The sequence below is a fragment of the Shinella sp. G-2 genome (assembly GCF_050172695.1).
Classification (GTDB): Bacteria; Pseudomonadota; Alphaproteobacteria; order Rhizobiales; family Rhizobiaceae; genus Shinella.
Window position 1 is genome coordinate 1 of sequence record NZ_JBBEYH010000026.1, and the last position, 56,937, is coordinate 56,937.

Here is a 56,937-nt window from a genome sequence, read left to right on the forward strand (position 1 = left end):
GACGACGGAGCCCGGCTTCATCGCCGCGACCATGTCGGCCAGCCACAGCTTGGGCGCGTCGCGGCCCGGGATCAGCGCCGTAGTGATGACGATGTCCATCTGCGGGGCGAGTTCGCGGAACTTGGCAAGCTGCTTCTCGCGGAATTCCGGCGAGGACGGGGCGGCATAGCCGCCGGTCGCCGCGCCGTCCTGCACGCCGCCCTGACCGTCGGCGAAATCGAGATAGACGAACTCGGCGCCCATCGATTCGATCTGCTCGGCGACCTCGGGGCGCACGTCGAAGGCGTAGGTCTGCGCACCGAGCGAGGTGGCGACACCGATGGCCGCGAGGCCGGCGACACCCGCGCCGATCACCAGGACCTTGGCCGGCGGAACCTTGCCGGCGGCCGTGACCTGGCCCGTGAAGAAGCGGCCGAAATTGTTGCCGGCCTCGATCACCGCACGATAGCCGGCGATATTGGCCATGGAGGAGAGCGCGTCCATCTTCTGCGCGCGCGAGATGCGCGGCACCATGTCCATGGCGATGACATTGGCGCCCGTGGCCCTTGCCTGCTCCAGAAGCTCGGCATTCTGGCCGGGATAGAAGAACGAGATCAGCGTTTTGCCGGAAGACAGCCGCTCGACCTCTCCCGTCGTCGGCGGACGGACCTTGACGATCACGTCGGACGCCGCGACCAGCGCGGCGGCATCGTCGACCACCGTGACACCGGCGGCGCGATAGCCGTCGTCCGATATGCCGGCCGAAAGACCCGCGCCCGTTTCGATGAAACAGGCATATCCCAGTTTGGCGAGTTGAACCGCACTGTCCGGCGTCATGGCGACGCGGGATTCCCCCGGGTAGCTCTCTTTGAGCGCACCAATCTTCGCGTTCATTCTCTCTCTGCCCCCCACTCCACGTTCATTCACAAACACTTTGCCATGCCGGCAAAAAACCAACGCGGCATAACGACCGGAGTGACGCCGCTTTGTCCAGTACCGCTCGGCGCGAATCCGTCCATTTCTGTCGCTTTTGAGCTCAGGCTAAACGATTTTATTCCTGCGCCGTGTATGGAACGGTTCTCGGCCGGAAAGGTCGCGTCCATTGCATACCATCTGAACGGGCAATCCACTCCCCGATCGTTCAGGCTAGTGCTGCAGCGACCGTATTTCGAGCCCCCGGCACAGAATGCCCCTCCCACGCCACAACAGCGTCCGACACCCGGAAAACCGGGTCGGCAGCGATCTGCGGCCTCCGAAACTCTCCTCCACAGGACCCGCGGCGCCCATCCAGCACACTCGCGGTCAATGTCATTATTGTATACAATATCGCGTACAAACAAGTCAAATTATCGCATCCAAAATTTAAAACTTTTTGTGTTCTGTCTTTCTTGACATTGCATACAAAGATCATAGCATGCGTATTAGAAGGACGTGAGGTTCTTCCGAACGAGAGAATTTCCAACATCACCCGAAGCCAGTGAGAACGCCGATGGAAGCCGATAATCGTCACCTGTCCCCGCGCACGACCCTCGTGCTATCTCGGTCCGAAATCGAAGGATTGGTGACCATGGCCGAGGTCATCGAGGCGGTTGAAGCCGCGCATGCCGACATGTCCAATGGCACCGCCGCACAGCCGGCCGCCGTCGCGATGAAGCTGCCCTCGGGCACCGGCGCCTTCCTCGCCATGCCGGCGCTGGCCGATCGTCAGGGTCTGGCCGTCGTCAAGCTGCTGGCCGACATGCCCGACAACACCGCGCGCGGCCTGCCGATGCAGCGCTCCGTCGCGCTCATGGTTTCGCAGGAGACCGGCGCTCCGGTCGCCATCTTCCACGGCCAGATTCCCACCCGCATCCGCACGGCCGCCGCCAGCGCCGTGGCGACGCGCCATCTTTCGCGCGCCGACAGCCGCGTGCTCGGCGTGATCGGCGCCGGGGACCTTGCCGTCGAGCATGTCCGCGCCATACGGGAGGTCCGCCAGATCGAACGCGTCGTCGTCTGGTCGCGCTCCGGCACCACCGTCGCCCGCTTCATCGAACGGGTGGGCAAGGACTTCCCCGATCTCATCCTCGTCGGCGCCGCCTCGCCGGAAGAAGTCTTCGCCGAAGCCGATATCGTCTGCACGCTGACCCCGTCCTGCGAGCCGCACGTCAAGGGCGCCTGGTTCAAGCCGGGCCAGCACATCAATGCCGTCGGCGCGCCGCCGCGTCCGGACCATCGCGAGATCGACTCCGCCGGCATGGCCCGGGCCACGGTGTTTCTCGACAGCGTGCCGATGGCGATGCACGATTCCGGCGACCTGCTGATGGCCATCGCCGAGGGCGCGATCACCGCGGAACAGGCATCCACCGAGATCGGCGATGTCATCACCGGCGCGGCCGCCGGCCGCACGTCGGCGGACGAGATCACCCTGTTCAACTCCGTCGGCCTCGCCATGCAGGACCTGGCGATCGGCGGCCTGATCATTGCCCGCGCCCGCGAAAGGGGCATTGGCAAGGAAATCGACCTCACGGCCTGAGGTCACGATTGGCATAGGCCCTGCTCTGGAGGAGAGCCGGGCCTCATTTCACCGCGCAAACCAAGTTTCCGTGGCCATGCCCGCATGGCCACCGGATTTCTGCGCACATTTGGGGGGAAAGACACATGGACAAGAACTTCCTTTGGCGAAAGGGGGACTGGGGTGGTTACTTCGGCCTTCTGGCCAACAACCTGACCAATCTCCTGACGATGATCGCCCTTCTGATCTTCGTCGTCGGCTTTCCGAAAGAAATGGTCTACGGGCGGATCGCACCGGCCTTCGGCCTTGCAATTCTCGCTGCGAGCCTCTGGTACACCTACTTCGCCTATCGGCTGGTGAAGTCTTCCGGTCGCACGGACGTGACGGCGCTGCCCTCGGGGCCAAGCTCGCCGTCGATCTTCACGGTGACCTTCCTCGTGATCCTGCCGGTCTACCTGCAGACCAAGGACGCGGAATTCGCCCTGCAGATCGCCCTCGTCTGGTGCGTCGTCGAAGCGGCGATCCTCGCCGGCGGCTCTTTCCTCGGGGAAAAGATCCGGCAGCTGATCCCGCGCACCGTGCTGCTGTCGTGCCTTGCCGGTCTCGGCCTGCTGCTCCTGGCGATGAACCCGATGCTGCAGTCCTTCGAGTCGCCAACCATCGCCTTCGTGGTGCTCGTTCTGATCTTCCTCAACTGGTTCGGCAAGAAGCCGATCCTGCCGAAGGTTCCGACCGGCTTCCTGCTGCTCGCCACCGGCACCGCGCTCGCCTGGATCTTCGGCCTGCAGAGCCCGACCGCCGTTGCGGAATCGCTCAGCACCTTCGGCTTCAACCCGCCGACGCTGCATGTGGGCAGCTTCCTGCAGGGTCTGCCGCATGCCCTGCCCTACCTTGCCTCAGCCGTTCCGCTCGGCCTTGCCAACTACGTATTCGACCTCGAGAACATCGAGAGCGCGCACGCTGCCGGCGACCCCTATCCGACCCGTCAGGTCATGCTGGCAAACGGCCTGTCCTCGACGATCGGCGCCATGTTCGGCAACCCCTTCCCGGTCACGGTCTATATCGGCCATGCCGGCTGGAAATCCATCGGCGCCAGCACCGGCTACACGCTGTTCACCGGCATCAGCATGTTCCTGATCACCCTGTTCGGCCTCGGCGCCTTCCTTCTGGCCGTCATCCCGATGGTCGCGGTTCTGCCGATCCTCGTCTATATCGGCGTCGTGACCTGCAACCAGGTGGTCCGCGAGTCGCCCAAGAATGAAGTGCCGGTCATCTTCATCACCATGTTCCCCTGGATCGCGAACTGGGCGCTGACCCTGCTCAACAACACGCTGTCGGCCGCCGGAACCAATGCCAAGACGATCGGCGTGGAAGCACTCGCCCACAAGGGCGTCTACTATCAGGGCCTCTCGAACCTCGGCAACGGCGCGCCGCTGTCGAGCATGACCTGGGGCTGCATCGCGATCTTCGCGATCACCGACCGCCCCGTTGCCGGCATCATCGCGGCCCTCGTCGGCGCCCTGCTGACCTTCCTGGGTGTCATTCACTCTCCCACGGTCGGCATCGCGCAGGTCCAGGCCATGCCGCTGGTCTACGGCTACTGCATGATCGCAGCCATCTTCTGCGTGAAGCACTTCCTCAACCAGCGTGAGGGAACCGCCTGACAATGCTCCCCAGGCGCGAGGCTTGCCGGCGATTGAGCTAAACCGGCATACCCCACGCCTCCCTGCGGCGCGAACCGGCCTATTCTCCAGGCATGTTCGCGCCGCTTCTTGTTTCGGCCGGCGCAAACGCGCCGGCCTCTTCCTGTCCGTCTCGACAAGGCAGGAAGCCCCGGAAGCACATCCAGCCACGGCGGCAGCGCCTTGCAATCCTTCCCGAAGCGGCGGCCGATCCACTCTCCTCCCCGCGTTACATCGCGAATTTCCGGCGTGCACTCGGCCGGTGTGTTTGCAGCCCCTTAAAGTAATCGAAGCGCATGGCGGACAGCCGGGTTCGCCGGCAGGGCTAGAAACAATTCGGCCCCTCGAACCGAACGGTTCGAGGGGCCGGACCGCGATCGTTGCAGCCCCGGGCAGAACCCGGGACCGTATGCTTAGCCAGCCTTGGCGATGGCGCCGTAGGCGAGCTTGCCCTTGTGGACGACGGCGTTGCGGTTCGGCAGGCGCGCGACCGCCTCGGCCGAGCAGCTGGCCGGCACGAGGTTGAAGCTCGCATCGTCTCCGGCCTTCGGCCAGACCTGCTCGCCCTTGTCGTTGAGCGGCGTGACGAAGCCGGTCGCATAGCCGAGCGTGCGGTTGATCTCGTATTCGATGCTGGAATAGTCGATACGCGCGATTTCGTTGGCCTTTTGCAGCATGTCGCAATTGCCGAAGGAATCCCACCAGTCGATGACGCTGTCCGTGCCGCAGACGACCTCGACGCCGGCCTCGTGCAGATCGCGGATCGGCATGGCGTAGCGGCCGAGCGGCACGGCGGTGGCGAAGGTGACGCCGAGCGCCTTAATGCGGGCAGCGAAGTCCATGAGTTCTTCCCGCGACAGCGACGCCAGCGAATAGGCATGGCTGAACGTGACATTGCCCTGCAGCTGCTTGCTCTTCTCCATATGGTCCATGATGCGGTTGAACGTCGGGATCGCCGTTTCCTTCGGATCATGCACGTGGATGTCGATGCCGACATTGAAGTCGAGCGCCAGCTGGACGGTCGTATCGACCGACTTTTCCATGTCCTTGTCGAAGGAGGCCGGGTCGACGCCGCCGATGTAGTCGACGCCGCCGGATTGCAGCGCCTCCCGCATCAAACCAACGCTGTCGGAGGCCAGCAGGCCATGCTGCGGGAAGATGGCGATCTTGGAATCGAGCGTATCCTTGAAGCGTCCCAGGGTGGCCTTGAGATGTTCCAGATTGGCGAGCTTGCTGACGGGATCGACATTGCAATGGGTACGGCAGACGGTGGTGCCACGCGAATGCATCAGGCGGATGATCGCCGCGGTGCGCTCTTCGGCCGTCGGCAGCAGCTTGAGAAGGATCTCGCGTTCCTGCGCGACCCGGTCCGCACGGAAGTTCTGCGTCGGGATCGTCGCTTCCCAGGGGCCACCATAGAATGTCTTGTCGATATGGGTGTGCATGTCGCGGAAGGTCGGCAGCATGAGCTGACCCTGCGCGTCGTAGGTCGTCGTGCCCGGCGGAATGGCCGCCTTCGCATCGAGGATCTCGGCGATCTTGCCGCCGGTGATGCGCAGCGTCTTCAGCTCGGTCTCGGTATGGGTGATGACCGGCGCGTCGAGCCACGGCTTCTTCTCTTCGACGAAGCCCGTCTCGAGGCGCACGTTCAGCAGATAATAGGCGTCCGGCAGCGCTTCGACGTCGCTGACGGGCGTGGTGACGATGCTGACATCGATCGGTTTCGTTTCCGCCGCCGCGGTGCTGCCCGCAAGGCCGACGCCGAGCGCCAGCCCGCCGGCACCGACACCGCCCATGAAGCCGCGTCGCGACAGGCCTGAATGTATTTGACTCATTTTTCCCTCCCTGAAATTGCGGACATTGTCCGCCATGAGTGCACATTATTGTACACCATGATTGTATACCATAATGTGAAGGTCAAGCACTCAAATGGGATAGCGGTGCGATTCCGGCGGCGACGATCGATCCGGCGCGGCTTTGGTACCGAGCGGGCGAGAGCGGATCTGGAAGGAAGACAGAGGTTGAGACCATGCCGGACATGCGAACGCCACTCCGGCGGGGAGGACGCCGGAGTGGCCGTGCTCAAAACGACGCTTTCACCTTACATGCAATCACGTGTCCGAGCGTGACGCCGGATCATTCGGAGGAGGCCTGGATGAGCGCATTGAGGCGCGGGGCGATCGGCCGAACGATATCGGCATAGGCCGCCCCTTCGGCGCGCAGGGCCAGCATCTGCGTGAATTCGGCTTCCAGTTCCTGTTGCAACTCGGCCTTCTGCGCGTCGTTGAGCTGGGTGAAACTGTCCATGCCGAGATCCAGCTTGGCGCGCAGCGCATCGATATTGCCCTGCGGCTCCAGCGCGATGAGGCCGCGGAACGTTTCACCGACCGCGGTTTCCCAGCTTTCCGCGGTAAAGCCCGCCGCACGGATCAGGCCGCCGCTCTCGGCGTCCTGCTCGAACCAGTCGCGGGCGATCTCTTCATCATAGGCGAAAGGTCCAAGGCTCGGCTGAAGCGCCGCGATGAGATCCACCACCTTGGCGACCTCGCCGCTCGTCAGCGCCAGCGCGGGAACCGGCGCCAGCATCGCCCCCATGCAAAGAGCCGCGGCCTGAAGAAGCCGCACGTATCGCCGCTTGCCGCCGGCTTCCTTCGCCACGGCGCCATCCGGCCCAAATCCACCATCGCCCTCTGCCGAGAGAAAACACGTTTCCAAAATACCCCACCGTCTCACGTTACCCCCAAATGGTTCCAGGGTGCGGCTCCGCACCATTGCGCGCGGACCATAGGCGGGACGCGTGCGCTCCTCTTGGGCAAAGGCGAACGACCTTTGCGCCAGGCGACGTGACATGGCGTCATTTTACGGGGAATGGCCTATCCAGCGAGGATCGTGGCCCTGACATCCGAAGGCGTGGCGTTGAAACGCCTGCGAAATGCGCGATTGAAGGAGGAGACGTCGGAGAAGCCCGCATCGTAGGCAATCGCCGTGATCGTGCTGCCCGCACGCTCCCGCGCCCGCAACAGACAGAAGGCCAGGTCCAGCCTCTGCTCGCGCACGAAATCCGAAAAGGTCGTGCCATCACTTTCAAACAGGCGCTGGATATAGCGGGGCGTCACGCCCTGACGGCGCGCCACCGCCTCGATCCGCAAATCGGGATCAGCGATCCGCGCGACGATATCTTTCTGAATGAGCTTCAGGCGCGCCGCGGCGATGCTGTGCGCGTTGCGCTCGGCGCCGCCGCGGACGAAGCCGTCGAGAACCAGCGCCGCGAGATCGTAGACATGACGGGAAGCAAGCTCGCCCGCCTTCAGCGATACGGGCGGGTTGCGGCGCAGCGCCTCGACATAATCCACCAGCAGCGACATGGATGGGGCCTTGGAGGGAATGATGTAGCTCGCCTCCATCGGAATGCGCGGCGCAAGGCCGGCAAGCAGCCGCCGGTCGAGCGCGATGACGTCGACGCGCGTCGCCTTGCCGAGCCAGAATTCGGAGCACCCCGCCTCGTTCAGCAGGATGGCGTCACCGGCGGCAATCTTCACCGGCGCCTTGCCCTCGACCGCGATCTCGTGGTCCTCGCTGTTGATCGCCATCAGATAGTGCTCGCGCCCGTCCTGCAGGAGATCGCGCGTGCGCGCACCGCGCATCGGGGCGTAAAAGCTGCGGCCGATGGTCAATCCACCCGGCAGCATCAGCCCCTCCAGGTCGATGCGAATGTTGTCGCGGTCGGCCGGGCTGAAATGGAGCCCGCCGATGTGGCGGGCGACGAAGTCGTGCACGAAGGCCATGCGCTCGCGGGGCGGCACATGCTCGGAGGACAGGCGCCTCATCGGAAATGGAATTGCATTCTCCAACCGCCACCCCTCGCCCTTGAAACGCTGCCGACAGGTCCTGGAAAAAGCGTAAAGCCTGCGGGCGCGCATGATGGCGTTACCACAGTCCTTCGCACCCAATGCAAGCCGAGCAGAAACCGTCCCTTTTGGGGAGAACTAGATACCGAAACATACCGTCCGTTGCAATGCGCCCTGGTCGAGGACGACGAACCCGCTGGAGCATGTCAGGTTCAGATTGAACCTGACATGCTCTGAATTCTTTTGTTTTCGTTTGTCTTTTCGGGAAAATCGGTTCCCACTTTTCCCTGACAAACTCTAGCGCGGGCCGGATGCAGGATAGATCCGACCGATGGAGCGGAGATAGGCGGCGATCTGCTCCCGCAGGTGATCGCGCTGGCCATATTTTTGCGAGATGCGCTCGATCTCCGGTTCGATCGCCGCATAGACGTCGTCCGGCAGATGGGCATCGGCGACGACATAACTGTCATCGCCGACGGCAAGGATCTCGCAGCCCGTTGCCGCCATGTCGCGAACGAAGTCCGCAATCTGTTCCTCGGTCATCTTCCTGCGCATGCCTTGCCTTTCTCGCTACCGGTCTACTGGCCGGCCAGGATCATGGCACGGATTTTGGCGGCCTTTTCAAAGTGGTCCAGCCGGTGCGTCTTGATCCACCATGTCGCAGCCTCCATCAGAAGCTCCGGGTCGTCGTTCCTGTTGGCAAAGAAGGCATAGAACGACAGTCCGACGCCCTCGCCCTTCCTGGCAATCTTGTCTTCGCAAATCGCAATGGCTTTCGCCCGCAGGCTCGCGCGCATCCGGCTCCCCCTATCCAGTCTCTGGCCGGCCACGTCCTAGCGGATGGGATAGTCGCTGGCCACTCTCCCTTCATTTCCTGACCAGAGCAAATTTGTTGCAGCGCGCAAAAGTCTGCCTATTTTTTGCGCAATTCGCTGCTTCCTTGCGCGCAAACATCAACGCTCCTCGCCACTCCACTATCAAGAACAGCGATTTTTCAGAATTTCGCCCGTCGATTTCAATTTGGCACGATTGATGCTTCCTAGAAATCATCGGCGGCCGGGCCGATCCCGCAGACCCGGCTGCGTCGCAAATCCAGCGTGGCGTGAGAGAACGAAATGACGAAGTACAAGCTCGAATACATCTGGCTCGATGGCTACAAGCCCACCCCGAACCTGCGTGGCAAGACCCTGATCAAGGAATTCGACGCGTTCCCGACGCTGGAACAGCTTCCCCTCTGGGGCTTCGACGGTTCCTCGACCCTGCAGGCCGAAGGCAGCAGCTCGGACTGCGTGCTGAAGCCGGTCACCGTCTATCCGGATCCGGAGCGCAAGAACGGCGCGCTGGTACTTTGCGAAGTCATGATGCCCGACGCCAAGACGCCGCACCCCTCCAATACGCGCGCATCGATCCTCGATGACGAGGGCGCCTGGTTCGGCTTCGAGCAGGAATATTTCTTCTACCAGAACGGCCGCCCGCTCGGCTTCCCGGAAGCCGGCTTCCCCGCCCCGCAGGGTCCGTACTATTGCGGCGTCGGCTACGGCAATGTCGGCAATGTCGCCCGCAAGATCGTCGAAGAGCATCTCGACATCTGCCTTGCCGCCGGCATCAACCATGAAGGCATCAACGCCGAAGTCGCCAAGGGCCAGTGGGAATTCCAGGTCTTCGGCAAGGGCTCGCGCAAGGCCGCCGACGAAATCTGGCTCGCCCGCTACCTGCTGCAGCGCCTGACGGAAAAGTACGGCATCGACGTCGAATACCATTGCAAGCCGCTCGGCGACAGCGACTGGAACGGTTCCGGCATGCATGCCAACTTCTCCACCGCCTATATGCGTGAAGTCGGCGGCAAGGCCTATTTCGAAGACCTGATGGCCGCCTTCGCCGAAGCGCGCGCCGACCACATCGCGGTCTACGGCCCCGACAACCACATGCGCCTCACCGGCAAGCACGAGACGGCCTCGATCCACCAGTTCAGCTACGGCGTGGCTGACCGCGGTGCCTCGATCCGCGTGCCCCACAGCTTCGTCAACAACGCCTATCGCGGCTACCTCGAAGACCGCCGCCCGAACTCGCAGGGCGACCCCTACCAGATCGCGTCCCAGATCCTGAAGACGATCGCCACCGTGCCCACCGACGTGGAAAACCGCGCCGCGGCCTAAGCACGCCGGAATTTGCAGGCAACGACAAGCGCCCCGCACATGCGGGGCGTTTTTCGTTGGGGCTCGAAACAGGCAGAAGCCAAAAGCTTCGTCCTGCCTCAGCCGGAAATGACAGCGCCACGGCGCACCACGCGGCGGCCGGCCGGGCGGCGGCAGATGGCGTCCCCGACATTGACGGCCTCGAGCATCACGAAATCGGCGCGGGCACCGGCGTGGAGCCCATAGTTCTCCAGCCCGATGGCGCGGGCGGCGACAGCGGTGGCGCAGGACAGGGCGCGGCGAAAATCCTCGTCGCGGTTCCAGTCGAAGCGATAGGCGGTGAGGAAGGCGCGCTCCAGCATGTCGCCATTGCCGAGCGGAGACCAGGAATCGCGTATGCCGTCCGAGCCGCAACAGATGGTGACGCCGAGTTCCGTCAGGCGTTCGACAGGCGGCACGGCGATGTCCGCGGGAGCCGAGGTCATCAGCGACATCTTTAAATCCGCCAGGCGGCGGCCGATGGCGTCGAGCCGGCGCTCGGAAATCATGCCGAGACAATAGGCATGGGATATCATCACCTTGCCGGCAAGACCGGAAGCTTCGGTGTAGTCGGCGATACGCTCGACCTGCCAGGCGCCGAGATCGCCGGTATCGTGCAGGTGGATATCGACGCCGGCGCCCTTTTCCACGGCGAGGTCGAAGATGAAGCGCAACTGGCCGTCCGGGTCGCCGTCGATGCCGGCCGGGTCGAGCCCGCCGACCGTCTCGACGCCCATGTCGATGGCTGCACGGATCAATTCCGTGGTGCCGGGCCGCGAAAGGAGGCCCTGCTGCGGGAAGGCGACGAATTGCAGGTCCACCCGGTCGCGCCACTCCTCGCGCACCGTAAACATCGCTTCCACATGGGAAAGGCCCATGTCCGGCGCGACGTCGATGTGGGAACGCACAGCGGTGGTGCCGTGGCGCAGCATTTCGGTGAGGATGCGCCCCGCCCGCACTGCCGGCGGCGTCGGCACGGCGGCAAGCACCTTGCGCTCGTTGTCGATATAGTCGAGCAGCCGCGAAACGCGCGGGCCGGGCTGCCATGGCTCGCCCCACAGGATCTTGTCGAGATGGATATGCGGTTCGACGAAGGCCGGCACGACGAGCCGCCCCTCCCCGTCCACCGCATCGGGCGCATCGATGCCGGGACCGATCGCTTCGATGACGCCGCCCGCACAGCGGATGCCGATGGCCCGCCCATCGGGGTCGACGAGGTTGGAATAGGTGGTCACGCTCATATCTGCCTCCCTTTCAGCCGAAGGCGCGGCCCCGCAAGGCCGCGCCGGTTGTCGTCCATGGCGATCAGCCCTTGAGGCGCGTCCAGATGCGGTCGCGCAGGTCACGCGCCTTGCCGGTGCAGTCCTGCGTGGGCACGAGGCGCGAGGCGAAGGCTTCCGGCATGTTGATCGCGTCCATCTTGCGCCACTGTTCGCTCAGGAACTGGTCGGACTGCGTGGCATTGGCATAGGCGATGGCATTGGAAACGGCGGCGGCGTTTTCCGGCGCCATCATCCAGTTGATGAAGATCTTCGCGTTTTCCGGATGCGGCGCGTTGGCGGGCACCGCGAAATTGTCGCGGAACATCGGCGTGCCTTCCTTCGGATAGATGAACTTGATCGTGTCGCGCTGGGCGGTGGCGCGCGCCGTCGCCCCGTTCCAGACATGGTGCATCGCGACCTCCCCGGCCGCCATGCGGTCGACCACGCTGTCGGAGGAATAGAGCTTCAGCTTCGGCTTCAAGCCCTCCAGCAATTTGAGGATGCGCGCGGCGTCCTCGTTGCTCTCCGTGCACTGCGGAATGCCGAGATAGAGCGAGGCGGCGAGGATTTCGTCGCTGCCCGTATCGAGCGCGGCGATCTTGCCTTCGAGTTCCGGCCGCGGCTCGAAATACTCCTTCCAGCTGTCCTCCAGCTTGCCGCCCTCGACCTGGGCGCTGTCATAGGCGATGCCCGTGACGCCCCAGAGATAGGGGGCGGAATATTCGTGCTTGGGGTCGAAGTCCGGGTTCTTGAAGGCGTCCTTCAGCGTCGCGTAGTTCGACATGGAATGGGTGTCGATCTTCATCAGCAGCCCGTCCTTGACGAGGCCGGGGATGACGTAGTCGCTCGGCACGATGACGTCGTAGGACGCACCGCCCGACTGCAGCTTGGCCAGCAGCGTCTCGTTGCTGTCATAGCCGTCGAGGATGACCTTGATGCCGGTCTCCTTCTCGAATTTTGCGAGAAGCTCGACCGGGTAATAGTCGGTCCAGTTGTAGAAATAGAGCGTCTTTTCCGCATCTTGCGCCGCGGCGGGCTGCACGAGAAGGGCGGCGGCGGCAAAGGCCGCCCCGAGGCAGGATTTCAGGTTCATGGCAGTCTCCTCCAGGGTTATCGGCGCAGGCGGCCGAGGAAAAACGAAAGCGACACGAGCAGCACCGAAACGAAGAGCATCACCGCCGAGATGGCGTTGATCTCCGGCGTGATGCCGGCCCGGATGGCTGAGAAGATGTAGACGGGCAGCGTCGTCAGGCCGGGGCCGGCCAGGAAGAACGAGGTCAGGAAGTCGTCGAGGCTGGTGACGAAGGCGAGCGTGAAGCCGGCCATGACGCCGGGCCAGAGCAGCGGCATCGTCACCCGGCGGAAGGTGCGGAAGCGGTTGGCGTAGAGATCGTGCGCCGCCTCCTCATAGGTGCCGCTGATGCCGTCGAGCCGGGCGCGGATCGGCAGATAGGCGAAGGGGATGCAGAAGGCGGTGTGGGCCGCCACCATCGCGCCGAGGCCGAGCGTCACGCCGAGCGAAACGAAGAGCAGCAGGGTTGCGACCGCCACGGCGATTTCCGGCAGGATCAGCGGCATGTTGAGGATCGCCTCGGACGCCCCGCGGCCGAGGAAGGCGCGCCGGGTGGCAAGCGCGGCAAGCAGCGCAAGGATCGTCGCCGCCGTCGCCGCCGAGATGGCGATGACCAGCGAGTTCCACGCCGCCGCCTGGATCGACGGATTGACGAGAATGCGGCCGTACCAGTCGAAGGAAGCGTGGGTCCACACCGTCGCCGTGCGGTTGGCGTTGAAGGAATAGGCGATCAGCACCACGACGGGCACGTAGAGATAGGCCAGCACGAAGAGCGCGGTTTCGCGCGTGAAGGGAAAACGCCGCGGGTTCATGCGGTCCTCCTGTTGCGCCAGAGCGCCATGGCAGTCATCACGACGAGCATCAGTCCGAGAAGGACGACGGCGAGCGTCGCGCCGAAGGGCCAGTTGCGCGAAGCGCCGAACTGCATCTGGATGATGTTGCCGAGCATCAGCGTCTTGCCGCCGCCCAGCAGGGCGGGCGTGACGAAGGCGCCGAGGCAGGGAATGAAGACGAGCAGCGCACCGGCGACGATGCCGGGCGTGGCGATGGGCAGCACGACACGGCGCAGCGCCCGCCGGCGCGTCGCGCCGAGATCGTGCGCGGCCTCGAGCAGCCGCCAGTCGAATTTCTCGAAGACGGTATAGAGCGGCAGGATGGTGAAGGGCAGGAAGGAATAGGTGAGGCCGATCGCCACCGCCGCGTCGTTGTAGAGCAGCTGCACCGGCCAGGGCGATATCATGTTGACGAATTTCGATACCCAGCCATCCTCGCGCAGGATGATCAGCCAGGCATAGTTGCGCACCAGAAGGTTCGTCCAGAACGGGATGGTGATGAGCAGCAGCATGACGTCGCGGCCGGTACGGCCAAGGCTCGCCATCCACAGCGCCACCGGCAGGCCGAGCGCGAGGCTCAGCACGGTGGTCACGGCGGCCAACGCCACCGAGCGCAGGAAGATCATCAGGTAGCTGGTGTTGAGGATCATCGTCCCGTCGAAATCCTCCTCCCAGGCGAGGCGCACATAGTTGGCGACCGAGGGCGCAGAGGACCAGTCGACGCCCGATGTGCCGCCCTTGTCGAGCAGCGAGACCCAGGCCATCAGGCAGAGGGGCACGCCGATGAGGAAGAGGATGACCGCAAGGGCCGGCGACAGGAGGAAGAAGCGGCGGAGCGCGGCGCTCATTGGGCGAGCACCCGCAAAGCTTCGGCAGGCAGCGCGAGGCCGACGCGGCTTCCCGTTTCGGGCGTGGCCTCCGTCGGATCGGACTGGCGCAGCAGGAAGGTGCCGCCGCCGGGAAGATCGAGCTTGTGCAGCATTGCGGTGCCGAGATAGGCCGAATGCACCAGCGTCGCCTCCAGTGCGCCCTCGCCCACAGGCACCAGCTTCGCCCGCTCGGGGCGGATCGCGACCGTCACCTTGCCGGACGCCGCATGCGGGGCGGCAAGCACCGTACCACCCTCCAGGCGAACGCCGCCGCCCGGCAGCGCCTCCCCGTCCAGGAGATTGATATCGCCGATGAAATCGGCAACGAAGCGGTGTGTCGGCGCCTCGTAGATTTCGCGGGGCGGCCCCATCTGCAGGATGCGGCCCGACTGCATGACGGCGACGCGGTCGGAGAGCGTCAGCGCCTCTTCCTGGTCATGCGTGACGAAGAGGAAGGTGATGCCCGCCTCTTCCTGCAGCAGCTTCAGTTCGATCTGCATTTCCTTGCGGAGCTTGAGATCAAGCGCCGAGAGCGGTTCGTCGAGCAGCAGGACGCGCGGCCGCGGTGCGAGGGCTCGCGCTAGCGCCACGCGCTGCTGCTGGCCGCCGGAAAGTTCGGCCGGCTTGCGCTTGGCGAAGCTGCCCATGCGCATCATCTCCAGCGCCTCGCCGACGCGCTTGCGGATGGCATCGCGCGCCATGCCCTGCTCTTCCAGTGCAAACGCGACGTTCTGTTCCACGGTTAGATGCGGGAAGAGCGCGTAGCTCTGGAACACCGTGTTGACGGGGCGATGGAAGGGCGGGCGGGCGGTGACGTCCTCGCCCTCGATGGAGATCGTGCCGGTGTCGGCCGTCTCGAAGCCGGCGATCAACCGGAGCAGCGTGGTCTTGCCGCAGCCCGATGGGCCGAGCAGCGTGAAGAACTCGCGTCGCCCGATATCGAGCGAGACGTCGTCCAGCACGCGAAAGGCATAAATGCCCTTCCCGAAACTCTTGGCGACATTTCTGATGGAAACCGCGGGGGGACTGGACGCTTGGGTCATGTTTTCCTCTTGGGCGTTTCATCAAGCGTCCAGCATGGTATCACATTTGTCAATATTGTATGCAAATATTCGCATACGATTTAATGCGAAATCTTGTTCGCGCCGTGAAACCCTACCCCACTGAAAGGAAGCTGGATGCGCCCACACGGCGCTGCCAAGCAGTCCACGCCAATCACTCATCAATTTGATTTACAATAATTTATTTCAAAACAACGCGTGCGATCGAAGCACTCAAAGGTCATCCTCTCCGACCGCACCAGAAATTTTTATATGCGAATGCAGCATGAAATCGTATGCGACACTTACCAAAAAGCGGCCTACAGCGCGACACATCAGGAAATTCCCCCATAGTATCCGGAGGCTATGCCGACATATTGTATACATTGCAGCGCAGCATTCCGTTCGGCTTAGCGGCCGCCTAATCAACGATGAACCAAACGCTCATGTCGGCGCTTTTCGCCTTCCACTACACATCGGCAAAGGCTGGCCCATCGGGTCGGCATTCCGGGAATGGAAGGAAAGCGGCATGGCAGTGGAAAAAGTGGATACGCTGGTCATCGGCGCAGGCCAGGCGGGTGTCGCGATGAGCGAACATCTCGGCCGGCGCGGCCTTTCTCACCTCGTACTGGAAAAGGCCCGCATCGCCGAAAGCTGGCGCACGGCGCGCTGGGATAGCCTCGTCGCCAATGGCCCGGCCTGGCACGACCGCTTCCCCGGCATGACCTTCCCCGGCCTCGAAGACGAGGCCTTCGCCCCCAAGGAGCAGGTCGCGGACTATTTCGTCAGCTACGCGGAGAAGATCAAGGCGCCGATCCGCTGCGGCGTCGAGGTGCGGTCCGTCAGCAAGGCGGGCGAGACCTTCCGCGTCGAGACCTCCGACGGCGTAATCGAGGCGACAAACATCGTTTCCGCCACCGGCGCCTTCCAACGCCCCGTCATGCCCGCTCTCGTGCCGGCGCAGCAGGGCCTCACCCAGATCCATTCCAACACCTACCGCAATCCCGGCCAGTTGCCCGAGGGCGCGGTGCTGGTGATCGGCGCCGGCTCCTCCGGCACACAGATCGCCGACGAGCTTCTGCGCGCCGGCCGGCGCGTCTACCTCTCCATCGGCCCGCACGACCGCCCGCCGCGCCGTTACCGCGGTAAGGATTTCTGCTGGTGGCTCGGCGTGCTCGGCATCTGGGACCTCAAGGTGCCGGCGCCGAACACCGAGCATGTCACCATCGCGGTCAGCGGCGCCTATGGCGGGCAGACGGTCGATTTCCGCCGCCTCGGCAATCGCGGCATGACGCTGCTCGGCCGGGCCGAAGCCTACAAGGACGGCGTACTGCAGGTCGCGCCTGACCTCGTGGAGAATATCGCCCGCGGCGACGCCAACCATCTCTCCCTGCTCGACCGCGCCGACGCCTATGCGACGGAACACGGCCTCGATCTGCCGGAGGATCCCGAGGCGCGCCACAAGGAGCCGGATCCGGCCTGCGTCACCGATCCGATCCTCGCCCTGAACCTGAAGGACGCCGGCATCACCACCATCATCTGGGCGACGGGCTATGCGGTTGACTACAGCTGGCTGCAGCTCGACGCGCTCGACGAGAAGGGCCGCCCGGTGCATGAGCGCGGCGTCTCGAAGGTCCCCGGCCTGTTCTTCGTCGGCCTGCCCTGGCTGTCGCGCCGCGCTTCCTCCTTCATCTGGGGCTGCTGGCACGATGCGGATTACCTCGCCGGCTATATCGCCGAGCACCGCAGCGGGCAGACAGCCGCCGCCGCGGCCTCCTGAAAGGCCGGGGCGCCGGCCGCCCGCACGGAGGAAGCGAGCATGCCATGAACCGCTACCCGACCCCGAAGGATGACCGCGCCATCCACAGCCCGAAGGAGAGCGCTCTTCCCGCGCGCGAAAATCTGTTCCTTAATTGGCGCCTCAACAGGGGAACAGACATGGTGTTGCGCTTCACGCTCCGGCAACTGGAATATCTCGTCGCGGTCGGCGAGTACGGCTCCGTCACGGAAGCGGCCGAGCGGGTGAATGTGTCCGCCCCTTCCGTCTCGGCCGCGATCTCGCAGCTCGAGAAGGAGTTCGGCATCAACCTCTTCGTGCGCCGCCACGCGCACGGCCTCTCGCTGACACAGGCCGGCCATAGCTTCGTCGCGCAGGCGCGGCAGATCCTCGCGGAGGCCGCCAAGCTCAACGCCCTGTCCAACGAGCTGACCGGCCAGGTGCGCGGGCCGCTGCATGTCGCCTGTCTGGTCACCTTCGCGCAGGCCGTCATCCCCTCGCTGCGCCGCGCCTTCTCCGATGCCTATCCCGATGTCGATTTCTTCCAGTACGAGCGCGACCAGGCGCGCATCCTCGAAGGGCTGCGCATGGCGCGCTTCGACATCGCGCTCAGCTACGACCTCGACATTCCCGCCGACATGACCTTCCACGAGCTTGCCGTGCTGCCGCCCTATGCGGTGCTGCACGAGGACCATCCGCTGGCCAGCCGCCGCGAGGTGACGGTGGAGGACCTCGCGCCCCATCCGATGATCCTGCTCGACCTGCCGCATTCCTCGGCCTATTTCCTCTCGCTCTTCCGCGACGCCGGCCTGACGCCCCGCGTCGCCGAGCGCACCCGTGACATGTCGGTCATGCGCGCCATGGTCGCCAACGGCTTCGGCTATTCCATCGCCAACATCCGGCCCGTTTCCAGCTATGCGCTGGATGGCGGCAAACTCGTCTTCGTGCCGCTGACCGGGAACCTGCGCCCCATGCGCATGGGCATCCTCTCCATGGCCGGCGCGAACCCGGCGCTCACCGTGCGCCGCTTCATCGATTTCTGCAGCGAGACGATCCGCGGCATGGGCATGGACCTGCCGGTCTCCGCCGACGCCGCCCAGCAAGAGAAAGGCCCTACATGACGACGAGCATCGACTGGCGCGCCCGCGCGGCAAGCCTCAAATTCCGCAACGGCCTCTTTATCGACGGCCGCTTCTGCGATGCGGCGAAGGGCGGCCGTTTCGAGACCGTCAATCCGGCCAATGCCCAGGTTCTGACCGCCGTCGCCCGCGGCATGGCGGAAGACATCGACGCCGCCGTCGCCTCGGCCCGCCGCGCCTTCGAGGATGGGCGCTGGTCGGGCAAGTCGCCGGCCGAACGCAAGGCGGTGCTGCTTCGCCTTGCCGCCCTGATCCGCGAGAACGTGCCGGAACTTGCCCTGCTCGACACGCTCGACATGGGCAAGCCGATCAGCGACAGCTCGACCATCGACGCGCCCGGCTCGGCACATTTCTTCGAATGGCATGCCGAGGCCATCGACAAGCTCTATGACGAGATCGCCCCCACCGGGCGCGGTGACCTCGCCATGATCCGCCGCGTGCCGCTCGGCGTCATCGGCGCCGTCGTACCGTGGAACTTCCCGCTCGACATGGCGACCTGGAAGCTCGCTCCGGCGCTGGCGACCGGCAACTCCGTCGTGCTGAAGCCGGCCGAACAGTCGCCGCTCTCCGCCCTGATGCTGGCCGAGCTTGCCTCGGAGGCGGGCCTGCCGGACGGCGTGCTCAACGTCGTGCCCGGCTTCGGCGAGGATGCCGGCCGTGCGCTCGGTCTGCACCCGGATGTCGACGCCCTCGTCTTCACCGGCTCCACCAAGGTCGGCAAGCTCTTCATGACCTATGCGGGCGAGAGCAACATGAAGCAGGTCTGGCTGGAGACGGGCGGCAAGTCGCCGAACCTCGTCTTCGCTGACGCCGACCTCGACAAGGCGGCAGAGATGGCGGCCTTCGGCATCCTGTTCAATTCCGGCGAGGTCTGCTCGGCCAATTCCCGCCTCCTCGTACACCGCTCCGTGCAGGAGGAATTCACCGAGAAGCTGATCGCCGCGACATCGGCCTGGCCGCTCGGTGACCCGCTCGATATCGCCACCCGTATGGGCCCGCTGGTGGAAAAGAGCCATGCCGACCGCGTCGCCTCCTATATCGACATCGGCCGCAAGGAAGCCCGTCTCGCCCATGGCGGCACGCGCGAGACGCGCGACGGCTCGGACTGCTATATTCAACCGACCATCTTCAACGAGGTCGCGCCGGACGCCCGCATCGCGCGGGAGGAAATCTTCGGCCCTGTGCTCGCCATCACGCCCTTCGACAGGGACGAAGAGGCGTTGCGCATCGCAAACGACAGCGAATACGGCCTCGCCGCTTCCGTCTGGACGCGGGATCTTTCCCGTGCGCTCTCGGTCTCGGACCGGCTGAACGCCGGCACGGTCTCCGTCAACACGGTCGATGCCCTCTCCGCCATGACACCCTTCGGCGGCGTCAAGCAGTCCGGTTTCGGCCGCGACCTCTCGATCCACAGCTTCGACAAGTATTGCTCACTCAAAACCGTGTGGGTGAAATACTAGGCATCTGCCCGGGCCGGCGGCACCCGACGGCCCGGATATCGACCATCGGCGGCGCCGGCGTCCTTCGCGATCCTTCCTCGCGAGCGGATGCCGGTGCGATCTTTCCTATAATTTATTGAAATCAAAAGATATTTTCAAATCCGGAACATTTTCGCGCAAAGATTGAAATCACCGCGCCGCCACACGGCGGATCTCGATTAGTCTAAACCTAATCCATGCTTCCGGAACGCGTCATTTACGGCGCAGCCTTCGCCCAATCCTATTGCCTTCAGTAAACCCCGAGGACTGCCATGCGCGACGCCAAATACGATATCCTGTTCGAACCCCTCGCGATCGGCCCGCATGTCGCGAAGAACCGGTTCTACCAGGTGCCGCATTGCAACGGCGGCGGCTACCGCGATCCGTCTGCGGCCGCGGCCATGCGCGGCATCAAGTCGGAAGGCGGCTGGGGCGTCATCTTCACCGAGCAGACCGAGATGCACCACACCTCGGAAATCACCCCCTTCATCGAACTGCGCCTTTGGGAGGACAAGGACATTCCCGGCCTTCGCCGCATGTCCGACGCCATGAAGGTGCATGGTGCCCTCGCCGGCATCCAGCTTGCCTATTCCGGCATCAACGGCCCGAACTTCTACACCAAGGAAGTGCCGCTTGCCCCCTCCGCCCTGCCGATCCGCACCTTCACCAACGACCCGGTGCAGGCCCGCGCCCTCGACCGGTCCGACATCAAAAATCTGCGCCGCTGGTTCGTCAACGCCGCCAAGCGCTCCAAGGTCGCCGGCTTCGACCTCATCTGTCTTTACGGCGCACACGGCTTCGGCATCTTCCAGCACTTCCTGTCGCGTGCCACCAACCAGCGCACGGACGAATATGGCGGCAGCCTCGAAAACCGGTCGCGCTTCGCCCGCGAGGTCGTTGCCGATATCCGCGACGCCGTCGGCGACACGACCGCGATCACCATGCGCGTCAGCCTCGACGAGACCATCGGCGAACTCGGCTTCTCCAATGCCGAAGTGCGCGAATTCGTCGAGATGAATGCGGACCTGCCCGACCTCTGGGACCTTGCGCACGGCGCCTGGGAGGACTGTTCCGGCCCCTCGCGCTTCAAGGAAGAGGGCGCGCAGGAGCTTCTGGTCAAGGGCATCCGCGAACTCTCCTCCCGCCCCGTCGTCGGCGTCGGCCGCTTCACCTCGCCGGACGTCATGGCGCGCATGATCCGCCAGGGCGTGCTCGACTTCATCGGCTGCGCCCGCCCGTCGATCGCCGACCCCTTCCTGCCGAAGAAGATCGAGGAAGGCCGCATCGAGGACATCCGCGAATGCATCGGCTGCAACATGTGCATTACCGGCGACATGACCATGTCGATCAGCCGCTGCACGCAGAACCCGACCTTCATGGAAGAATGGCGCAAGGGCTGGCACCCGGAGCGCATGAACGAGAAGGGCGAAAGCCAGACGGTGCTGGTCGTCGGTGCCGGACCCGCGGGTCTCGAAGCCACACGCGCCCTGTCGCTGCGCGGTTATGACGTGACACTGGCCGAGGCCACGACGGCGCTCGGCGGCCGTGTGGCCCGCGAGCGCCTGCTGCCCGGCCTTTCCGCCTGGGGCCGGGTCGTGGATTATCGCCAGTACCAGATTTCCCAGCGCACCAATGTCGAGACCTATTTCGACAGCCGCCTGACGGCGGAGGACGTGCTGGGCTTCGGCTTTGAGCATGTCGCCATCGCCACCGGCTCGCACTGGCGGCGCGACGGCGTCGCCCGCCAGCACGTCGTGCCCATGCCGATCGATCCGGCCATGACCGTCTGGACGCCCGACGACGTCATGGCGAAGGTTCACCCCGAAAACCTCGCTGGCAAGACCGTCGTCGTCTACGATGACGACCACTATTACATGGGCGGCGTGATGGCCGAGGTCATGGCGAAGGCCGGCGCCAAGGTCATTCTCGCCACGCCCTCCGCCTATGTCTCGGACTGGACGCGCAACACGCTCGAACAGGGCGCGATCCATGTGCGCCTCGACGATCTCGGCGTCGACATCCGCCTCAACCGCGGCGTCACCGCCATCCGCACCGGCGAGGTCGAGACCAACTGCACCTATACCGGCCGGAAGGTCGCCATCGGCTGCGATGCCGTCGTCATGGTCGCCTCCCGTCTTGCCGAGGACGCGCTCTACAACGATCTTATCGCCCGGCAGGCGGACTGGGCCGATGCCGGCATCAAGACGGTCAAGATCATCGGCGATGCCAGCGCCCCGGCCCCCATCGCCTGGGCGACCTATGCCGGCCATCGCTATGCGCGGGAACTGGACACGCCCGATATCGGCGACGCCCTGCCCTTCCGCCGCGAAGTCACCCAGCTCGAACCGGCATGAGGACCAAGGCATGACTGAGCCCAAGGCCATCGAAGTGAAGTCGGTTTCCAAAAGCTTCGGGGCCTATCAGGCGCTGAAATCGGTCAGCTTCCATATCGGCAGCAACGAGTTCTTCACGATGCTCGGCCCCTCGGGCTGCGGCAAGACCACGCTGTTGCGCATGCTCGCCGGCTTCGAAAGCCCCGATACCGGCTCGATCCTCCTCAACGGCAGGGAAGTCGTCGCCATCCCGCCGCACAAACGGCGGGTCAACACCGTCTTCCAGAGCTACGCACTCTTCCCGCACATGACGCTGGAGCAGAACGTCGCCTACGGCCTCGAAAACCTCGGCTGGGAGCAGGCGCGCATCAAGGCCCGCGTCGGCGAAATGCTGGAGCGCGTGCATATGGGGGCGATGGCGAAACGCAAACCCGCCCAGCTTTCCGGCGGCCAGCGCCAGCGCATCGCCCTTGCCCGGGCGCTCGCGCCCGAACCGGAGGTTCTGCTGCTCGACGAACCGCTCTCCGCCCTCGATCTGAAGCTGCGCCAGGCGATGCGCGACGAGCTGCGCACGCTGCAGCGAGATACCGGCATCACCTTCGTCTTCGTCACGCACGACCAGGAAGAGGCGCTCGACATGTCGGACCGCATCGCCGTGCTCGGCGGCGGCGAGGTGCAGCAGATCGGCACGCCGTCCGAGATCTACGAGGAACCGGTCAACCGCTTCGTCGCCGATTTCGTCGGCGAGACGAACTTCCTCGACGTGGAGGTGCTGGAAGCCGGCGTGGGCGAGGCGACCATCCGCATGCCTTTCGGCCTTGCGATCACCGTGCCGGCGACCGGCCCGACCGCCAGGGGCCGCGCGACGCTTTCGGTCCGGCCGGAGAAGATCAATCTCGGCAACCAGGCCGAGGGCGTGACCTTCGAGGGCCGCATCACCCACAAGAACTACATGGGCGGCTACACCCACTACACGCTCGACGTCGCGGGCACGGAACTGCGCGCCTCACGGCGCAATGCGTCCCGCGAAGGCGACACGATCCCGCTCGGCGCGACGGTCCCCGTCGGCTTCGTCGCCGGCTCCGCGCGGGTGCTGTCGGCATGACGGAGAGCGCCCTCCATATCCCCGCCGAAACGGCGCGCGGCCCCCGCGCCCGTTTCTGGCACGACCTGTCCTTCTGGGGCCTCCTGCCCTCGCGGCTCCTGATGGGCTTCGCGCTGATCCTGCCGATCTCCATCATCGCCGCGGTGTCGGTGGCAACGCGCGGCGCCTATGGCGGCTTCACCTGGGACGTCAACTTCGCCGGCTACAGCCAGATCCTCTTCAACGAGGGCTGGACGGGCGAGCTCGAATTCACCCCGCAATATCTCCTCATCATTGGCCGCACCTTCCTGCTCGCCGGCGCGACGACGCTGATCTGCCTCCTCTTCGCCGTGCCTGTCGCCTATTTCATCTCGCGCCAGCCGCCGGGCCGCAAGGCGGCGCTCGTCTATCTCGTCACGCTGCCCTTCTGGGTCTCGATGATCCTGCGCGTCTATGCCTGGATGATCATTCTCGGCAAGGACGGCACGCTGCCGAACCTTCTCGAAACGCTGGGCTTTCCTGCCGGCATGAGCTTCATGTTCAACGACGGCGCGACGCTGACGGCCATGGTCTATACCGCCATGCCGCTGATGGTGCTGCCGGTCTTCGCCTCCATCGAGAAGCTGGACGGAACCCTGATCGAAGCCTCGCACGATCTCTACGGCGACCGCTGGGTGACGCTCCGCCGGGTGATCCTGCCGCTGACGGCGCCGGGCCTGACCGCCGGCGCCATCCTCGTCTTCGTGCCTGCGCTCGGCGCGGTGCTGGAGCCGACGCTGATGGGCGGCGGCAAGCAGATGATGATGGGCTCGCTCATCCAGCTGCAGTTCGGCGGCGGTCGCAACTGGCCCTTCGGCGCGGCCATCGCCATGACGCTGATGGCGCTCGTCATGCTCTTCCTGATCGCCACCGCGCTGCGCGCCGCCCGCCGGGAGGCGACGCCATGAGCATCCACCACGACGTCAAGCGTTATCCGGGGCTCGGGCCCCTCACCGTTTTCTTCTTTCTCTATCTCTATGCGCCGCTCGCGGTCATCGTCGTCTATTCCTTCAACGCCAATCGCGTGGCCGGCGTCTGGACGGGCTTCTCGCTGAAATGGTACGGCTCAGCGCTCAACAATGCCGCGCTGATGAACGCGCTTAAGATCTCGCTGACCGTCGCCGCGGTCGCCACCGTCGTCTCCACGTTGATCGCGCTGTCCGCCGCGCTTGCCATCATCCGCGGCAAGAACCTGCGCTTCCGCAGGCTTTCGGAAACGATCGTCAACCTGCCGCTGCTGCTGCCGGAAATCGTGCTCGCCGTTGCGACGCTCATCCTCTTCTCGCTGCTCGACATCCAGAACGGCATGGTGCGGCTCATCATCGCCCATTCCGCCTTCTGCACGCCCTTCGCCTTCCTGCCGATCCGCGCCCGCCTGCAGGGCATGTCGCTCGATCTGGAAGAAACGAGCGCCGATCTCTATGCGGACCGCTGGACGACCTTCCGCCGCGTGACGCTGCCGCTGATCTTCCCGGGCGTCTTCTCCGGCGCGATGCTCGCCTTCCTCATTTCGATGGACGACTTCATCACCTCGAACCTGCTGTCGACCGGCGGCTCGACGACGTTACCGGTCTATATCTTCTCGCTGATCCGCGCCGGCACCTCGCCGGAGCTGAACGCCATCGCGACGCTGCTGATCCTCGCCTCACTCGTCCTTGCCACCGTCGCGCTTCTCGTCGCCGCGCGCGGTGCCCGTGAAAATGCCGAACCATAATCAAAGAGAGGAACATGACATGAAGACGTATCTTGCAGCCACCGCCATCGCTCTTTGCTTCGCCACGGGCGCCCAGGCCGCCGGCGAACTCAACATCTATGCCTGGGCCGAATCCATTTCGCCCGACCTCATCGCGAAATTCTCGAAGGAGAACGACGTGAAGGTGAATGTCGACAGCTTCACCTCCAACGAGGACCTCCTGACCAAGTTGCAGGCCGGCTCCTCCGGCTATGATATCGCAACGCCCTCGCAGCACTTCCTGCGCGTGATGATCGACCAGGGCATCATCGAGAACTTCGAGGCCAACAAGCTGAAGGCCTATGAGAACATCGAGGAGAAGTGGCGTAACCAGTGGTGGGACGAGAAGCAGGAATATTCCATTCCGCTCGCCTACGGCACGGCCGGCTTCGTGGTGAATACGGACCAGTACAAGGGCCCGACCGACAGCTTCAAGTATTTCTTCGAGCCGGATGGCGAACTGAAGGGCAAGATCGCGCTCCTCTCCTATCCCGACGAGGTGATCGGTGCCGCCCAGCTCTATCTCGGCGTGCCCTTCTGCTCGGAAGACCAGGCGGAGATGAAGAAGGTGCTGGATCTGCTGATGGCGCAGAAACCGTCCGTTGCCGTCTACTCCTCCGACAATATCGCAAGCCGCCTCGCCTCCGGCGAAGTCTCGGCGCATTTCTGGTGGGATGGCGACTCGCTGCGCGCCCGCAAGACCGGCTCGCCGGTCAAGCTCGCCATGACCAAGGAAGGCCTCGTCGGCTGGATGGACAGCTACGTCATTCCGAAGGATGCGCCGAACCGCGACAATGCGGTGAAGTTCATCGAGTTCATGTCGACGGCGGAGAACGCCACGGAGCAGATGAACTTCTACTCCCATTCCTCGCCCATGAAGGTCATTCAAGACAAGGTCGTCAACACGAAGGAAACCGCACCGGAACTCTATCCGGAGGTTCCGATCACCTTCTCGCGCACCTGCTCGGCTGCCGCGCAGGATCTGGTGACCCGCGTCTGGACGCAGCTTCTGCAGTAACACGAGGCGGGGGCCGAAGGCCCCCGCGCTTCCGCCGGAGGAGCCGGCACCCAGAGCGATCTCATTCATCGCGAATGGCCGTACGCGTGCCGGCTCCGCTCCGCCACGAACCGTTTTCCTCGCCGTCAGGATTGCGGCGGCGAAATCCTCTTTGGCGTCCCTCGACACGACGACAGACCACGGTGCCGCAGGCACCGTGGATAAAAGGCGTCCAAGCGCTGTGATCGTCCGGCCGGCCGAACGATCAGAGATACATGTGCTTGATCGTGTCGTCCTTCAGCATCTGCTCGCGCGTGCCCTCGACCGCGATCTGGCCGCGCACCAGCAGATAGCCGCGATCGGCGATCGACAGGGCCTTTTCCGCATTCTGCTCGATCAGCAGCACGGTGCGCCCCTCGGCATGGATGCGCGCCACGGTCTCGAAATATTCGTCGATCAGTTTCGGCGAGAGGCCGAGCGAGGGCTCGTCCATGATCAGCAGTTCCGGATCGCCGATTAGCGCGCGGGCGAGCGCCACCATGGCCTGCTCCCCGCCGGACATGGTGCGTGCCTGCTGGCCGATGCGCTCCTTCACGCGCGGGAAAAGGTCGTAGATCACCTCGAGCCGCGCCTCGAAGGGCGTCTTGCAGCTGGCGGCGTCATAGCCGAGCTTCAGGTTTTCGCGCACCGTGAGAGAAGGAAACAGCTTGCGCCCCTCCGGCACGAAGCCGACGCCGAGCGCGCCGAGCTTTTCCGTGCCCGTGCGCGTCACGTCCGCGCCCTTCATCGAAACCGTGCCGCCGTCGAGCGGCAGGAGGCCGGAGAGCGCCTTGAAGGTGGTCGATTTTCCCGCCCCGTTCGGGCCGAGAAGGCAGACGAGTTCGCCCTTCTTCACGCTGAGCGAAACACCGCGCAGCATGGAAACCTGCCCGTAGGAGGTGCTGATATTGGCAAGTTCAAGCATCTTCCACCGCCTTCTGGCCGAGATAGGCCTGCTGCACGCGCGGCAACAGCCGCACCTCGGCGAATTTGCCGTGCGCGATCTTCTTGCCGTAGTCGATGACCACGACATCCTGCGGCAGGTCCGCCACCAGGCGCATGTCGTGCTCGATGATGAGGAAGGACAGGCCGGGATTTTCCGCCATGACGCGGCGGATATCGGCCATCAAGTCGGCCGTGTCGCGGTCGTCCATGCCGGAGGAGGGTTCGTCGAGCAGGATCAGCTTGGGCTTCGAGGCGAGCGCGCGGGCGATCTCCAGCCGTCGCCGGTCGGCCTGCGGCAGGATGCCTGCGGGCTCGTGGCGGCGGGCGAAGAGCTCGTCCGACAGGCTTTTCAGGATGCGTCCGGCCTCGTCGGCGCAACCGGCCAGCTCGCGGCGGGCGCGGCCGGGGGCCAGGAGCGCCGTCAGGACGCCGGTCCTGGTGCGCGAATGCATGCCGATCATCACATTGTCCAGGATCGGCAGGTCCTCGAAGAGGCGTGAGGATTGGAACGTGCGGGCAATGCCCTTGGCCGCCACCTGATGAGCCGGAAGGCCCGTGATATCGACGCCGTTCAAGGCGACGCTGCCGGCGGTCGGCTTGTAGATGCCGGTGATCAGGTTGAACAGCGTGGATTTGCCCGCCCCGTTCGGCCCGATGATGCAAGTGATATGGCCGGCCGGCAGGTCGAAATTCACGTCGTCGACGGCCACCAGACCGCCGAAGCGGATGCCGAGACCACGCAATGAAAGCAGCGGCTCTGTCATGAATGGGCTCCATAATGGCGCGGGCGCTGCGGGAAGAGGCCCTTGGGGCGCAGCACCAGGAAGAGGATCACCACGACCGACACGAAGAGCAGGCGGTAATCGGAGAAGATGCGCAGCTTTTCCGGCAGGAGCGTGAGCAGGAAGGCGCCGACGATCACCCCGAACGTGTTGTCCATGCCGCCGACGATGACCATTGTCATGATCGTCACCGAGACGAGGAAGGTGAAATTGTCGGGCGAGATGTAGGAAACGTAGAAGGCATAGATCGTGCCGGCGAAGGCCGCGAGGAAGGCGTCCACCGCGAAGGCGAGGATCTTGTACCAGGCGACGTTGATGCCTTGGCAGCGCGCCGCCAGCTCATCGGCGCGGATGGCGTTCCAGGCAAGGCCGATACGGCTTTCGTGCAGGCGCTTGGCCGAGAGGATGGCAAGGCCGAGCAGCGACGCCGCGAGATAGTAGAAATTGGCCTGCGACGGCAGACGGAAACCGAAGACGACGATCGGCTGCATGAAGGAATGGCCGAAGAGGCTGGGCGCCGGGATGCCGACCAGACCGTTCGGACCGCCGGTCCAGCTCAGATTGTTCAGCATCTGGTGGATCACGATGCCGAAGGCGATGGTGACGAGCGCGAGATAGCTGTCGCGCGCCCGCATGGAAGGAATGCCGAGCAGGAAGCCGAAGGCGGTGGCGACGAGGGCCGCGGCCGGCAGTGTCGCCCAGAGCGACAGGCCGAAATTGATGGCGAGCAACGCCGAGGTATAGGCGCCGATGCCATAGGTCGCACCGGTCGCGAAATTCGGGATATTGGCGGAGCCGAGCTGGAAATTCAGCGCCAGCGCCAGCACCGAATAGAGCAGCGCGACGATGACGAGGTGCAGCGCATAGGTGTTGTTACCGAGGAAGAACGGATAGGCGAGCACGATCACGATGCCGAGCACGGTCGCCAGCTGGCGGGACGAGCGGAAGGCGGAGATGATCGTCTCCTCGATGGCGGGGCGCAGCTGGATGAGCGCGAAAGCACCGCCCATGACGGCGAAAAGCGCAAGGACCAGGGGCGTCGATTCCGCCGTCAGCAACGCCCAGAGCAGGGCGGCGCCGATGATCTCGGCAAGCACGACGATGAGGACGGGCGGCAAGGCGGACTGTGACGCCGAAGGGATGGCAGAAGTGGACATGCGCCTAGACCTTTTCGACGACGGCTTTGCCGAGCAGCCCGGAAGGGCGCACGCACAGCATCAGGATGACCAGCAGGAAGACGAAGACGAGGCGGTAGGACGCACCGTCGGTCATGTTCGCCTGCACGAGGGCCTCGATACCGGCAATGGCAAGCGAACCCAGGATCGCCCCGCTCATCGAGCCGAGCCCGCCGATGACGGCCGCGGAAAAGCCGATGAGGCCGAGCTGCACGCCGAAATCGAAGCGGACCACGCCGGCATGGCTGGCAAAGAACAGTGCGCCGAGCGCGCCCACCGCCGAGGCGAGGAAAAAGGTGAAGGCGAAGACGCGCTCGGGGAAAATGCCCATCAGCCGCGCCGTCTCGCGGTCTTCCGCGACGGCGCGGATGCGCGTGCCGATCGGGGTTTTCTGCAGCAGGTAATACATCAGCGCCACGACGGTGACCGAGGTGACGATGATGAGGACGGGCTGAAGGGGAAGCTGCGCCGTCCCCAGGGACAGGCTGCCTTCGACGATCGCCGGAAACGCCTTCGGGTTGGATCCTTGCGGATAGATCGCCCGGATCAGCTCGCGCACCACCGTGCCGAGTGCAACGGTCGCCACCAGCGCCATCATGGCCGGCGAGCGGCGGAAGCGACGGATCACCAGCCTGTCCGCACCGATGCCGACGAGACCGGTCGCGGCAATGGCAAGCCCCAGCGCCACCGCCATGGCACCGGGGCCGCTGAGTGCGCCGAGCAGCACCTGGAGCGCGCCCAGCGCCACGAAGGGCGCAACCATGGAGACATCGCCATGGGAGAAGTGGATGACGTTGAGCAGGCCGAAGAGCAGGCTGAAGCCGATCGCGACCAAAGTGTATATGCTGCCCAGAACCATCCAATTCAGGAGGTACTGGACGAGAAGGCTATCCATAGCGGCCTCTCCCGGTTTGTGGGTTCCCGTTTTTTGCGGCGGAGGATGCAAGAACCGAGCCGGGGCGTAAATTGAAAAGACGCAAATCCGGCATAGCTTTTTCCGAAGCGCGGGATCAGCAAAAACGACTTTAAGAACTTGCCCGCCCGACGCTAGGTTTTCCCAAAAGAATGACGGCACGAATGTGCAGGAGATGTTTCGCCAGGCGAAACAATATCTTCCATCGGGAACAGCAAAGCTCATCTGGAGAGGGTTCAATGGCATATATGACGATCAGCCGCCGCGCAGCGCTTGCGGGGCTCCTGCTTTCCACGCTCGCCTTCGTGGCACCGGCCCACGCCGACAAGACGAAGGTGAAGCTCGGCTTCCTCGGTCCGCTGTCGGGCGGCAACGCCCAGCAGGGCCTCGGCGCGAAGAACGGCTTCCTTCTCGCCATCGAACAGGCCAATGCCAAGGCGGACGGCAAGTACGAATTCGAAGGCGTGGTGCTGGACGACGCGTCCGACCCGCAGACCGGCGTTTCGGCCGCGATGAAGCTCGTGAACGACCCCGAGGTCGTAGCGGCGACGGGCCACTGGAATTCGCCGGTGGCGCTCGCCACCATGCCGGTCTTCGCCCGCTTCCAGACGCCACTCGTGATCTGGGGCGCGATCTCGCCGGCCATCACCCAGCAGAACCTGCCGGAAGTGACCCGCGTCACCCCGACCCTGCTTACCGAGAACAAGCCGCTCTCCGAATGGGCGGTCAAGACGCTCGGCGCCAAGCGCATCGCGATCATCGCCGACACCTCCGACTTCGGCAAGGCGAATGCCGATGCCGTCAGCGCCTTCGTGCCGGAAGCAGGCGGCGAGATCGTCTCGACCGACCTTCTGCCGGTCGGCTCGACGGATTTCCGCACCGTGCTCACGGCGCTGAAATCCAAGAATGTCGATGCGATCTATTTCGGCGGCGTGATCACGGAAGCCGGTATCCTGGCCAAGCAGATGAAGGAAGTCGGTCTCGACAAGCCAATGCTCGGCACGTCGGGCATGTATGACCCGGAATTCATCGCTGTTGCCGGTGATGCCGCCGGCGCCGCCATCGTCTCCTATCCGGCCGCGGCCGTCACCGACACGCTGAAGAAGCTCGACGCCGATTACGCGGCGCGCGGCTTTGCCGAGGCATCCAGCCCCTATACCAAATACGCCTTCGACGCGGCGAATGTCCTGATCCAGGCGATCGAGGAAGTCGGCAAGGACGACAAGCCGGCGCTGTCGGCGGCCATCCGCAAGATCAAGCACGAGGGCGCAACCGGCACGATCACCTTCGACGAAAACGGCCAGACCCAGACGCCTGTCGCCATCGAACTCAAGACCGTGCGCGATGGGGCATGGACCGACTACAAGGCGAACTGACAGCCGCTTAGAGCCAACCGCCTCCGCCCTCCAGCGGAGGCGTTTTCATACCGTTCCCAAGGAGATCCGCATGCCCGTGCACACCCGTATCCGCCCCTTCAACACGAAGGAAACCTATCCCGAGCAAAAACTGAACAACGACCTCTGCCAGGCGGTGGTGGCGCGGGGTGCCACGGTCTTCGTGCGCGGGCAGATCGCACAGGACCTCGACACGCGCGAAAGCCTGCATATCGGCGATGCCGGTGCACAGTCCCGCAAGGCGATGGAAAACATCAAGATGCTGCTGGAGGAGGCCGGCTCCGACCTCAGCCATATCTGCCGCGTCGTCGTCTACCTCATCGACATCCGCTACCGCGAGGCCGTCTATACCGAGATGGGCAAGTATCTGCAGGGCGTCTTCCCTGTTTCGACAGGCCTCGTCGTCTCGGCGCTCGCCCGCCCGGAATGGCTGGTCGAGATCGAAGCCACTGCCGTCATTCCCGACGAAGCCTGAGGAGGGCGGCATGACCTTCTCCGTCTCCGCTCGCTGCCCCGATACCGGCATGTTCGGCGTCGCCGTCTCCTCCTCCTCGCCGAGCGTGGCGGCGCGCTGCGCCCATGCACGCGCCGGCGTCGGCGCGGTGTCGACGCAGAACGTCACCGATCCGCGCCTCGGCCCGAAGGGGCTGGACCTGATGGCGGGCGGCCTTTCGGCGGAGGCGGCCCTGGAGCGGCTCGTCGCCGAGGCCCCGCATGTCGAATATCGCCAGCTCGCCCTCGTCGACGCGGCGGGCCGCTCGGCCTCCTATTCCGGAGCCAGGACGCTCGGCACCCATGCGACGGCGTGCGGCGAGAACGTGGTGGCCGCCGGCAACATGCTGACGAGCACCGCAATCCCGCAAAAGATGGTGGACGCCTTTGCGGCGGCGAAAGGCAAACACCTCGGCGACCGGCTGATCGCCGCCATGCGGGCCGCGCTCGCCGCCGGCGGCGAGGAAGGCCCGGTTCATTCCATGGGTCTCATCATGGTCGACAAGGTCTCCTGGAACGTCGCGGACCTGCGCATCGACTGGACGGACGGCGACCCGGTCGAGGAATGCGCCGCCCTCTGGGAGCGCTGGCGCGGCGAGATGGACGCCTATGTCACCCGCGCGCTCAACCCTTCGGGCGCACCGAGCTACGGCGTGCCGGGGGATTTGTGAGGGCGCGGGGATTGCTCTCCCCTCCCTTCTCCCCGCAAACGGGGAGAAGGTGGCGGCCTATCGGGCGGGACGCGTCGGGGAGAAAATGCCTTGCAGGGCGGTGAGTTGGTATAGTCTCGAACAGGAGCGGTTGACCCCCGAACCATCGCTCTCCCTCATCCAGGCAGCGTAAATGCATTCCATGGTCCTATCCACCCCAGATATCCTCGCCCGCCTCGTCGCAGAGCCGACCCTGTCGCGCACCTCCAACCTCGCGTTGCTCGACTACGTGGAAAACCTGCTGCGCCCGGTCGGCGCGCGGATCGAACGCTTTGCCCATGCGGACGGCAGCCGGGCCAATCTCTTCGCGACCATCGGGCCGGACGGCCCCGGCGGGGTGGTGTTGTCGGGCCATACGGATGTCGTGCCAGTCGAAGGGCAGGCCTGGAGCCGCGATCCCTTTACGCTTGCCGAGCACGACGGCCGGTTCTACGGCCGCGGCACGGCGGACATGAAGGGCTTCGTCGCAGCGAGCCTGCGCGCGGCGCTTCTGGCCGCCGGCCGCCCGCTGCTCCGCCCGCTGCATCTCGCCTTTTCCTATGACGAGGAGATCGGCTGCATCGGCGTGCGTGGCATGATCGAGGCGCTGGCGACGCGCACCGAGCGGCCGGCGCTCTGCATTGTCGGCGAACCGACCGAAATGCGCATCGCCAGCGGCCACAAGGGCAAACGGGCATTGCGCGCCTGCTGCCACGGCCAGGAGGGCCATTCCGCCCTCGCCCCGAACGCCCTCAACGCGCTGCATCTCGGCGCCGCCTTCATCCAGTCCCTTCAGGCGCGGCAGGACGCACTCGCCGACCACGGCGCGCGCGATGCCGACTACGACATTCCCTATTCCACAATTCATGCAGGCATGATGCGCGGCGGCACCGCGCTCAACATCGTGCCGAACCGCTGCGAGATCGATTTCGAGATCCGCAATATCGCCGAGGACGATCCGGTGGATATCCTCTCCGGCATCGCCGCCGATGCCGAAGCCATCGCCGCCCCTTATCGCAACCGCTTCCCGATGGCCTGCATCGAGATCGAGGAGGTCTCGGGCTATCCGGGCCTTGCCACCCGCCCGGATGCGGCGGTCGTGCGCCTGCTTGCGCGACTTCTCGGTGACGACACCACGCTGAAGGTCGCCTTCGGCACCGAGGGTGGGCTGTTCGACGAAGCCCTCGGCCTTTCCACCGCAGTCTGCGGCCCCGGCTCGATGGAACAAGGCCACAAGCCGGACGAATTCGTCAGTCGGAGCCAGCTCGATCGCTGCGACGCCATGCTGGCCCGTCTCATCGCGGAACTGGAAACGACCGGATAATCCCCTGGCCGCGTGTTTCGATCAGCCGAAAGCCGAATCGTTCGAGGCCAGCCCCTGCCGTTTTTCCGCGTAGAGCCACTTGGTCAGCTTATCCAGCGACCGTGTGAAGCGGCGGGCGGATTTCGTGCAGAAACTGTAGCTGCGCCCGGAGGGCATGGTCGCCTCATGCCACGCAACGACCATGCCGCCCGCCAGCGCCTCGGATGCGAGGAATGTCGGCAGCAGTGCAACGCCGATGCCTTGCTTGGCGGCTTCCAGCGCGAAAATCTCGTGGCTGACCTGCACGATCTGCTCCCGCCTGAGTTCCATGTCGATGCTCGCGTGCTTGAAATAGTCGCGCCAGTCGGCCGCAAGCGTCGTGCGATCGAGATGGGTCGTGATGAAGCTCGTCGCGGAAAGCGGACGGTCCTGAATATAGTCCGGGCTGGCGACGGCCGTCAGCATCTCGTCGAACAGATTGAGCGACCAGTATCCCGCATCCGGAGGGAAGATGGTGATGAAGCCGTCGGAGGCGGCGGCGACGCGCACCGGATCGTCGCTGTACATGATCGTCTGAATGCTGACTTCGGGGTTCTTGTCCAGAAAGGTGCCGAGGCGCCTGATGAACCATCCGGCCCCGAAGGTGCTGCACATGGCGATGCGCAGCGTCTCGTTCTCCGTGCCGATGCAGGTGTTCACGGATTCGTCGATCTGGTCGAAGGCCAGCGTCAGTGAACTCGCCAGCCGCGTGCCGCTGGCCGATAACACCATCCGCCGCCCGGAGCGGTCGAAAAGATTTTCTCCGACCTGCTCGCTGAGTTTCTTGAGCTGATGACTGATCGCACTTGGGCTGATCTTCAGTTCCTTGGCTGCCTCAGCAACGGAATTGTGCCTGGAAACACATTCAAAGATTTGAAGAGCGCGCAAGTTGTATATCATCCACACCATACCCGGTTTGAGTTTCTTTCTTGAAGACACGTCAAACTTTGCCGGGTATGTGAGTCCATTAAAAATGATTAATATTCACATGTGTGTATTATAATCAAGAATACCTACCGGAATTCTATGCAGATCATACCTACCGGTCTTCCGCTTCGGCCCTATCCAATTCGAACCGAATAGACTCGAGGAGGTTCTGGAGAAGTTCGGCCGTCTTGTTCGCCAGTTGCAACTGAATGCTCAGGTCAAGAACGCGCTGCGGCTGCTGCACGGCATAGCGTTCGCAATAGGCGAGGATATGCGCCGCATCGATGAAGCTGCCCGAACCGATGCCGGTAAACCGGCCGCTTGGAAAAGCAAGAATATTGGACATGGACATTTCCCGTGATCTCTTGGCAAGGCCATGCATGGGGAGAGCAGGAGGCCACTCTCCCCATGCGTCTCAGAACTCTGCCCACGCATCGCCCTGTGGAGCCTGGGCGAGGGCAGCGGAGCCTGAGAAAGCACGCGCCACCTTGCCGGCAAGCGTGCGGGCGGGCGATGACGCAGCAGGCGCCGGCGTCCCGACGCGGGCCGGGGTGCCCCCCTCTCCCAGCCTGAACTGCGCCAGAAGCTGGGAAAGCGCCGTGACATCGGACGTCAGGCTATGCGTCGCCGCAGTGGTCTGCTCGACCATTGCCGCGTTCTGCTGGGTACCCTGATCCATCGCGTTCACCGCGGTGTTGATTTCTGAAAGACCGATCGACTGCTCACGGGCTGCCTCGACGATCGCCGCGACATTGCGATTGATCTCCTGGACTTCCGTAGCGATCGTGCCGAGGGCGTTGCCGGTCTCGCGCACCTTTTCCACGCCCGCCTGCACCTGGTGGCTCGAAGCGCCGATGAGATGCTTGATGTCCTTAGCGGCGGCGGCCGAGCGCTGGGCAAGCTCGCGCACCTCCTGCGCCACGACCGCAAAACCCTTGCCGGCTTCGCCGGCGCGCGCCGCCTCGACGCCGGCATTCAGCGCCAGAAGGTTCGTCTGGAAGGCAATCTCGTCGATCACGCTGATGATGTTCGTGATCTCGCCGGAGGATTTCTCGATCAGCTGCATGGCCGCGATCGCGTCGCGGACTACGACGCCGGAGCGCTCTGCCCCCTCCCGTGTGCGGGTGACAAGCATACCAGCCTCCTCGGCGCGCCGGGCGGAATCTTTCACGGCCGTGGTGATCTCTTCCAGTGCCGCCGCCGTCTCCTCGACGGAGGCCGCCTGCTGCTCCGTGCGGCGGGCGAGGTCGTCGGCGCCCGAGCGCATTTCGTTTGCCCCCGCATCGATGCTGCGCGTGCTCTCCTCGACGCGCCGCAGCGTGGACTGCAGCTTGGTCATCGACGTGTTGAAATTGCCGCGCAGCCCGTCGAGATTGAGCCCGAAGGGCTGATCGATACGATAGGTCATGTCGCCGTTGGAAAGATGCTCGAGGCCGTTGGCGAGGGCATCCACTGCCGCCTGGATCGTGGCCGCTTCCCTCGCCTTCTGGGCTTCGCGTTCGAGACGTTCGCTTTCCGAAAGGCTACGGCCCGCTTCCGCCGCCTCCTCGAGACGAATGCGCTCGACCGCATTGCCGCGGAAGACGGAGACGGCTGCGGCCATCTGCCCGACCTCGTCCTTGCGACCGAGCCCGAAGACCACCGCTTCCGTTTCGCCGTCGGCAAGGCTCAGCATGCGCTCGCGCAGGGCGTTCACCGGCCGGGTTATGCCGTAGACGGTGATGGCGAGCGAGGCGACGAAGGCCGCCAGCAGCACGGTACCGAGCACTATGAGTGCGGTGTTGATGGTGATTGCCGCATCGGCGCTCAGCTGATCCGACTGCTCTTCGATGGATGCCGTTTTTGCTTCGATGAAGCCGGCCAACGTCTTGCGAAGCTGAATGACCGCGACGTCCTGCTTGGCGAGGATGGCCTGTGCGGCGTCCCTCTCGCCCCGCTCTCCCAGAGCCACAGCCTTATCCAGCTCGGCAAAGATGGCGCGCGCTCTCGCAATCATCCCGTCGATATCGGCCGCAGCGCCGGGCAGCCGCGCCCGCACCTCCTCGAAACGCCGGATCGCCGTCTTGGTCGTGTCGGCATAGCTTTCGAGAAGCTGCGCCATTTCAGGCGTCTGCCGCTCATAGGAAAGCACCTTGTAGGCAACATACGCGGCCGTGTGCAGGCTCGTATTGGCGCGTGAGAGGAGCAGGGTCGCCCCGTTGTCGCTGGCGATGAAGGCGCTGTAGCGCTCATCCGCCTCGCGGTAGCTCCAGGACAGATAGAGGACGCTGGCAACGGCAATGACACTCAGGAAGACGAGTGGTGCCAGCACCTTCGTCATGATCTTGGCATTTCGCAGAAAGGACATGGATGCCTCGTTGGGACCGCAGGAAAGGATGCGACTCCCATACGCACATCAGGACGCGGCGGCTCTACCCGGCAGAACAATGCAGACCGGATCGAATATCAACCATGAATGATGTGAATATGCCCTCATGGCAAGCGGGAATCTGACACTACTATATTTATAGTTTTCAATTAAAATTCTATTAAACCAAGAATTTAACTTGATGACTTTTACAGAATATATTTGCATACGTCATTTAAATGAGAAAAACTCAAACCATTGAACGAATATAATTGAAGTTATACATAATACGCATTAAAAGAGCCTTGAATTTCTCAACGAAGAGCCCGCAGGTGTGAGGACCGCGATCCGGGCGAAATCTCCTCTATATCCGTTGCCCCCTCGTCCGTTGCGCAGACCCGGTTGCGGCCCTGCGCCTTGGCGCTATAGAGGCGACGGTCCGCGATGGTGACGATCTCGCCCCAGTCGGCCGTCATTCCGGGTGTGCGAACACAGAGGCCGATGCTTGCGGTGACCGAGATCTTGGGCTCGTGTTCGATGTCCAGCGCGGCGATGCTTCGGCGCAGACGCTCTGCGATCTCGACCGCCGGCGCGCCATCGCTGAGGTCGAGAATGATCAGGAACTCCTCGCCACCGAAACGCGCCACGATATCGCTGCCGCGCAGCACGCGCCGCATCTGGTCGGCCACCGTCTTGAGGACGACGTCTCCGGCCGCGTGCCCATAGGTATCGTTCACCCGTTTGAAATGATCGAGATCCACGATCAGCACGCCGACCGGCCAGTTGTTGCTGTCCGAATCCCGCATGCGGGCGATGGCCAGGTCCTCCACGGTGCGCCGGTTGAGCAGTTGCGTCAGCGGGTCCCGCTCGGAGAGGAAGCGCAGCGTCTCCGTCAAACGCCGCTGCTCCTGTTCCATTTCCTTCTTCTCCCGCAATTGCTGGCGCAACACGGCGATGCTGTCGAAAATTTCCTCCAGTTCGCGGCTCGCAGCCGGGTCACGCCGGCATTCCGCAAGGCTGTCGCCGGCAAGGGCGAGGATCTGGTTGCGGGCGGCCAGAAGGGGGGAGAAAAGCAGGCGTCCCACCACGAAGGCAAAACCGAAGAGCAGAGCACAGGTCATGCCGAAGGCCACGGCGCCGGCGAGAAGCGAATTGCCTGCCGCATGGGCGCGAGCCTGCGCACCCTGGACGGTATCGCGGATGATTTGCGCACGCAGGTGCTGGGCCGCCTCCAGGCCGCGGACATAGCGATCCGTGAAGGCCTTGGCCGATATTTTTCTGCCTTCTTCGTGCAGGCGCAGGACTTCGTTGAGATAGGGTAATGCTCCCAGGAAATAGGCCTGGTTCGTCGCCTCCACCGCGTCACGCACGTCAGGCGTCTTCAGATGGGCCGGCGCGAAGAGGCGAAGATCGTGCCACAGCAGGGCAAGCCGGGTGCGTGTCGCCGCCATCGCCGCCAGTTCCTCCTTGCTTGCGGTGGAACCGGCAAGGCGCAGCACGGTGTAGGAACCGAGGCGACCGGCGGCCTCGCGCAACGCCCCTGCCTCGTTCACGAGAAAGATTTCCGCCGAAAGGTTCCGCGTTCGGGCGATCACCTCGCCCCCGAGCTTGTCACGCAGGGCAAAGGCGGCATCCGCACAGCGGAACATCCTGGCGACAGCTTCCGCCACGCGATCGGGCGACCGCTTGTCCAGGGGAAGCGCGGCAAGCCTGTCCACGGCGACGCGGGCGCTGCGAAGATGGGCCTTCAGGAGCGCGAAATCGGCAAAGTAGCGGCCGCCTCTGCCAACTTCAGGATGGAATGCATCGAGGAGTTCGGCAAGGCGCCTGTCGGTCTCCACCCGCTTTTGATGCAAGGCACCGATGACGGCGGCGCCGTCGCTCGTCATCGCATTGTTGGCCGGCCCTCGCTCGGCGGATATCGCACCTGCCGCGATGAGAACAACTTCGTAACGGGCCAGTTCTTCCGCCTCGGTTTGTGCGTCCTGTCGCGCGGTCCAAGCTTCGGCCAGGAAATGGCCGGCAACGATGGCGCAGCACAGAAGAATGCCACCGCCGGCACCGAGGAGAAGATGCTTCAATCGAATGGAGGGCTTTCGCCCCGGCTCGCCCGTCATGCCTGCGACTCCCCAGATGCCACGGCCGACAAGCCGCACCCGTATGCTCCTCAGGCTTCCTTGAAGAATTGACATATGTCAGATGAGACATTCTCATCACCGGGAGCGCGATTGTCGGTTGGCGCTCGCGCGTGCCTGCAAAGCCGGTCTTTCCGAAGCAGCGCGCATTCGCCGGCAGATGAATCCGCCGCAAAAGCTTGATTATCGCTCACAAAGTCTTGGTACGGCTTTCAATCTTTCAAACCTCCAATGGCGCCGTCATGAGGAGGAATGGATGAACCCGAGATCGCTTGCCCGCCTGCCCAACTGCCGCCGTGGCAATTTCGCGATCATGGCCGCCCTGATCATGCCGGCGCTGATCGGCGCGGCGGGGATCGCTCTTGATGTCTCCCAGGCGCTTCTGGTCAAATCCCAGTTGCAGGATGCAGCGGATGCCGCGCTCCTCAACGGTGTCGCGCCAAGCTCAAAGATCATGGCTTTCGCGCTGCAGAGCAATGCCGAAGGGGAGGTCGCCGCCCCGACGACGGAGGTCGAAGCCTTCTTCAAGGCAGCGATGCACGACAGCAGGTTCGCGAAGGATATCGCCATCGACACGATCAAGACGAACAGGAAGGACGGCGCCCTTCTCGCCACGATGATCTACAAGGCCTCGGTGCCGACGACCCTCTCGCGGATTTTCGGCTATGAGCTCATCGCCGTCTCCGGGATCGCGACCGTCACGACGCCCCTGCCGCTGTTCCGGGATTACTACGTGCTGCTGGACAACTCTCCCTCCATGGGCGTCGCCGCGACCGTGCAGGACATAGCCCTGATGGAAAAGAAGACCTCGGGCAAATGCGCGTTTGCATGCCACACCACGGAAACGGGCGGCCAGGACAACTACCAGATCGCCCGGGCAAACAAGATCAAGCTCCGGATCGACCTCCTCGAAAAGGCCGCACAGGTGATGATCGAGACGTCGGAGGAAAAACGGACCTATCCCTCGCAGTATCGTTTCGCGATGTACAATCTCGGTTCGCAGATCAGCACACCTCAATTGACACTCTTCTCCGAGATGGCCTATCCGTCGAAGGCGCTTCAGGAAAACCTGAGCACGCTGCAACTGATGTCCCTGAGACGGCATGGGGAACGCGATCACGCCGGAACCGAGCTCTTCGCAGCCATGTCCACGCTCGTCGACCTGATGGGCAACCAGGGAACGGGGAAAAGCGCCGCCAATCCGCTCAAGACAATTATCGTCGTGACCGATGGTCTGGAAAACAGCCGGAAGCAGGACTGCGCAAAGCCCAAGGTTCCCTCGAGCGGGGTCTGCCAGGAACCCCTCGACGACAAGGTGTGCGACACGGCCAAGAAGAAGGGGATCGATGTCGCAATCCTCTACACGACATACCTGCCACTGCCGGACGATAGCTGGTACAGGCGCTGGATCAGCCCTTTCCAGAGCGAGATCGGCAAGAGGCTCGGCGCCTGTTCGAGCAAGGACATGTTCATCGAGGCCACGTTCAAGGACGACCTCGCAAAGGCAATGAGCGCGCTGTTCGAAAAGACGCTCGGCAGCAGCCGGGTGGCTGAATAGGCCGGCTCAAGAATCCACTGCGTCAGGACCAGGTTGTGAGTGCGCGTCATGCACTTGAATTATCGACAACGATAAAAGCCTTAATGGATGTTGTCGCCTCCCCCATTCTCATGGTTGAAGGGCAAGGTAATACTGCGCCGACCGAAGCGCAGCCAGCCCGAGCCACCCCATGATCGTGTACACCTACTCCGTCGTCGCACTGGATCCCACGACCCGCCATGACCAGCCCGGCGCTTTCTTCGAAAGCCTTGACGAGGCACGGCAGGCGGTACGCATCTTGCGCAACGAGGTGATGCGGGATGGAGCCGAATGGGCGCCGGTCCGCATCGAGACGCTTGAAGTTTCCCCCATCGTGACGAGCCGAAGCCTCGTTCGGCTGCTGAATGACGGGATTGCCTCTCTCGTCCAGCGCCATGAGGCGACGGAAACGATTTCCTGACGCTTGTGTTCGGCTGCACACCATCCGTCTTTTGGACGCCATCGCCGAACGACCCGAAAAAGATGAGCTGGACGCATCGAGAAATCTCATAGTGTTGAGGAAAATTCACATATTCGCCGGCGATGCGGATCCGAATTTTGTCCGCCTTGCGCTTTCGTTTCCGCAGCGGCGCGCTACATGATCCAGCATAGGCGCCGCATGCGGCCGGGGCATCGCATGCCGACTGGCCGGCAAGGAATGGGGAACCACGACAATGCACTGCAATATCAGGGCGCTTCAGGTGTTTGAATGCATCTATCGGCATTCTTCCATCGCCAAGGCGGCGGAGGAGCTGGCGATCACACGCAGCGCTATCAGCCACCAATTGCGCTATTTGCGCATGCAGATCGGCGAGGAACTGATCGAGAAGACGGGGCGCAACCTCACCTTCACGCCCCGCGGCATCAAGCTTGCCAAATCCCTCTCCTTCGCCTTCTCCCAGATCGAAAATTCGATCCAAAGCAGCATCTGCGAGGCGAACCCGACCTTGCGCGTCGCCATGTGCAGTTCGTTCGGCCCCGGCTGGCTGATCCCCCGGCTCGAGCGATACGCCCAACGCACCGAGTGCCGGCTGCAGATCAGCCTGCAGGGCTACCAGCCGGAACTGAGCGACGCGGTCGCTGACGTCTTCTTCACGACGACCCCCATCAAGGACGGATTCTGGAGCACCAAACTCTTCGCCGAAAACCTGATCGCCGTCGGTACGGCCGCGCAGGTGGCGCGCAGCCGGGAGCAAAGCCCCATCCTGATCACGACGGACGTGGAAGACCGCACGTTCCTGGACGACTGGCGGAACTATCTCGGCCTTCTCCAGCGGCAGGACCTGCTCGATCGGGCGGCCGTGCTCGGCGCAAGCCATTATCTCTTCGCCCTCGAAATGGCCACGCATGGCCTTGGCCTTGCGCTCGTGCCGCGTTTCCTTGCCGAGGCCCGGCTGGCGGCGAAAGACCTTCAGCTCTGGCACGATCTGCCCATGCCCTCGGGTCGGACCTACTATCTCAACGTCAAGCATGCCCGGCGGAACGAGCCCGATATCCGCAACTTCACCAACTGGGTCCGGCGCATGGTCGTCGAGGGACAGGACGAACGTCCAGAGTTTTCGAAAAGCGCGTGATGGACCATCCGGCATTCTGGATGATCCTCCATCAAGTGAGTGAAAATTCGTCACGCCGATGCGCCTGTGAGCCGGCCAAAGCCGTGATATACCTGCGGAAACATCGACTTAAGACTTGGCAACATTCTCAGCGGCGGAAGGAAAAAGAGTGGACGGCAACGACGATATCGAACGCCACTCGTCCATTCTAAAGGCCATGGGCAATCCCAAGCGACTGGAAATCCTGCTCCTGACATCGATGGCGGAGTGGAGCGTCGGAGCCCTGGCCCGGGAAACGAACCTCAGCCAATCCGCCCTGTCCCAGCATCTCGCCAAACTGCGCCAGCACCAGCTCGTCGGTAGCCGCAGGGATGGTCACACCATCTATTATTCGTGCCCCACGAAGAGCGTGGAACGGATCATCGCCATCTTGAATGTCGACGCAGACTGAGGGACCGAAGATGCCCGCCGGGAAACCTCATGCACGCCGCTGGGTGCCTGGAGAGGACCAGGGGCGCCAGCGTGTGAGAGGAATGTTCCTGCCTTTAAGGAGCGGGCGCTCGACGAGGACATAGGCACAGAGCCCCACCGCGATGCCGGTGCAGGCCGAGACAACAAAGGTGATGGGAGGTGAGAGGCCGAGGCTCGCACCGGCCTTTGCCGCGACGGAAATCGCAAAGGTGTGCCAGAGATAGATCGAGTAGCTCGCCGCGCCCAGCAGCGCCGGAAACTTCAGCAGGGGAATATCGCCGCTTCTTTCGAGGGATGCCGTGCCGTAGACGAGGGCTATCGCAAGCGGCCCGCATGTCCATTCATCGAAAGGCAGCTTCAGGGCGGCGATCGCCGCGAAACCTGCCAGCGACGCGAAGATGAGGGCGAGCGCTTGCGGGCGGCCCGGAACCTTCCCGGCGAGCCAAAACTGGCCGATCAGCATGCCGGCGACGAATTCCAGGATGATCGGCCGCGTATAGGTTACGAAGAGAGCATTGTCGCTTTCAATCGCGAAACCGAGCGCCACCGCGCAGAGAAAGACCAGCGCCACAACCGCAAGGCGAAGGCGTGCCGGCAGGAAGAGGCAGGCGGCGAACACCCCGTAGAAGAACATTTCGTAGGTGAGCGTCCAGCCCTGGACGAGCACCGGCCAGATCTCACCGCTGCTCGGCGAGCGCATGGGCACGAAGAAGAACGACGCCATGACGTGGCTGGCCGTCAGCACCAGATTGGGGAACAGGCCGGCGACCCCGCCCGCAATCATGACCGTGGTCGCCAGCCAATAGACGGGCGCGATGCGCCGGAGCCGCTCCTTGAGAAAACGGCCGGGTGAAACGGGGCGTCGTTCGACGATCACCCACATGATGAAGCCGCTGATGACGAAGAAGACGTCGACGCCGGCGGCGCCGATCGCGAAGGCGAAGCCGCTGCGTTCGGCGGCGTGGAAAAACACGACCGCAAGCGCCGCGAAGGCGCGCAGATACTGGATGCCGTAGAGTGTTCCGCTCGGTTGCGTCGGGGCAGCGGGCGTCATGCGGCCATGGCTCCGCGCCCGCGATGCATCGGCAATCGCTCCGGCCGCGTCTGGAGGGCAGGACGCCTTCGCCCGTCCGTCAGTTTGCCGGCGGCGAAATAGAGCAGGAAAGAGCCGGCATGGTAGGGATTGAGGATGTCGATCTCCACGAAGGTGCGCACCGCGAGCAGCGCCGCGACGGTGAACAGCACCAGCGCCTCCCCGTCCCGCACCGCGGATAGAAGCCGGCCGAGATGTCCGGCGAGCGTGACGACCAGCACCATGGTGAGGAGAAAGCAGCCGATCAGGCCGGTTTCCACCGTCGCGGCGATGAACGTATTGTGGAAGTGGAAGCCGCTGCGCGTCGAAATGAAGAAATCGGCCCAGAGCCGCTCCGCCTCGGCGAAACCCTGTACCCAGAAGGCCTGATAGCCGATGCCGACGACGGGCGCCTCGCCCGCTGCCGCAATGCCCTGCTGCCATAGATAGGTGCGCCCGGTCAGCGTCGCGTCCTTGCCGAAGGCGCCGAGGATCATTTCGTAACCGCCGCCATAGATGGCGGCGAGGCCGCCGAGAACGATCAGCACGGAAAGCGCCGTAAACAGCATCTTGCGGTGAAATGGCGCCAGCATTTCAAGCATGCGCAGCGACAGACAGAGGCCAGCCACGGCGGCGGTCGTCAACACCGATGTCGCCGATTGCGAGGCTTTCAGGCAATAGAGCGCCACCAGAACCGCACCGACCGCGACAAGCTTCCAGAGACCGCGTTCGACGCCGAGAAAGAGCGCGGCGAAGGCGAAAAGAACGGCGAGCGAAGCGTAGAAACCGAGCTGGTTCTTGGAGGCGAAGGCGCCGACGAAGCTATAGGTGCCATCGAGCGGATCCAGATGATAGACGCCGAAGACGAGCGAGAAGAGCAGCACCAGCCCGGTGCCGATCAGCCCGCCGCGCACCAGCGTTTGGGTATCGACGACACGCATGGCGATCAGTGCGCAAACGACGTGGGAAAGGTACTGCACCGCCGCCCGGGCGCTGACGCCCGGCGCCTGCGACCAGAAGACCGAAAGGCAGGCAAAGAGCGCAAAGGCGAAGATCCAGAGGTAATGCGCATAATTGCCGAGCACGCGCTTGTAATCCACTGCGACGAGCGGCAGCCACAGGGCGTAGTAGGCAAGGATCGACACCTGACCGAAACGGAAGGAATAGGCGAAGACGAAGAAGGAGAGCGCTACGGCAAAGGCCGCATAGGCCTCGTTGCCGACAGGTCCGATCAGGCGCGCCTTCGCAATCCGCATGACAGCCTCACTGCGTCGCGAGGTTGACGTCGACCTTGACGACATCGCCCGGCAGGACGGGGGTCGTCTCGGTGGCGCGGATCTGCTCGGTCTTGCCCTTGACGGTGCGCAGGATCGAGTAGCCGATATTGGCGGCGGACAGGCCGCCCTTCAGGTTCGCCGCATCGGCCGACTGCATCAGCGCCTCGGACATCAGGTCGCGGCTCGTGCCGAGTTTCAGCGCCAGCGTATCGAGTTCCTGCTCGGTGTTCTGCAGTTCCTGGGCAAGCTGGGAGTCCCAGTCGTTCTGAAGGTTCGTCTCGTCCTGCGAGGCCTTGTTGATGTCCTGCTTGGCCTTCAGCGAAGCCGTATCGATATCGAGCAGGGCCGCCTGAAGGTCGGCCGTGCGCTGCTCCAGCGCAAGGCGGCGAGAGCTGATGGCAAGGCCTTTCTCGGCCAGCACATCCATCTTGGAAAGGTCACCCTGGACAAGTTCCAACTGTCGGGTCTGCGTCTCGGATTTCTTGCCGAGCGAGCCGATTTCATTGTCGAGCAGCGACTTCAGGTCGGCAAGTGCCGTCAACTGCAATCGCAACCGCTTTTCCCGCGAAGCCATCAACGCCTTTTCGCTTTCCAGGATCGCACGCGCCTCGTCCGACGTGCCGAGTTCCTTCGGCATCGCAATGTCCTTGGCACCGCTCATTTCCGCGGCGATACGCGCGCGACGGATCAGCAGGCGATTGCGCTCGGCGACATAGACGGCGGCCTCACCCTCGGAACGCAGGAAATCGCGGGCGAAACGCTGGCCGGGATCGGCCCGGCGCAGCCCGCCGCCAAAACTGACGGCCTTCAGCACGGTCAGCCCCGGCGCATAGGGATAGGCTCCCGGCGTCTGCACTTCGCCGGACAGATAGACCGGCCGATACTCGGCGATCTCCACCGAGGCGGAGGGCAGATCCTTGAGGCCGAAGAGCACCTGCATCTTCTTGCCGATCTCCACCGAGAGTTCCCCGGGCGTGCGGCCATCGGCCGGCAATTGGCCGATGAACGGCAGGGACAGCGCACCGTCCGCGCCGATGCTGTAGTCGCCGCTGACGGCGCTCCAGTCGCGTATGGCGCCCTCGGCGGTCTGCCATTCCGCAACGCGGATGCGCAGCTTGTCCATCACGCCGAGCCGATACTCTTCGGCCGAGGCCGAGGAGACCAACAACAGGGTCAGGGCGAGGCCGCCGAGCATCCTCGCAGCGACGGCGGCCGCAGCCGCGTTCGGAATCGTCTTCATGGGAATCCTATCCTTTGGTGATCAGTAGCTGCCGCGCGACAGGCAGACGGCCGGAATGGTGCGGGCGACGATGACGAGATCGGAGGTCAGCGACCAGTTGCGGACATAGTGCGTATCGAAGGCGACACGCGCGGCATAGGAGACATCGTTACGGCCGCTGACCTGCCAGAGGCCTGTCAGGCCGGGACGGCTGCGCAGATAGTAGACGGCGGAGGCCTCGTAGAGCTCCAGTTCGTCCTCCACCACCGGGCGCGGGCCGACGATGCTCATCTCGCCCTTGAGGATGTTGATGAGCTGCGGCAGTTCATCGAGGCTGAGCTTGCGCAGGACCGTGCCGACAACGGTGACACGGGGGTCGTCCTGCAGCTTGCGTGTGGCGCGCCATTCTTCCTGCGCCTCCGGATTCTGCTCCAGATATTGCTGGAGAAGGGCATCGCCGTTCTCCGCCATGGTGCGGAATTTCAGGCACCGGAAGGTGGACCCGTTGTAGCCGATGCGGCGGTGGCCGTAGAAGACGCTGCCGCCGTCGGAATATTTCACTAGCGCCATGACCAGCACGAAGATCGGGCTGAGCACGACAAGGGCGGCAAGCGCCATCAGAATATCAAAGCTCCGTTTCGATATCCCCCCTACCGGCGGAGCGCCGGTAATCGAACTGAAAAACGGCGAACTGGCCGATCTGCTCGCGGACTTCATAGAGGTGGCTCCATTGGATTTGCGATATGGTCGGGTCCCTCGGACGCGTCCGGACATCCAATGCGGAGTGTATGGTCACAGTTTGTTTTTCGTAGCGCCCCTCACGGAATTAGTTTCCCGCCACGGAATTTCAGGAAATCTTAATATCCTAAAATTTTATCTATCGAAGCATAGCGCAAGTAATGAATTTCACCTTGAAGCCGAAAAATCCTGAGAGAAGCGCGGCTTTTTCGATCTATCGATCCACAATCACTTCTTTTAAACGACGGCGCATCGCCGGATTTACGAATTTATACAGGTGCAATCCCTAAATACGCGACAAAACAGGAAAAGATACGTGGGATCGTAACAAAATTTTGCGCTGCAATATTATTTTGCACCGCACATTCAATCCATGAGGAGAAGCTCATACTGTAACAAAAGGTGATCGGCCGCCGTGGGCGTCGCAACCCCTTGGCTACCGCACGGATCGGCGCACTCGCCCATTCGGCGCATTTTCCGGCGCAGCCGTCGGAAGGGCGGCAAAATCGGGGCAGAAAGGAGGCCGGCGCGATTCTCGAAAGGGGCCACAACCCGCCCTTAACGGAAGCGCAACACAAATGGGGAAGGATCGGAACAGGCTCCGCCTCGCACTGGTTAATCCTGGTGATTGCACGCGATTGCGCGGAAACCTATAGTCCGAACGAGCCTCCAGGGAGAAGGCAACCACCGATGAAACGTGCGCCGGAAACGAAATGGCGGGACAGCATGGCCTATGCGCCACGCTTCTTCCTGAGCATGGGTATCGCGCTCGTGGCCTTCGCCGTGGTCACTTATATCAGCACGGGCTCCATCGCGACCACCGCCCTCCAGACGTTGATCTGCGCGGTGCTCATCCAGGTCGGCTATTTCCTCGCAACGCTCTATCTCGTCTGGCGCGCCGCGAAGGCGCGCAAGGCAGACACCGAGCTAGGGCGAGCGAAACCCGAGCTCGAGAAGGCGAAACCCAAAGTCTCCGTTCCGATGAACGAGCCGGGCCACTCCAAGCCCTGACGGGCCGTGATCCGGCAGGGCCGTTTTTGTGCCCCCTTTCCCTTTCATGCTGCATTGCAGCGCGGGCAAGCCCGCGCAGACGGTTCAATGCAGGAAGAGAGGTATATCGTGACCCCGGATGAAAAGGTCTGCGTCATCATTGCCGCGAAGAATGCGGAGGAAACGATCGGCCGGGCCGTGCGCTCGGCGCTGGCGGAGCCTGAAGTCGATGAGGTCGTCGTGGTGGACGATGCATCGGACGACCGGACCCTTGCGGCGGCCGCCGCCGCCGACGATACGACCCGGCGGCTCGACATCATCCGCTTCCGCACCAATCGCGGCCCCTCCGCCGCCCGCAACCATGCCATCGCGGTTTCCCGCGCGCCGTTGATCAGCATTCTCGATGCCGACGACTTCTTCTTTCCCGGCCGCTTCCGCCGCATGCTGGCCTGCCCGGACTGGGACTTCATCGCCGACAACATCGCCTTCATGCAAGACGCCGATTCCGGGCGGGAGCCGGAAGACTTCGCCCCGCATCCGCGCCGGCTCGACCTGAAGGATTTCATTCTCGGCAACATCTCCCGCCGCGGTGCGCCACGCGGCGAACTCGGGTTCCTGAAACCGGTCATGCGCCGGGCGTTCCTCGAAGCCCATGGCCTCGACTATCGCGAGGACATGCGGCTCGGCGAGGATTACGAGCTTTACGTGCGCGCCCTTCTCGCCGGCGCCCGCTACACGGTCATCGAAAGCTGCGGCTACGGCGCGGTGGTGCGACCCAATTCGCTCAGCGGACAGCACCGCACGAAAGACCTGGAAGCACTGCACGCAGCCGAGCGCACGATCCTCGCTACCGGCAACGTGCCCTCCGAGGCGGCCGATGCGATGCGCCGCCACTGCCGTCAGATCGGTCAGCGCCATGCGCTGCGCCACTTCCTCGACCGCAAGCGTGACGGCGGGGCGGGAGCAGCCCTTGCCTATGCCGTCGAAAACCCCGCCGCGATGCCGGCCATTGCCCGCGGCATCCTGCGCGACAAGCTGGAAGCGGCGCACAGACGCGTGCGGCCGGAGCCGTCAGTTCCGCAAGAAGGCTTGCGTTATCTGTTGCCCGCAGGGCAGTCGTAGACCGCCCTTGCCGGAGGGAAAGGCCTTCTCCCCACCGGCGGGGAGAAGACCGCTGACGGCATGGACAGCAGCGTTCTCCACGCTCAGAGATAGTCCCGCCGCACCCCATCCAGCACCTCGTAGAGCCGCTCCTTCCGATCCGAAAGACGCGCATCCCGGCTGAGTTGCGGCTCCGCCCGGCTCGCCTGCCAAAGGGCCAGTGTCGACGGGGCCGCAAGGACCTGCTTGGCGGCAAGCCGCAGGCCCGTGCGGGGCGCGGCCTGAAGCACGACCGCCTCCCCCTCGCCGGCCGCATGCGTCGCGCCGTCATAGTCGACACCCCAGAAGCGGGCGCCCTTGATGATCGCCTCGGCGCGGGTGGAAATCGGGATGCGCCGGGCCGCGGGATCGACATCCACGGTCGCAGCCCAGTCGCGCCATTTGAAGCCGTTGATATTGGCCGAGGTGCTGACCGCCACCCAGGGCACGCGGAAGGCATCGGCGAGGATGGCGCCGTGCATGGATTCTGCAACGATCAATTCGCATCCGGCGATCTCCCGGATCACGTCCTTGGCCTCGCCACGCGGATCGATATAGTGCAGGCCCGCCGTGGCGCAGACGACCGGCCAAAGGCCAGCCACCGCCGATTCCCAATGGGGAACGAAAGCACATTTGATGCGCTTCGGCAGGTTGGAAAACTCCGGCATGTCGGCAACCAGCACCGCCGGATCGATGATGCCGAGTTCTTCCGGCACGCCGACCTTTGCCGCGGTCAGCGGGCCGCGCACGCAGCGCAGGTCCCACTGGTCCCGGTCGCGCATATCCGGCAGGGTGCCGTAGCCGAACCCGCTGCCGAGCACCAGCTTGCGGCCCTCCCTTGGCAGCAGGGCGTCGTTCAGTACCGTGCCGACGCCGACCAGCAGCACATCGGCATGCGCCTCGCGCAGTCCCGGCAGCAGGAAATCCCAGAGCCAGAGATTGAGGTCGTCACCGAAATTGCCGTGCTGCGATTCCCAGTAGTAGGGCTTCATTCAAACCTCCTTTGGGCATGTCCGGCCGAAACGGCACCGCACAATGCGAAAAACAAAACGGCTCAGCGGGAGAACTTGCCAACGGCGAGCCCGACGACGCTCGCAAGGATGCGCGGATCGCGCACCGCCCAGCGGGCCAGCATGTCGAACTGCGGCAGCTTGCGGCGCCTGACACGCCGGGCCTGGCTCCAAAGCGCCTGCTGGCGCGCCGTCTGCTTGTAGGAGCGCAGCGAGGCGACCTCGGCCGGACGTTCGGCAAAGCGGCTTTCCATACGGTCGAGTGCGACCCAGGTGTTGAATTGCTGGCTGAGGAATTGCGGCGAGTCGTTATCGACGCCGTGGAAGATGTTGACGCCCTCCCCACGCACCGCGCCGGCCGTGCCGCTCAGGATCACCCGCCCGGCGGCAAGCACGCAGTCGCAGAAGAACAGCACGTCCTCCGCCGCGAGCCGGAGCGCCGCGTCGAAGCGTATCCGCTCGAAGACCGGGCGGGCGACGACCATGGAGGACAGATGCAGGAAGCTCCAGTTCTTGAGCATGACCTGCGTGAGATCGGGAATCTCGATCAGCAGCGGATCGTTGTTGAGGCGCACCGTCGCTTCGGTCTTTTCCAGATCCTCGATGCCGAAATGGTAGTAGAAGGCGTCGCCCCCGGTGATCGAGGCGAAGTAGCAATCGGCGGAAAAATGCGTCATCGCGGCGTGGGCGACGGCGAGATGACCGGGCGTCCAGGTGTCGTCCGAATCGAGGAAGGCGACGAAGTCGGTTCTATCGGAAACATGATCGAGCCCGGTATTGCGCGCGCCGCCCGGGCCGGCATTTTCCTGGCGGATCACCCGCACGCGCGCCTGCTCATCCTCGCTGAAGGCGATCAGGTCGCCATCCGGCGGATAGGGGGATTCGTCATCGACGACGATCACGTCGAAATCCCTGAATTCCTGAGCAAAAACAGAGGTGAGCGCACGCCTCAGGATGCCCGGCTCCTTCTGGTAGAAGGGGATGATAATTGTCAGCTTCGCCATCTTTTCGTCCCTGTGGTTTCTCTAGAAAGAGGTTCGTCTGGTCTCCTCCCACCGGGGCGCGGCCGTTTCCGGCGCAGGCTTTTTGTCGCGTCGAGGCTCCTTTTCTGACAGAGGAATCCTCCATGTCCCAGTCCGTGAACGCGAGGTCGGTAACGCGAAATGTCGGCTGGAGCGTCCTATCCAAGACAAGCACATTCGGGCTTAAATTTGTCACCGTGCCCATTCTGGCCCGGCTCTTGAGCCCGGAAGAGTTCGGTGCGGTTGCCGTCGCGCTCGCCGTCGTGCAGTTCCTGGCGATGATCGGCGGAGCGGGTCTCGCCTCCGCCTTGATCCTCGAAGAAAAGGAGGAAGAGGCGACGATCCACTCCGTCTTCTGGGCCAATCTCGCCTTCGCCTTCCTGATGGCGGCGGGGCTCTACGTCTTCGCCGAGCCGCTCGCCGACTGGTTCGGCGCGGCGGACGCGGCCTGGCTGCTGAGGCTCATGTGCCTGCTCATTCCGTTGCAGCTTGCCGGCGACGTCGCCTATGCGCTGGTGGCCCGACGCATGCAGTTCAGCCGGGATGCGCTGTGGAGCATGATCTCCGAATCGGTCGCCGCCATCGCCGCGGTGATTCTCGCGCTTGCCGGCTTTGGCGTCTTCGCGCTGGTGGCGCAGCTCTTCGTCGCCGGCATCATCCGGCTTGCCGGCCTGTTTTTTGTCTCGCGCTACCTGCCGCGCTTCAGGTTTCATGCCGCGAGCGTCGTCCGGCTGACCCGCTTCAGCCTCGGTCTTATGGGATCTGAAGTCGCCAATTTCGTCACCTTCCAGTCGCCCATGGTGGTGATCTCGCGCTTCCTCGGCCTTGCCGATGCCGGCGCCTATTCCGCGGCCAACCGCTTTTCCAGCATTCCGAACCAGGTGGTGCTGTCGGGCGTCATGGGCGTGCTCTTCCCGGCCTTCAGCGCGATGATGCACGACCGCGCGCGCCGCTCGCAGGCGCTGATGCTCAGCACGCAGGTGACGACCCTGCTGCTTGCGCCGATGATGTTCGGTCTCTGGGCGATCGCCGAGCCCGCCATGCTGTTGCTCTTCGGCCCGCAATGGGCTGCCGCCTGGCCGGTTCTGGGGCTGCTCGCCCTTTCCAAGGGATTGCTGACGCCGTGCAGCACCTTCATTCCCTATCTCAAGGGCTCCGGCCACGGCAGCGCGCTCTTCTGGTGGGCGGTCGGCCGTGCGGTGGCAACGACCGCCGTCGTCGCCTATGGCGCCTATGGCGGCACGCTCATCGCGGCCATGGTTGCCCTTTGCCTCGTCAATGCGGCAGTGCTCGTCGGCTATTCCTGGATCGTGTTCCGGGCGGATGGAACGCCTTTCCTGTCCGGCTTCTACCGCTCGATCCGCCCCATGCTTACCGCCGGGCTGATGGCGCTTGCGGTGCGCAATGCGCTCGATCATTCCCTCGTCCAGCCTCTACATCCCGTGCTGCAGGTCGGCATCGGCATGGCGCTCGGCGGGGTGATCTACAGTCTCCTCACCCTTCTCACCGAACGGCCCTTGCTGCGAAAGCTCCTGAACATGGTGCGCCGTCCTGGCACATCTCCGGTCGCCAACCTGCCTTGAGCCCGCCCCAATTCGGGGCTGGCCGGCCGCATTCGTCGCAGTCTTGCGGATGCCGGACACAGCAGAACTAAAAAAAATCCACCCTGCCTGCACCCAGAAATTGCGCCTAATTCAGTACATTCGAATAGGCCTCAAAGTATTGAAGCGCGGGCCTTCACATTTGTCTCACGCATATGTGAGCGTGTATTTCTGACGAAATGCAAGTCGGCACGATATGCTGCGATGCAACCGCGAGCGCCGGCGAATTTGCTGCGTCGCCATATTTTCCGCTGCCCCGTCACCCACACTGCTCTTCGTAGGCTCAGGTCTGCTCTTGTTTGAAGGCCGCCTTCGGGAACGGCACATAAAGGGGTGACGGAACCGTGCAAATCGACGCGACCGTTTCAGCACGCATCAACATGATGCGTATCGTGCTGATCTCGGGGATCATCTTCGTGCATGTTCCCTATAACCCGGCAACGAGCCCCTATGCGGGCACGTTCGGCGGTCTCGACTGGATGCGGGTATTTCTCGCCGACAGTCTCTTTCGCATCGGCGTTCCCTGCCTCAGCGCCATCTCCGGCTACCTGCTCTTCCACCGCGGCCTCGAGGCCTTCGACTACCGAAAGACGCTTCGAACCAAGGCCTCGACGATCCTCCTGCCGTTCCTCCTCTGGAACCTGGCCTTCCTGGCCTTCGTCTATCTCGCCCAGTCGCGCGGCATCGGCTTCGGCTATCTGCCCGACGTCGTGAACGCCACGCCCCGCGCGCTGATGAATCTCGGCCTTGCGCTCGAGACCTGGCCGATCAACATCCCGCTCTATTTCCTGCGCGATCTGCTCCTCTGCCTCGTTCTTTCGCCGCTCATCGCACTTGCCGTGCTGCGCTATCCGCGCACCGCGCTCGCCCTGATGCTGGCCTATGCGGTGCTGCCGGTGCCGAACGGCATCTTCCTGAAGAAATCCATTCTGTTCGGCTTCAGCTTCGGCGTGACGATGGCCCTCCACCGCATCGACATCCGCCGCATCGACCGTTTCGCCCTGCCGGTGACGCTGGCCGTCCTTGGGGTCGCAGTGCTGCTGTCCGTCGCGCTTTACGCCTTCGGCCCGGAATTTCCCGTCTGGCTCGACATGCTGCGCGCCCTTGCAGCCATGTCCGGCATCTTCGGCGCCTGGGCGCTGTCGGCGCTGCTCATCCGCACCGGTGCGGGCCAGGCGCTGGCGCGGCTCGGCGGGCTCAGCTTCTGGATCTTCTGCGGCCACTACCCGCTGCTCATTTTCTTCTGGATGGTCTGGAACCGGCTCGGCATCGCCCATTACCCGCTGTTCTACGTGGCAAGCCCGGTTCTTGCACTCGCCATTCTCGTTTCCACGCACGCGCTCGCCCGGCGCTTTGCGCCCGCCCTGCACGCGACCCTCACCGGCCGTCGCATGGGTGGCCCCAGACGAACCGTCGCCGAGCGCCAACAGCGCCCGCCGATGAAGCCCACCGGGTCCATCGCTCAAAGGAGGTGACATGACCGTTCCCCCGAACACCATCGCGAAAACAGCCGCCTTTCTTGCGGCCCTTGCCGCCGCAAGCCCCCTCGCCGCGCAGGACGGCGCGAACGGCACGTCCTTCGTCGAAGAATTCGATGGGCTCGACACCGCCCGCTGGTATGTTTCCGACGGCTGGAACAACGGCGCGCACCAGAACTGCACCTGGTCCAAGGACGCGGTGAAGGTGGAGGGCGGCAAGCTCTCCCTCCGTTTCGACGCCAGGCCGACCGGCGAGCGCCAATATGCCTGCGGCGAGGTGCAGACCCGCAAGCGCTACGGCTACGGCACCTATGAAGTGCGCATGAAATCGGCGACGGGTCCCGGGCTCAACTCGGCCTTCTTCAGCTATATCGGCCCCACCGACAAGAAGCCGCATGACGAGATCGACTTCGAAGTTCTGGGCAAGGATACGTCCCGCGTCCAGGTCAACCAATATATCGCCGGCAAGGGCGGCAACGAGAACCTGGTTCCCGTTCCCGGCGGCGCCGACAGCGGCTTCAACGATTATGCCTTCGTCTGGCAGAAACACCGTCTCGGCTATTATGTGAACGGCACGCTGGTGCACGAGGTGACGGACGCCGCAAAACTTCCCACCCACGCCCAGAAAATCTTCCTGTCGCTCTGGGGCACCGACACGCTGTCCGACTGGATGGGCCGTTTCGCCTTTGCCGGGCCGACCGAGATGGACGTGGAGCGCATCGCCTTTACCGCCGAGGGCGAGCCCTGCCAGTTCGACGGCTCCGTCGCCTGTCTCGTGAACTGACGGTGACGGCGATGCTCCGGGTTCTCTATCTCGTTCATGACCTTTCCGACCCGGCCGTGCGCCGGCGGGTGCTGATGCTGCAGGCGGGCGGCGCCTCGGTGACGCTCGCCGGCTTTCGCCGCGGCGAGAACCGGCTTGCCGCAATCGAGGGCGTCATGCCCATCGACCTCGGCGTTACCGGGGATGCCCGCTTCGCCCAGCGCCTCGTTGCCGTAGCAGCTGCGGCGATGACTTTGCCGCGCAAGCTTGCCGGCGCTCCGAAGCCGGACGTCATTCTCGCCCGCAATCTGGAGATGCTTGCCGTTGCCGGGCGCGCTTCCGCCCGCTTCGGCGCCGTTCCCATCGTCTATGAATGCCTCGACATCCATCGCCTGTTGTTGCGGGACGATATGGTCGGCCGGGCATTGCGCGGCGCCGAACGCCATTTCGGCCGAAAGGCGGGCCTCGTCGTCACCAGCTCTCCCGCCTTCGTCACCCACTACTTCAAGCCGCTTTCCGGCATCCATGCCCCCATTCACCTTCTCGAAAACCAGGTGCTGGAACTGGATGGCGTCGAGACCGGCCTGCCCGCCCGGACGCGCCCGGCAGGAAAACCCTGGCGTATCGGCTGGTTCGGCGCGATCCGCTGCCGCAAATCGCTCGACCTCCTTTCCGCCTTCACCCGGCAGATGGAGGGACGCTTCGAGGTGGTGCTGCGCGGAAGACCGGCTTATTCCGAATTCGACGATTTCGACGGCCGCATCGCCCGCGAGCCCCATATCCGCTTCGAAGGCGCCTATCGCAATCCGGAAGATCTCTCCACCATCTATGGCGAGGTCGATTTCACCTGGGCCATCGACTTCTTCGAGGAAGGCCAGAACTCGCTCTGGCTGCTGCCCAACCGCCTCTATGAGGGCTGCCGGCACGGCGCGCTGCCCATCGTGCTGGATGGAACCGAAACCGCAAGGCTCGCCCGGGAGCGCGGCATCGGCATTGCTCTCGCCAACGACCGTCTTGAAACCCTCGTCAACCGCTTCGCCTCGTTCGACGGCGACAGCTACCGGGCGCCTTATGCCAATCTCCTCAAGCTCGGCACGCGGCCTTGGATCCTCGACCGCGCCGATTGCGCTGCCTTCGTCCAGCGCCTGGCCGCCCTGCGGCAGCCGGTCGGACAAGCGGTCGAGCGGGCGACCGAGCAGGCGGCCGCGCTTACCCCTCTTCCTTCCCTTATCGCAAACAAGGTGGATTGCCATGACCGTTGACGCTGCAGCATCCGTGCGGTGCCTGATCGTGATTCCATGCCTCAACGAGGCGCGCTACCTGGAACCGCTGATCCATCATCTGGAACCGACGCTTTCCGATCTCAACGCCACCCTCGTCGTCGTCGACGGTGGCAGCACCGACGGCACGCAGGACATTGCCCTGCGTCTTTCCGAAACCGTGCCCAACATGCATGTGCTCGACAATCCCAAGCGTATCCAGAGTGCCGCGATCAACCTTGCCGTCTCCACCTTCGGCGTCGAGCACGATTATCTCATCCGCATCGATGCGCACGGTACCTATCCGGACGACTATTGCCGCGTGCTGGTGGAAGATGCGCTGGAAACCGGCGCGGATTCCGTCGTCGTCGCCATGCAGACCGTCGGCTTCGGCACCTTCCAGAAGGCGACCGCGGTCGCGCAGAATTCCGTGCTCGGCAATGGCGGCGCCAAGCACCGGGCGGGCACGGAAAGCCACTGGGCGGACCACGGCCATCACGCGCTGATGCGCATATCCGCCTTCCGCGCCGTCGGCGGTTATGACGAAAATTTCACCGCCAATGAGGACGCCGAATACGACTACCGGCTCCATCAGGCCGGCTATCGCGTCTGGATGACCACGCGCACCAGCATGGTCTACTATCCCCGCGCCAGCGCCCTGCCGCTCTTCAAGCAGTATTTCGGCTACGGCCGCGGCCGGGCGCGGAACTTCCTGAAGCACCGCTCGCGCCCGAGCCTGCGCCAGCTCCTGCCGCT

51 protein-coding genes (1 of these 51 only partly in view) are annotated in these 56,937 nt (G+C 63.9%); 26 read left to right on the forward strand and 25 right to left on the reverse strand.

Features of this window, described 5'->3' with window-relative positions:
* A partial coding sequence (locus V8U06_RS24590; RefSeq protein WP_427142912.1) for a Re/Si-specific NAD(P)(+) transhydrogenase subunit alpha occupies positions 1-873 on the reverse strand: 873 nt, incomplete at its 3' end.
* Positions 874-1,468: 595 nt separating this feature from the next.
* Between V8U06_RS24590 and V8U06_RS24595 the strand changes: the two genes are divergently transcribed.
* Both V8U06_RS24595 and V8U06_RS24600 read left to right on the forward strand, forming a co-directional pair.
* Positions 1,469-2,494, forward strand: a complete 1,026-nt coding sequence (locus V8U06_RS24595; protein WP_427142913.1) for an ornithine cyclodeaminase family protein — start codon at positions 1,469-1,471, stop codon at positions 2,492-2,494.
* Positions 2,495-2,619: 125 nt separating this feature from the next.
* The gene (locus V8U06_RS24600) at positions 2,620-4,137 is read left to right on the forward strand and encodes a regulator (RefSeq protein WP_427142914.1); all 1,518 of its coding nucleotides are present in this window, start codon (positions 2,620-2,622) and stop codon (positions 4,135-4,137) included.
* 431 nt (positions 4,138-4,568) lie between these two features.
* Here V8U06_RS24600 and V8U06_RS24605 read toward each other — a convergent pair whose 3' ends face one another.
* The 5 genes from V8U06_RS24605 to V8U06_RS24625 form a co-directional block, all read right to left on the reverse strand.
* Positions 4,569-5,990, reverse strand: coding sequence for an amidohydrolase (locus V8U06_RS24605; protein WP_427142915.1), 1,422 nt, complete (start codon positions 5,988-5,990; stop codon positions 4,569-4,571).
* Between the two features lie 301 nt (positions 5,991-6,291).
* Positions 6,292-6,813: a hypothetical protein gene (locus V8U06_RS24610; protein ID WP_427142916.1), complete on the reverse strand. Its 522-nt coding sequence runs from the start codon at positions 6,811-6,813 to the stop codon at positions 6,292-6,294.
* 215 nt (positions 6,814-7,028) lie between these two features.
* A complete protein-coding gene (locus V8U06_RS24615) occupies positions 7,029-7,982 on the reverse strand; it encodes a helix-turn-helix transcriptional regulator (protein WP_427142917.1) in 954 nt (317 codons plus the stop codon).
* A gap of 318 nt (positions 7,983-8,300) precedes the next feature.
* Complete coding sequence (locus V8U06_RS24620; protein ID WP_427142918.1) at positions 8,301-8,558, reverse strand: hypothetical protein; 258 nt, start codon at positions 8,556-8,558, stop codon at positions 8,301-8,303.
* 23 nt (positions 8,559-8,581) lie between these two features.
* Complete coding sequence (locus V8U06_RS24625; protein ID WP_427142919.1) at positions 8,582-8,800, reverse strand: DUF6500 family protein; 219 nt, start codon at positions 8,798-8,800, stop codon at positions 8,582-8,584.
* Positions 8,801-9,118: 318 nt separating this feature from the next.
* Between V8U06_RS24625 and V8U06_RS24630 the strand changes: the two genes are divergently transcribed.
* Positions 9,119-10,159 carry a glutamine synthetase beta-grasp domain-containing protein gene (locus V8U06_RS24630; RefSeq protein ID WP_427142920.1) on the forward strand — a complete coding sequence of 347 codons (1,041 nt, stop codon included), beginning with the start codon at positions 9,119-9,121 and terminating at the stop codon, positions 10,157-10,159.
* A 98-nt stretch (positions 10,160-10,257) separates the two neighbouring features.
* Here V8U06_RS24630 and V8U06_RS24635 read toward each other — a convergent pair whose 3' ends face one another.
* The 5 genes from V8U06_RS24635 to V8U06_RS24655 all read right to left on the reverse strand — a co-directional run bounded on the left by V8U06_RS24635 (position 10,258) and on the right by V8U06_RS24655 (position 15,256).
* Entirely contained in the window at positions 10,258-11,418 is a 1,161-nt protein-coding gene (locus tag V8U06_RS24635) for an amidohydrolase family protein (protein ID WP_427142921.1), read from the reverse strand.
* Between the two features lie 64 nt (positions 11,419-11,482).
* Positions 11,483-12,532, reverse strand: a complete 1,050-nt coding sequence (locus V8U06_RS24640) for an extracellular solute-binding protein (protein WP_427142922.1) — start codon at positions 12,530-12,532, stop codon at positions 11,483-11,485.
* A 17-nt stretch (positions 12,533-12,549) separates the two neighbouring features.
* Positions 12,550-13,323 (reverse strand): ABC transporter permease, encoded by a 774-nt coding sequence (locus V8U06_RS24645; protein WP_226922069.1) that lies wholly within the window; start codon positions 13,321-13,323, stop codon positions 12,550-12,552.
* Complete coding sequence (locus V8U06_RS24650) at positions 13,320-14,192, reverse strand: ABC transporter permease (protein WP_427142923.1); 873 nt, start codon at positions 14,190-14,192, stop codon at positions 13,320-13,322. Before V8U06_RS24650 ends, V8U06_RS24645 begins: the two co-directional genes overlap by 4 nt.
* On the reverse strand, positions 14,189-15,256 hold the full coding sequence (locus V8U06_RS24655) for an ABC transporter ATP-binding protein (RefSeq protein ID WP_427142924.1): 1,068 nt from the start codon (positions 15,254-15,256) through the stop codon (positions 14,189-14,191). The genes V8U06_RS24650 and V8U06_RS24655 overlap by 4 nt, the downstream gene beginning before the upstream one ends.
* A gap of 526 nt (positions 15,257-15,782) precedes the next feature.
* Here V8U06_RS24655 and V8U06_RS24660 point away from each other — a divergent pair.
* The 8 genes from V8U06_RS24660 (at position 15,783) to V8U06_RS24695 (ending at position 25,853) form a co-directional block, all read left to right on the forward strand.
* Positions 15,783-17,033 carry a flavin-containing monooxygenase gene (locus V8U06_RS24660; RefSeq protein WP_427142925.1) on the forward strand — a complete coding sequence of 417 codons (1,251 nt, stop codon included), beginning with the start codon at positions 15,783-15,785 and terminating at the stop codon, positions 17,031-17,033.
* Positions 17,034-17,077: 44 nt separating this feature from the next.
* Positions 17,078-18,151: a LysR family transcriptional regulator gene (locus tag V8U06_RS24665; RefSeq protein ID WP_427142926.1), complete on the forward strand. Its 1,074-nt coding sequence runs from the start codon at positions 17,078-17,080 to the stop codon at positions 18,149-18,151.
* A complete protein-coding gene (locus V8U06_RS24670; RefSeq protein ID WP_427142927.1) occupies positions 18,148-19,629 on the forward strand; it encodes an aldehyde dehydrogenase in 1,482 nt (493 codons plus the stop codon). The genes V8U06_RS24665 and V8U06_RS24670 overlap by 4 nt, the downstream gene beginning before the upstream one ends.
* Positions 19,630-19,919: 290 nt before the next feature.
* The gene (locus V8U06_RS24675; RefSeq protein WP_427142928.1) at positions 19,920-22,001 is read left to right on the forward strand and encodes an NAD(P)-binding protein; all 2,082 of its coding nucleotides are present in this window, start codon (positions 19,920-19,922) and stop codon (positions 21,999-22,001) included.
* Between the two features lie 10 nt (positions 22,002-22,011).
* Positions 22,012-23,085 (forward strand): ABC transporter ATP-binding protein, encoded by a 1,074-nt coding sequence (locus tag V8U06_RS24680; protein ID WP_427142929.1) that lies wholly within the window; start codon positions 22,012-22,014, stop codon positions 23,083-23,085.
* Positions 23,082-24,011 (forward strand): ABC transporter permease, encoded by a 930-nt coding sequence (locus tag V8U06_RS24685; protein WP_427142930.1) that lies wholly within the window; start codon positions 23,082-23,084, stop codon positions 24,009-24,011. The genes V8U06_RS24680 and V8U06_RS24685 overlap by 4 nt, the downstream gene beginning before the upstream one ends.
* Positions 24,008-24,817 (forward strand): ABC transporter permease, encoded by an 810-nt coding sequence (locus tag V8U06_RS24690; RefSeq protein WP_427142931.1) that lies wholly within the window; start codon positions 24,008-24,010, stop codon positions 24,815-24,817. Before V8U06_RS24685 ends, V8U06_RS24690 begins: the two co-directional genes overlap by 4 nt.
* A gap of 19 nt (positions 24,818-24,836) precedes the next feature.
* The gene (locus V8U06_RS24695) at positions 24,837-25,853 is read left to right on the forward strand and encodes an extracellular solute-binding protein (protein ID WP_226922079.1); all 1,017 of its coding nucleotides are present in this window, start codon (positions 24,837-24,839) and stop codon (positions 25,851-25,853) included.
* A gap of 244 nt (positions 25,854-26,097) precedes the next feature.
* Here V8U06_RS24695 and V8U06_RS24700 read toward each other — a convergent pair whose 3' ends face one another.
* The 4 genes from V8U06_RS24700 to V8U06_RS24715 are packed head-to-tail and all read right to left on the reverse strand — an operon-like array spanning position 26,098 to position 29,668.
* A complete protein-coding gene (locus V8U06_RS24700; protein WP_427142932.1) occupies positions 26,098-26,796 on the reverse strand; it encodes an ABC transporter ATP-binding protein in 699 nt (232 codons plus the stop codon).
* Positions 26,789-27,580 (reverse strand): ABC transporter ATP-binding protein, encoded by a 792-nt coding sequence (locus tag V8U06_RS24705; RefSeq protein WP_226922081.1) that lies wholly within the window; start codon positions 27,578-27,580, stop codon positions 26,789-26,791. Before V8U06_RS24705 ends, V8U06_RS24700 begins: the two co-directional genes overlap by 8 nt.
* Positions 27,577-28,755 (reverse strand): branched-chain amino acid ABC transporter permease, encoded by a 1,179-nt coding sequence (locus tag V8U06_RS24710; RefSeq protein WP_427142933.1) that lies wholly within the window; start codon positions 28,753-28,755, stop codon positions 27,577-27,579. The genes V8U06_RS24705 and V8U06_RS24710 overlap by 4 nt, the downstream gene beginning before the upstream one ends.
* Positions 28,756-28,759: 4 nt before the next feature.
* Positions 28,760-29,668, reverse strand: a complete 909-nt coding sequence (locus tag V8U06_RS24715; protein WP_427142934.1) for a branched-chain amino acid ABC transporter permease — start codon at positions 29,666-29,668, stop codon at positions 28,760-28,762.
* A 257-nt stretch (positions 29,669-29,925) separates the two neighbouring features.
* On the opposite strand from V8U06_RS24715, the gene V8U06_RS24720 reads away from it, so the two are divergent.
* From V8U06_RS24720 to argE, 4 genes are all read left to right on the forward strand, one after another.
* Entirely contained in the window at positions 29,926-31,062 is a 1,137-nt protein-coding gene (locus V8U06_RS24720; RefSeq protein WP_427142935.1) for a branched-chain amino acid ABC transporter substrate-binding protein, read from the forward strand.
* Positions 31,063-31,132: 70 nt separating this feature from the next.
* Entirely contained in the window at positions 31,133-31,555 is a 423-nt protein-coding gene (locus V8U06_RS24725) for a RidA family protein (protein ID WP_427142936.1), read from the forward strand.
* 10 nt (positions 31,556-31,565) lie between these two features.
* Positions 31,566-32,243: a DUF1028 domain-containing protein gene (locus tag V8U06_RS24730; RefSeq protein WP_427142937.1), complete on the forward strand. Its 678-nt coding sequence runs from the start codon at positions 31,566-31,568 to the stop codon at positions 32,241-32,243.
* A gap of 181 nt (positions 32,244-32,424) precedes the next feature.
* A complete protein-coding gene (argE, locus tag V8U06_RS24735) occupies positions 32,425-33,585 on the forward strand; it encodes an acetylornithine deacetylase (protein ID WP_427142938.1) in 1,161 nt (386 codons plus the stop codon).
* Between the two features lie 21 nt (positions 33,586-33,606).
* Here argE and V8U06_RS24740 read toward each other — a convergent pair whose 3' ends face one another.
* The 4 genes from V8U06_RS24740 to V8U06_RS24755 form a co-directional block, all read right to left on the reverse strand.
* Positions 33,607-34,542 carry a LysR family transcriptional regulator gene (locus V8U06_RS24740; RefSeq protein ID WP_427142939.1) on the reverse strand — a complete coding sequence of 312 codons (936 nt, stop codon included), beginning with the start codon at positions 34,540-34,542 and terminating at the stop codon, positions 33,607-33,609.
* A 100-nt stretch (positions 34,543-34,642) separates the two neighbouring features.
* A complete protein-coding gene (locus V8U06_RS24745) occupies positions 34,643-34,876 on the reverse strand; it encodes a hypothetical protein (protein ID WP_427142940.1) in 234 nt (77 codons plus the stop codon).
* A gap of 69 nt (positions 34,877-34,945) precedes the next feature.
* A complete protein-coding gene (locus tag V8U06_RS24750; RefSeq protein WP_427142941.1) occupies positions 34,946-36,877 on the reverse strand; it encodes a methyl-accepting chemotaxis protein in 1,932 nt (643 codons plus the stop codon).
* 314 nt (positions 36,878-37,191) lie between these two features.
* Positions 37,192-38,994, reverse strand: a complete 1,803-nt coding sequence (locus V8U06_RS24755; RefSeq protein WP_427142942.1) for a diguanylate cyclase — start codon at positions 38,992-38,994, stop codon at positions 37,192-37,194.
* A gap of 274 nt (positions 38,995-39,268) precedes the next feature.
* Between V8U06_RS24755 and V8U06_RS24760 the strand changes: the two genes are divergently transcribed.
* The 4 genes from V8U06_RS24760 to V8U06_RS24775 all read left to right on the forward strand — a co-directional run bounded on the left by V8U06_RS24760 (position 39,269) and on the right by V8U06_RS24775 (position 42,592).
* Positions 39,269-40,570: a TadE/TadG family type IV pilus assembly protein gene (locus V8U06_RS24760; RefSeq protein WP_427142943.1), complete on the forward strand. Its 1,302-nt coding sequence runs from the start codon at positions 39,269-39,271 to the stop codon at positions 40,568-40,570.
* A gap of 169 nt (positions 40,571-40,739) precedes the next feature.
* Positions 40,740-41,009: a hypothetical protein gene (locus tag V8U06_RS24765; RefSeq protein WP_427142944.1), complete on the forward strand. Its 270-nt coding sequence runs from the start codon at positions 40,740-40,742 to the stop codon at positions 41,007-41,009.
* A 253-nt stretch (positions 41,010-41,262) separates the two neighbouring features.
* Positions 41,263-42,162, forward strand: coding sequence for a LysR family transcriptional regulator (locus V8U06_RS24770; RefSeq protein ID WP_427142945.1), 900 nt, complete (start codon positions 41,263-41,265; stop codon positions 42,160-42,162).
* A 148-nt stretch (positions 42,163-42,310) separates the two neighbouring features.
* Positions 42,311-42,592 carry an ArsR/SmtB family transcription factor gene (locus V8U06_RS24775; protein ID WP_427142946.1) on the forward strand — a complete coding sequence of 94 codons (282 nt, stop codon included), beginning with the start codon at positions 42,311-42,313 and terminating at the stop codon, positions 42,590-42,592.
* Positions 42,593-42,619: 27 nt separating this feature from the next.
* Here V8U06_RS24775 and V8U06_RS24780 read toward each other — a convergent pair whose 3' ends face one another.
* From V8U06_RS24780 to V8U06_RS24795, 4 genes are all read right to left on the reverse strand, one after another.
* Positions 42,620-43,666: an acyltransferase family protein gene (locus V8U06_RS24780; protein WP_427142947.1), complete on the reverse strand. Its 1,047-nt coding sequence runs from the start codon at positions 43,664-43,666 to the stop codon at positions 42,620-42,622.
* The gene (locus V8U06_RS24785; protein WP_427142948.1) at positions 43,663-44,940 is read right to left on the reverse strand and encodes an O-antigen ligase family protein; all 1,278 of its coding nucleotides are present in this window, start codon (positions 44,938-44,940) and stop codon (positions 43,663-43,665) included. Before V8U06_RS24785 ends, V8U06_RS24780 begins: the two co-directional genes overlap by 4 nt.
* Positions 44,941-44,947: 7 nt before the next feature.
* Complete coding sequence (locus V8U06_RS24790; RefSeq protein WP_427142979.1) at positions 44,948-46,156, reverse strand: polysaccharide biosynthesis/export family protein; 1,209 nt, start codon at positions 46,154-46,156, stop codon at positions 44,948-44,950.
* Positions 46,157-46,222: 66 nt separating this feature from the next.
* Positions 46,223-46,897 (reverse strand): sugar transferase, encoded by a 675-nt coding sequence (locus tag V8U06_RS24795; protein WP_427142949.1) that lies wholly within the window; start codon positions 46,895-46,897, stop codon positions 46,223-46,225.
* Between the two features lie 711 nt (positions 46,898-47,608).
* On the opposite strand from V8U06_RS24795, the gene V8U06_RS24800 reads away from it, so the two are divergent.
* Positions 47,609-47,929: an exopolysaccharide production repressor protein gene (locus tag V8U06_RS24800; protein WP_427142950.1), complete on the forward strand. Its 321-nt coding sequence runs from the start codon at positions 47,609-47,611 to the stop codon at positions 47,927-47,929.
* A gap of 87 nt (positions 47,930-48,016) precedes the next feature.
* Positions 48,017-49,030: a glycosyltransferase family 2 protein gene (locus V8U06_RS24805; RefSeq protein ID WP_427142951.1), complete on the forward strand. Its 1,014-nt coding sequence runs from the start codon at positions 48,017-48,019 to the stop codon at positions 49,028-49,030.
* 83 nt (positions 49,031-49,113) lie between these two features.
* Here the strand turns inward: V8U06_RS24805 and V8U06_RS24810 are convergent, their stop codons facing one another.
* Both V8U06_RS24810 and V8U06_RS24815 read right to left on the reverse strand, forming a co-directional pair.
* On the reverse strand, positions 49,114-50,040 hold the full coding sequence (locus V8U06_RS24810) for a polysaccharide pyruvyl transferase family protein (protein ID WP_427142952.1): 927 nt from the start codon (positions 50,038-50,040) through the stop codon (positions 49,114-49,116).
* Positions 50,041-50,102: 62 nt separating this feature from the next.
* Positions 50,103-51,062 carry a glycosyltransferase family 2 protein gene (locus tag V8U06_RS24815; RefSeq protein WP_427142953.1) on the reverse strand — a complete coding sequence of 320 codons (960 nt, stop codon included), beginning with the start codon at positions 51,060-51,062 and terminating at the stop codon, positions 50,103-50,105.
* Positions 51,063-51,184: 122 nt separating this feature from the next.
* On the opposite strand from V8U06_RS24815, the gene V8U06_RS24820 reads away from it, so the two are divergent.
* The 5 genes from V8U06_RS24820 to V8U06_RS24840 form a co-directional block, all read left to right on the forward strand.
* A complete protein-coding gene (locus V8U06_RS24820; protein ID WP_427142954.1) occupies positions 51,185-52,663 on the forward strand; it encodes a lipopolysaccharide biosynthesis protein in 1,479 nt (492 codons plus the stop codon).
* Positions 52,664-53,031: 368 nt separating this feature from the next.
* Positions 53,032-54,156, forward strand: coding sequence for an acyltransferase family protein (locus V8U06_RS24825; RefSeq protein ID WP_427142980.1), 1,125 nt, complete (start codon positions 53,032-53,034; stop codon positions 54,154-54,156).
* Between the two features lies 1 nt (position 54,157).
* A complete protein-coding gene (locus tag V8U06_RS24830) occupies positions 54,158-54,943 on the forward strand; it encodes a glycoside hydrolase family 16 protein (protein WP_427142955.1) in 786 nt (261 codons plus the stop codon).
* A gap of 11 nt (positions 54,944-54,954) precedes the next feature.
* Positions 54,955-56,184, forward strand: coding sequence for a glycosyl transferase family 1 (locus V8U06_RS24835; protein ID WP_427142956.1), 1,230 nt, complete (start codon positions 54,955-54,957; stop codon positions 56,182-56,184).
* A protein-coding gene (locus V8U06_RS24840; RefSeq protein WP_427142957.1) for a glycosyltransferase family 2 protein crosses the window boundary here: on the forward strand, positions 56,174-56,937 show its 5' portion. It continues 235 nt past the right edge of the window; the window shows 764 of its 999 coding nt (coding positions 1-764); it begins with the start codon at positions 56,174-56,176; the stop codon falls past the right edge of the window. Before V8U06_RS24835 ends, V8U06_RS24840 begins: the two co-directional genes overlap by 11 nt.

What these genes read in the sequence shown, in the direction of transcription:
- V8U06_RS24595 (WP_427142913.1), top strand. Translation starts at nt 1,469, where the DNA reads ATGGAAGCCGATAATCGTCACCTGTCCCCGCGCACGACCCTCGTGCTA.
- V8U06_RS24600 (WP_427142914.1), top strand. Translation starts at nt 2,620, where the DNA reads ATGGACAAGAACTTCCTTTGGCGAAAGGGGGACTGGGGTGGTTACTTC.
- V8U06_RS24605 (WP_427142915.1), bottom strand. Translation starts at nt 5,990, where the DNA reads ATGAGTCAAATACATTCAGGCCTGTCGCGACGCGGCTTCATGGGCGGT.
- V8U06_RS24615 (WP_427142917.1), bottom strand. Translation starts at nt 7,982, where the DNA reads ATGAGGCGCCTGTCCTCCGAGCATGTGCCGCCCCGCGAGCGCATGGCC.
- V8U06_RS24620 (WP_427142918.1), bottom strand. Translation starts at nt 8,558, where the DNA reads ATGCGCAGGAAGATGACCGAGGAACAGATTGCGGACTTCGTTCGCGAC.
- V8U06_RS24625 (WP_427142919.1), bottom strand. Translation starts at nt 8,800, where the DNA reads ATGCGCGCGAGCCTGCGGGCGAAAGCCATTGCGATTTGCGAAGACAAG.
- V8U06_RS24630 (WP_427142920.1), top strand. Translation starts at nt 9,119, where the DNA reads ATGACGAAGTACAAGCTCGAATACATCTGGCTCGATGGCTACAAGCCC.
- V8U06_RS24635 (WP_427142921.1), bottom strand. Translation starts at nt 11,418, where the DNA reads ATGAGCGTGACCACCTATTCCAACCTCGTCGACCCCGATGGGCGGGCC.
- V8U06_RS24640 (WP_427142922.1), bottom strand. Translation starts at nt 12,532, where the DNA reads ATGAACCTGAAATCCTGCCTCGGGGCGGCCTTTGCCGCCGCCGCCCTT.
- V8U06_RS24645 (WP_226922069.1), bottom strand. Translation starts at nt 13,323, where the DNA reads ATGAACCCGCGGCGTTTTCCCTTCACGCGCGAAACCGCGCTCTTCGTG.
- V8U06_RS24650 (WP_427142923.1), bottom strand. Translation starts at nt 14,192, where the DNA reads ATGAGCGCCGCGCTCCGCCGCTTCTTCCTCCTGTCGCCGGCCCTTGCG.
- V8U06_RS24655 (WP_427142924.1), bottom strand. Translation starts at nt 15,256, where the DNA reads ATGACCCAAGCGTCCAGTCCCCCCGCGGTTTCCATCAGAAATGTCGCC.
- V8U06_RS24660 (WP_427142925.1), top strand. Translation starts at nt 15,783, where the DNA reads ATGGCAGTGGAAAAAGTGGATACGCTGGTCATCGGCGCAGGCCAGGCG.
- V8U06_RS24665 (WP_427142926.1), top strand. Translation starts at nt 17,078, where the DNA reads ATGAACCGCTACCCGACCCCGAAGGATGACCGCGCCATCCACAGCCCG.
- V8U06_RS24670 (WP_427142927.1), top strand. Translation starts at nt 18,148, where the DNA reads ATGACGACGAGCATCGACTGGCGCGCCCGCGCGGCAAGCCTCAAATTC.
- V8U06_RS24675 (WP_427142928.1), top strand. Translation starts at nt 19,920, where the DNA reads ATGCGCGACGCCAAATACGATATCCTGTTCGAACCCCTCGCGATCGGC.
- V8U06_RS24680 (WP_427142929.1), top strand. Translation starts at nt 22,012, where the DNA reads ATGACTGAGCCCAAGGCCATCGAAGTGAAGTCGGTTTCCAAAAGCTTC.
- V8U06_RS24685 (WP_427142930.1), top strand. Translation starts at nt 23,082, where the DNA reads ATGACGGAGAGCGCCCTCCATATCCCCGCCGAAACGGCGCGCGGCCCC.
- V8U06_RS24690 (WP_427142931.1), top strand. Translation starts at nt 24,008, where the DNA reads ATGAGCATCCACCACGACGTCAAGCGTTATCCGGGGCTCGGGCCCCTC.
- V8U06_RS24695 (WP_226922079.1), top strand. Translation starts at nt 24,837, where the DNA reads ATGAAGACGTATCTTGCAGCCACCGCCATCGCTCTTTGCTTCGCCACG.
- V8U06_RS24700 (WP_427142932.1), bottom strand. Translation starts at nt 26,796, where the DNA reads ATGCTTGAACTTGCCAATATCAGCACCTCCTACGGGCAGGTTTCCATG.
- V8U06_RS24705 (WP_226922081.1), bottom strand. Translation starts at nt 27,580, where the DNA reads ATGACAGAGCCGCTGCTTTCATTGCGTGGTCTCGGCATCCGCTTCGGC.
- V8U06_RS24710 (WP_427142933.1), bottom strand. Translation starts at nt 28,755, where the DNA reads ATGTCCACTTCTGCCATCCCTTCGGCGTCACAGTCCGCCTTGCCGCCC.
- V8U06_RS24715 (WP_427142934.1), bottom strand. Translation starts at nt 29,668, where the DNA reads ATGGATAGCCTTCTCGTCCAGTACCTCCTGAATTGGATGGTTCTGGGC.
- V8U06_RS24720 (WP_427142935.1), top strand. Translation starts at nt 29,926, where the DNA reads ATGGCATATATGACGATCAGCCGCCGCGCAGCGCTTGCGGGGCTCCTG.
- V8U06_RS24725 (WP_427142936.1), top strand. Translation starts at nt 31,133, where the DNA reads ATGCCCGTGCACACCCGTATCCGCCCCTTCAACACGAAGGAAACCTAT.
- V8U06_RS24730 (WP_427142937.1), top strand. Translation starts at nt 31,566, where the DNA reads ATGACCTTCTCCGTCTCCGCTCGCTGCCCCGATACCGGCATGTTCGGC.
- argE (WP_427142938.1), top strand. Translation starts at nt 32,425, where the DNA reads ATGGTCCTATCCACCCCAGATATCCTCGCCCGCCTCGTCGCAGAGCCG.
- V8U06_RS24745 (WP_427142940.1), bottom strand. Translation starts at nt 34,876, where the DNA reads ATGTCCAATATTCTTGCTTTTCCAAGCGGCCGGTTTACCGGCATCGGT.
- V8U06_RS24750 (WP_427142941.1), bottom strand. Translation starts at nt 36,877, where the DNA reads ATGTCCTTTCTGCGAAATGCCAAGATCATGACGAAGGTGCTGGCACCA.
- V8U06_RS24755 (WP_427142942.1), bottom strand. Translation starts at nt 38,994, where the DNA reads ATGACGGGCGAGCCGGGGCGAAAGCCCTCCATTCGATTGAAGCATCTT.
- V8U06_RS24760 (WP_427142943.1), top strand. Translation starts at nt 39,269, where the DNA reads ATGAACCCGAGATCGCTTGCCCGCCTGCCCAACTGCCGCCGTGGCAAT.
- V8U06_RS24765 (WP_427142944.1), top strand. Translation starts at nt 40,740, where the DNA reads ATGATCGTGTACACCTACTCCGTCGTCGCACTGGATCCCACGACCCGC.
- V8U06_RS24770 (WP_427142945.1), top strand. Translation starts at nt 41,263, where the DNA reads ATGCACTGCAATATCAGGGCGCTTCAGGTGTTTGAATGCATCTATCGG.
- V8U06_RS24780 (WP_427142947.1), bottom strand. Translation starts at nt 43,666, where the DNA reads ATGACGCCCGCTGCCCCGACGCAACCGAGCGGAACACTCTACGGCATC.
- V8U06_RS24785 (WP_427142948.1), bottom strand. Translation starts at nt 44,940, where the DNA reads ATGCGGATTGCGAAGGCGCGCCTGATCGGACCTGTCGGCAACGAGGCC.
- V8U06_RS24790 (WP_427142979.1), bottom strand. Translation starts at nt 46,156, where the DNA reads ATGCTCGGCGGCCTCGCCCTGACCCTGTTGTTGGTCTCCTCGGCCTCG.
- V8U06_RS24795 (WP_427142949.1), bottom strand. Translation starts at nt 46,897, where the DNA reads ATGAAGTCCGCGAGCAGATCGGCCAGTTCGCCGTTTTTCAGTTCGATT.
- V8U06_RS24800 (WP_427142950.1), top strand. Translation starts at nt 47,609, where the DNA reads ATGAAACGTGCGCCGGAAACGAAATGGCGGGACAGCATGGCCTATGCG.
- V8U06_RS24805 (WP_427142951.1), top strand. Translation starts at nt 48,017, where the DNA reads ATGCAGGAAGAGAGGTATATCGTGACCCCGGATGAAAAGGTCTGCGTC.
- V8U06_RS24810 (WP_427142952.1), bottom strand. Translation starts at nt 50,040, where the DNA reads ATGAAGCCCTACTACTGGGAATCGCAGCACGGCAATTTCGGTGACGAC.
- V8U06_RS24815 (WP_427142953.1), bottom strand. Translation starts at nt 51,062, where the DNA reads ATGGCGAAGCTGACAATTATCATCCCCTTCTACCAGAAGGAGCCGGGC.
- V8U06_RS24820 (WP_427142954.1), top strand. Translation starts at nt 51,185, where the DNA reads ATGTCCCAGTCCGTGAACGCGAGGTCGGTAACGCGAAATGTCGGCTGG.
- V8U06_RS24830 (WP_427142955.1), top strand. Translation starts at nt 54,158, where the DNA reads ATGACCGTTCCCCCGAACACCATCGCGAAAACAGCCGCCTTTCTTGCG.
- V8U06_RS24835 (WP_427142956.1), top strand. Translation starts at nt 54,955, where the DNA reads ATGCTCCGGGTTCTCTATCTCGTTCATGACCTTTCCGACCCGGCCGTG.